This window comes from Agrobacterium sp. DSM 25558, assembly GCF_900100825.1.
Classification (GTDB): Bacteria; Pseudomonadota; Alphaproteobacteria; order Rhizobiales; family Rhizobiaceae; genus Agrobacterium.
Map to the genome: position 1 here is coordinate 1 of NZ_FMUD01000022.1, position 57671 is coordinate 57671.

A 57671-nucleotide genomic window follows, 5' to 3' on the forward strand; every position below is an offset into this window, starting at 1 on the left:
AAACAGTATGATGAGTAAAATTATGTGAGCGTTTTTTATTTGCATTGAATGTTAAGTTGACAAATTGATACGCTTGATCCAAGTTTGCATCAGTTAATGTGAGGAGCATCGACGAGCGGTCGCAAGCTTGAATGGCGCGACGCTGTTTCATCAGGGAGGAAAGTTATGACAAGCACGACATTGCTCATCGGCGCGCTCTTGGCCGCCTCGTCCATTACGCCCAGCTACGCCCAGAGCGCGGGTAAAGATGTGACGATCGTTCTGGACGAGGAAGTCGATCTGGTTGAGCCTTGCATGGCGACGCGCTCGAATATCGGTCGCATCGTTCTGCAGAATATCTCCGAGACGCTGACCGAGCTGGATGTGCGCAACAACAAGGGCCTAATGCCGCGTCTGGCGGAAAAATGGGAAGAGGAAAAGCCAGGTACATGGCGCTTCCACCTCCGCAAGGACGCAAAATTCTCCGATGGTTCGGCCTTCGATGCTGGCGACGTGAAGCACTCTATCGAGCGCGCAATGAGCCCCAAGCTTTCCTGTGAGACGCCGCGCTACTTCGGCGACACCAAGATTTCCACCAATGTCGTCGACGATAACACCATCGACATCACCGCAGACCCGGCCCAGCCGATCCTGCCGCTTCTGATGACGCTCGTCACCATCGTTCCGGCGGAGACGCCTATCGAGTTTACTCGCAATCCTATCGGCACAGGCCCTTACAAGCTGACCGAGTGGAAGGCTGGCCAGAACATCACGCTTGATCGCCGCGACGATTATTGGGGCAAGGCACCCGATGTTGCCAAAGCGACCTATGTGTTCCGTGGCGATCCATCCGTTCGTGCCGCCATGGTCAAGGCAGGCGAGGCTGATCTGGCACCCAATATTTCAGAGCTGGACGCGACAGACGCGAAGATCGATTTCAACTATCTGAATTCCGAAACCTTCTACATGCGCGTCGATACCTCCATTAAGCCGCTGGATGACGTGCGGGTTCGCAAGGCGCTCAACATGGCGCTGGATCGGGATGCCTTCATCGGCACGCTTCTGCCCAAGGGCGCACTCAAGGCCGTTGCTATGGTGCCTCCAAGCACGATTGGCTGGAACCCGGATGTAAAGCCGCTGCCATTTGATCTGGAAGGTGCCAAGAAGCTGCTTGAAGAAGCGAAGGCCGATGGCGTACCTGTCGATACACCGATTACCATCGTTGGACGCACCAACAATTTCCCGAACGTCGTGGAAGTTCTGGAAGCCGCACAGCAGATGTTCGAGGCCGCCGGCTTTAAGATCAAGCTTCAGATGTTTGAAGTCGCGGAATTCGAAAAGCAGTATTCCAAGCCTTACCCGGAAAATCGCGGTCCGCAGCTCGTTGCGGCCCAGCACGACAATTCCCGCGGCGATCCTGTGTTTTCGATGTACTTCAAATATGACAGCAAGGGCCGTCAGTCCGGCATTGCCAACCCTGAAGTCGACAAGATGATTGCGGATGCAACAGCTGCCACCGGCGACAAGCGCACGGCAGACTGGAAGAAGCTCATCGCTTATCTCTACGATGATGAAGTGGCCGATGTCCTGATGTTCCACATGGTCGGCTTTGCCCGCGTCAATCCGCGCATCGCATTCACCCCCACCATCGCGACCAACTCGCAGCTGCAGCTTTCTGAAATCAGCTTCAAGTAATTCGTCGCAATCAGCCAATCGGAAAAGGCGGAAGTCAAATCCGCCTTTTCTCCATCACCGGAGAAAGTTCGATGGGAAAGAAGATTTTCAAGCGGATCGTGGCGAGCCTGTTCTCGCTCATCGCACTCATCGTCATTGTGTTCTTCCTCTCGCGTCTCACAGGCGACCCGGCGGCACTGTTCCTGCCGGTCGATGCCTCCCAGGAGATGCTGGACAAGTTCCGTGAACTCAATGGTCTCAATGACCCGCTTATCGAACAATTCGGACGCTACGTCTGGGACGTGCTGCATCTGGATTTCGGTGATAGCCTGCGCAAGGCTCGCCCCGCCATCGATGTGGTGCTCGAAGCCTTTACCTGGACGCTTCAGCTTGCCCTGATCACCATCACGCTGGTCACCGCCGCTGCAATTGTCATCGGCTCCATCGCCGCCTTCCGCCCTGGTGGCGTGTTCGACCGTTTCGTATCGCTGATCTCGCTCATCGGTGCCTCCGCACCTGATTTCTGGATCGCAATCGTCGGTATCGTCGTGTTCTCGGTCACACTCGGCTGGGTTCCGACGTCAGGCACCGGTACGATTTGGCACTGGATCTTGCCGATTGCGGTTCTGTTCATTCGGCCATTCGGACTTATCCTGCAAATCGTGCGCGGCTCCATGCTGTCTGCCTTTGGGTCGGCCTATGTGAAGACCGCGCGGGCCAAGGGCGTCAACAATCGTTCGATCATCTTCGTGCACACGCTTCGCAATGCCATGTTGCCGGTTATCACCGTCATCGGTGACCAGGCGGCGGCCATGCTGAACGGTGCGGTGGTGGTGGAAACCATTTTCGGCTTCCCCGGGGTCGGCAAGCTGATGATCGATTCCATTCTCCAGCGTGACTTCAACGTCATCCTCGCGGCGATCATGGTTACAGCGATTGCCATCTTTATCATGAACCTGCTGATCGATCTTGCCTATGCGGCACTCGATCCGCGCCTGCGGACTTGAGGTCATGACCATGTCCAGTACACTTCCCCACGTCCAGGCAATCGACGCCAAGCCTCGCGGCCGTGTGTCCGTCATTCTTGGAATGCTGTGGCACGATAAGTTCGCCTGTTGCGCTGCGGTTTTCCTGATCATTGCGGTGTTCTGTGCTCTGTTCGGCCCGATGCTGATGGGCGATACGGCGGTTTCCATGAACCTGCGCGCCCGCAATCTCGCACCCTTTACCGTTGATAAGGGCTGGCTTTTCATACTGGGCGGCGATGCTCTTGGCCGCTCGCTGCTGGCGCGCATCATCGTAGCAGCGCAAAATACCCTGATGATCGCCGCTGGCGCGGTGGTTTGTTCCGCCGTCATCGGCTCTCTTCTGGGCCTGGTCGCCGGTTATGCTTCCGAGCGTGTGTCGAACATCATCATGCGTCTTGCGGATGTCATCATGTCCTTCCCGTCGCTGCTTTTGGCGGTGATCGTGCTTTACATGCTGGCACCGTCGGTCGGTAATATCATCATCGTTTTGGCCATTACCCGTATTCCAGTCTATCTGCGAACCACCCGCGCCGAGGTCATGGAAATTCGACAGCGCATGTTCGTGCAGGCAGCGCAGGTCATGGGTGCGTCATCCATGCGCATCGTTTTCCGCCACATCCTGCCCATGGTCTTTCCAACGCTGGTAACGATTGCGACGCTTGATTTTGCCTTCGTCATGCTGGCTGAATCCTCGCTGTCCTTCCTCGGCATCGGCATTCAGCCACCGGAAATCACCTGGGGTCTTATGGTTGCGCAGGGCAAACAGTATCTAACCAATGCCTGGTGGCTGGCCTTCTGGCCGGGTCTGGCGATCATTCTCACCACGCTCTCCTTGAACCTGTTGTCGAACTGGATGCGTGTCGCGCTTGATCCCGTCCAGCGCTGGAGACTGGAAATCGGAGGCAAAAAGAATGGCTGATCATCTGCTGGAAGTCCGCAATCTCTCTGTCCAGTTTCACACAGCGGGCGGTATCGTGAATGCGGTGAAGAACATCAACTGGTATCTCGATCGCGGTGAGACGCTGGCCATTTTGGGCGAAAGCGGCTCCGGCAAGTCGGTGTCCGCATCCGCCATCATTAACATTCTGGATATGCCGCCGGGTGAAATCACCAACGGAGAAATCCTGTTCTCAGGTCAGGACCTGCTGAAAATGAGCAGCGAAGAGCGCCGTGCCGTCAATGGCAAGCGCATCGCCATGATCTTTCAGGACCCGCTTAGCCATCTCAACCCGGTCTACACTGTCGGCTGGCAGATCATCGAGGTCATGACCATCCATGGCGTGACGGCGGATACGGCCCGCAAACGCGCGCTGGAACTCTTCGCCCGCGTCGGTCTTCCTTCACCGGAAGCGGCGATGGATAAATATCCGCACCAGTTTTCCGGTGGCCAGCGCCAGCGCATCATGATTGCCATGGCGCTGGCCATGAAGCCCGATATCGTCATTGCGGATGAGCCCACGACCGCGCTGGACGTGACGGTTCAGGCCGAAGTTCTGAAACTGCTGGGCGAGCTACAAAAAGAGACCGGCATGGGCCTGCTGCTGATTACCCACGATCTGGGCGTCGTGGCTGAGATCGCGGATCGCGTCGTTGTCATGAATTCCGGTGAGATCGTTGAATCCGGAACGCCGGATGAGGTCTATCACAACCCCAAACACCCTTACACGCTAAAGCTCATTTCGGCAGCGCCCGGCAAGGGCAAGATGCATGAGCCGGACGCCAAGGGCGAGCCTCTTCTTCACGTCGAAAATCTGGAAAAATCCTACGGTGCTTTCAAAGCGTTAAAAAGCGTTTCCTTCAATCTGATGGCCGGTGAAACGCTCGCAATCGTCGGCGAAAGCGGCTCTGGCAAATCAACGCTGGCCCGCGCGCTGCTGCGTCTGGAACCGGCGGACTCCGGCAAGGCTTTGTGGAAAGGACGCGATCTCCTGGCTATGCTGCCCAAGGAGCTTTACGGCCTACGCCGCCAGATGCAGATGGTGTTTCAGGACCCGACGCAATCGCTGAATCCACGCATGTCCGTCTATCAGCTGATTTCGGAAGCATGGGTCATTCACCCGGAAATTCTGCCGAAAGCGAATTGGCGCGCGCGTGTCGATGAACTGCTCGCGCAAGTCGGCCTGTCGCCAGCCCACGCGGCCCGCTATCCGCACCAGTTTTCCGGTGGCCAGCGCCAGCGCATTGCCATTGCTCGCGCCTTGGCGCTGGAGCCGCAACTGATCGTCTGCGATGAGGCGGTGTCAGCGCTCGATGTTTCCATTCAGGCGCAGGTCATCGCGCTGCTGGACAAGCTGCGCAAGGAACTCGGCATAGCGATCATCTTCATCGCCCATGATCTACCCGTGGTGCGGGACTTTGCGGACCACGTCATGGTCATGCAGCATGGGGAAGTGGTGGAAATGGGGACCGTCAGGCAGATATTTGAAACGCCTGGAATGGATTACACCCGCAAGCTGCTGGCGGCGGGTCTTGATCCAGATCCGCGGGTGCAGGCTGCCCGCGCAAGCGCCTTGTAAGGATAAAAGCGCCCCGGTTAGACCGGCGGGTGCTACGTCTGCGGCATACCCGGAATTCGGTTCACTTCGACCATCTGCCGAATGGTTCGATCAGCGACCTTCTCAGCACGAGCCCTGGATACGTCCGCATCCTCTGGAAATGTGTAGGTCATGTAGGACAATGACGTTTCGAGGTCGTTGTTGTTATGGCCTAGAATGGCGGCGAAATAGCTGTTTTTGGTGACGCTGGATGGTGCGAAATTGCGGAAGGCGATTTCGGCGTAGAGATGGCGCAGACCGTAGGGTTTCGGCGGTTCTTCCTTAGGCCAGATATCCTCGAACTTGCTGATCACCTCATCGCGCAAAGGCAGGCGAACCTCTGACGTGAAATCATCGACGCTGAGCGCCAGCCACAGCTTGCCATCGCTGCTGTCCCGAAGGCGACGATAGGCATCGAGCACGATTTTCGACTGTTCCAGCACCGGAATTTCGTAGGTCACGCCGAATTTCGTGCCTTCACCCTGTTTCGTTTTAGCCTGTCCGTTGAACAGCACACTCCACTTGGAAACCCCCTTGCCATAGGCGGCGGGCGTCAGTTCGGCCTGCGTGAAGATTTCATAGGGACGTCGGCCCGTCGTTCCCATCACGCCGATGGCGATGGTCATGGGGTCGGAGGATTGCAGGTAGCGGCGACACCGTCTCATGACCTCGGCATAGTTGTCGAAGGTGATCAAAGAGCCGTGCTTGTTGGCGATCTTCGCCATCTTGATCTTGCGCGCTTCATCATAAAGCTGCGGCGTGCCCGCTGCGATGCGCAGCATGGGGTGCTCGTCACCAAAAGCCTCACGCAGCGCATTGCGGTATTTGGTGATGTAGGAGATGACGGTTGCCTGCGCCTTGTCTCCCATGGACGCCATCTCTGCGTCCCACAATGCCTGCATTTCCGGTTTGGTGGTGAGGCCATTGGTTGCGGCGATGAAATCCGAAACGCGCAGAAGGAAGCGTGGCTTGCGCCCTGCCATGTTGTATTCGGCGCGCTCCAGCTTTTCCTGGATCGAACTCGCAACACCTCTCACAGGATATTCTGCGATCTTGATGTAAGTATCCAGCCTCTCACGCAGTTTTTTCATGTTGCAAATGGCAAGTGGTGTCGTCTTGGGGCCGAACGCGTCTTTGAGCGCATATCTATATTTTACAATATAAAGTTCGAGCGTTTTTTCCGTCCGGCCATTTTCAAAATGAAAACGGACCTCTTCATTCCACAAAGCGCCGATCTTCTTTGTGTCGAATGTACCATCCGGCTTTTTAGTAGACTGTATTTTCTCGATAAAGTCCGCGATCCGCTCTACCAGAATAGGTGTCTTCGTTTTTCTTTTTTCGGCAACGGACATCGTCAGCTCCAGAGATATGATTCGCGGCTAGAAAACTATATTTTAGACCTAATAGAAACGTAGCAATTTATTCGCGTTTTCAGGAAAATGGTTCCGTAGGTGATTTTGCCGGCTGGGTGAACCAGTTTGCGCCTTCGCTGCTCATATAAATGTGGTCCTCTAGGCGAATGCCGAAACGGTCGGGGTAAACAAGCATGGGCTCGTTGGAAAAACACATGCCTTGAGCCAGCGGAAGAGAATTCCCGCGCACGATATAGGGCTCTTCGTGAATTTCCAAACCGAGGCCATGGCCCGCCCGATGCGGCAGACCCGGCAGTGCGTAATCCGGCCCCAGTCCATGCTTTATCAGAACGTTGCGGGCGGCGTCATCGAGACTGCTGCAGGGGGCACCGAGCTCTGCGGCATCAAAAACGGCTTGTTGTGCTTCGCGCTCGATGGCCCAACCCAGCGCAAACTCCGCGGACGGGTTTTCAAGGACATAGGTGCGTGTGATGTCGGAATGGTATCCATCGATGCGCGTTCCGGTATCCACCAGAATAACGTCACCATCCTGCAAGGTCTGGTCACCATCTGCCCCGTGCGGGAGCGATGTGGCTTTGCCGAAGGATACGATGCAGAAATAGGAGCCGCCTTCACCGCCAAGCTCCAGATGCTGCTCGTCAATAAAACGAACCACTTCCGATGCGCGGATGCCAGGTTTCATCAAACGATGGGCTCGTTTATGCACCTCCAGCGTCAAATCCATGGCGTATTGGATAATGGCAATTTCAGACTGCGATTTTTGAATGCGCAATCCGCTGACCAAAGGCCCACCGTCTATCAACCGGTCCTGCCCAAGCTCTCTTACGAGGCTGTGATAGATAAAAAGCGGTAGCCCATCGTCCAATGCGACCCTGCCGTGCCGACCAACCAGCGAACCGACGAGTGTCGCGGGGTGCTGCTCTTCCTGCCAGATATGAATATCGCCATCGATGTGGGGCAGTGTATCCACACGGCTCTTTTCGAAGCCCGGAACGATGTAATGCAAATCTGTCGGTGTGACGACAGCGCCCAACAGCCTTTCGCTCTGGTGCCATACCAAGCCGGTGAAGTAACGCAGGCTTTCGGTAGAGCCGAGCAGCAGAGCGGCAATATCCTGTTGAGCCATTTTAGCGCGGAGGCGTTCGAGCCTCTCGAACCATTCTGCATTACCGATAGGTGCTGGCTTGGTGCCGAGAAACATGACTGGGGCTTTCGTTGACATCATGGCAACGGATACAGAGTTGATGCGGTGTATTCAATATGTCGACAAAGAATTTCGGTTACGGTTGCTGCTGCAACCGCTTTTTGAGGGAGGCGACGATTCTCTTTGTGAGCGCCTCATAATCCTCATCGAAGTGATGTCCGCCATCGATGCCGATGATTTCCGTGCCTTTGTCCTTCAGGTCTGGGCAGGCGGCGTCTTCATCGTCCGTGCCGTACACGCACTGTACAATCTTCGGGTTGATTTTCTCAAGATCCTTAACCGGATCTTGTGTGCCTGAACCAGAAACACCCAGCCACCCGCCGACCGAGATTTCATAGGAAACCTCATGGGATAAAGACAGCAGGCTCATCTGTACGACGCGGCTTTTATCTTTTTCCGGCAGCAGGTTGAAGGTAACAGGTAGAACGTCGGCACCGAATGAATAGCCGATCAGCATGACATTCTTGACCTTCCACTCTTTGCGGTAGGTATCGATGATGCGCGAGAGATCGGCTGCAATTTCGTCCGGTTTTTTCTCGGACCAGAAATACCGCAGAGAATCCACGCCGATGGTGGGCACACCATCCTGCTGGAGGAAGCTTCCGACATCCTTGTCCAGATCGCGCCAGCCACCGTCACCGGAATAGATGATCGCCATCGTATCCATGGTTGGTTTGGCTTCCAGCACGGTCAACGGCAGACCCAAGGGATTATCCGAATTTCCGGCCGCATCGATACGGTCTTGCAGTGTCTGCGCCAGGGCTGCCTGCGCATCGTCTGTCACATCCTTGATGTCGATATCGGCGTGGGATTTCAGGAGATCTTCGACGTGGGCGCGGCCCTTGGCATCCGCTTTAGGCGTGAACACGACGCTGACGGGTGCCGGCAGCGGACCATCGGTCAGGCCATAGATTGTCCGGTCGTTATCCTTCTGCTTTGTGGCTGGTGTGCAGAGTATTTTCTCGAGTGGAATACCGGCAACAGGATCGACAGCAACCGCCTCGCCGATCGTTGCCGCTGGGCTCTGCGCAATCATGGCAAGGGCAAGCGTCGCACCGTCACCGATTCCAGCGATGATAGGCGGGCGATAATTGGAGACGCCGGCCTTGCGCTGTATTTCCTGCGCAAGCTCCTCGATGTCCGAGATCATGTAGATGCACTCGTCATCATCTGACTTGAGTGCTTCGATATATTTCGGAAAATCGATGCCGACGACGGCAGCGCCTTTTTCCACCAGCGCGTCCGCTTCTGTCTGCTCTGCCTCGCCCCAGCCGGTCGGGCCAGATATCAGGAAGATATTGGCGCTGACATCACCGTCCGGCAGCATGATGTGATCGGGAGGGATCATGCCTGTCTGATAGCCATTGGCGTCTTGTGCGGACACATGAAATGGAATGGAGAGTGTCGCTGCTATCAACGCTGCTTTCAGATATTTCAGGCCTGTCATTTACCAATCACTCCTCTGACGCCGCCGCTGATGAGAACGGTCGCGTCCATTAGGGCCAAAGCGGCGCTCGTGCCGTTGGAAACCGCGACATAACGCGGCTCCCATTTCGGGTGGAACTTCGATTTGAACGCTCTCAATCCTTTGAAATTGTAGAAACGCTCACCGTGTTCGAATAATGTCCCGCCAATCCGATCCCACACCGGAGCCGCCTCTCGTTTGGACATGCCAGAAAGCGGAGCCATGCCCAGGTTGAAATAGGAGTAACCCTGTTCGCGCATATATTCAATAATGCTGACAAACAGGAAATCCATCGCGCCGCGAGGTGCATCCGGCGAGAATCGCATGAGATCGACGGTCACTTCTTTTTTCGTTTCCGTCATCAACAGGTTGGCAAAAGCGGTAACCTTGCCATCCTTGTGCAGCACCGCAACGGGTTGCGACAGAATGTAGTCCTTCTCGAAAGAGCCGAGAGAGAAGGTCTTTTCACGGGTATTGTGGTGCTCGAGCCAGGAATCGGAGACACGTTTGAGATCATCATAGATATCTGCGACCTGCGGAGTGTCTATGACGGAAAATGTCAGCCCGTCGCGCGTGCCACGGCTAAGTGATTGGCGCAAATTGGCAAGCTTTCCACCTTTCAGCTCGAAACGGGTGAGGTCGACCATGGCAAGTTCGCCCAGCTTGAAGGCGCGCAGGCCTGCATCGGCGCAGTGGGTGAGAATAGCCGGTGATATCTGGTAAAACACCGCCCTTCCACCAGATGAGCGTGCCGTCTCCACGAATTGCCAGACCAGATCAGCGAAATCGTTTTCGTCCCCAACAGGGTCAGCAAGCGCAATCCAGGAGCGACCGCGAGTACCGTACATGATGAAGGCTTTGCCGCTCTCGGACAGCATGACGTGTTTGTCACCCATGCGCACGAGATTGGCATCGGCCACATCCTGTTTCTCAACAATCGCCGTGGCTTTCTCTATATCATCAGGATGGATCTCTTCGGGGCGATACATGACTGGCCGCAAGAGGCTGAAGATCGCGACCGTCGATGAGGCGAGAACCAGCCCCAACAAGGCGCGCAGACTGCGTGGTGCCTCTTCCGAGAATTCGAACTGCCACCAGAGCGTCTGGCTATAGTCGGTATCGCGGTAAACGAAGAACAGAATTGTCGCCGCACCCGCAACGATGACGGCCATGGCGGCGAGCCATGTCGGTCCTAATGCCTGACGCAGGAGTGAGGCATGGCGGGTGAAGCTGCGAATGTTGAAGAATAGCGCAACGATGAAGATTCCAAGGAAGATCGCCTCGAAAACAGCGATAGCCTTGATCAGCGACAGGAAAAGACCGCCAGCCGCAGCAACCAGCGCCACCCACCACGCGCCATCGAGTCTCTGGCTCAAACCACGAGATGCGACCACGAGGACAAGGCCGAGAATACTGGACAGAAAGTGCGCTGCTTCGATGATCGGCAAGGGTACGAAGCCGGAGAGGAAATCGAGATTGCTATCCGGAGTTGGCGTCACGCTCGAAAAGATCAGCATGGTGCCGAGGATGAGCGCATAGGCCGAAAGCAGAGACGGTGCCAGCCGCCCGGCAAGATGGCCGATATCCGCCATGACGGGCTTGGAAGCAAACTGCTTCATCTCCGTTGCAAGCATCAGGATGATGGCGACCAGAAGCGGGAGCACATGGTAGATCATCCGGTAAAGGACGAGCCCGCCTAGCAATTGATCCAGGCTGATGGCGTTGCCAAGACCTGCGACCATGACCGTTTCGAAAACACCGAGACCGGCGGGAACATGGCTGAGAACGCCCAGGCCCACGGCTGTCGCGTAGATGGCAAAGAAGCTCGGCCAACCCACATTGGTTTCCGGCAAGAGCACGTAGAGAACAGAGGCCGAGGCGGCAATATCGAGGGCTGACACCAGAAACTGACGTGACGACGTGCGGCTGTCGGGCAAACGCAGTTTCAGGCGCTTGATCTGGATGACCCGGCTGTTGCGGCCCAGATACATCAACGTCGCCATGATGCAGATGACGGCCAGCGCGCCGCCTCTCAACCACGTCGGATCGACACCGATGATGGTCGCGATGCGCGGGGCCACGATCAGCGTGGACAATGCGCTGACGGCCAGCAGTCCAAGACCGAAAGACAGCGTCACAAAGGCAATGATGCGGGCAATATCAGAGGGGGTAAGCCCCATGCGTGAATAGGCGCGGAAGCGAATAGCGCCGCCGCTCAAGGGGCCGAAACCAGCCGTATTGCCAACGGCATAGGCAATGAATGCGGTGGCAATGACGGACGGGTTGGGCAGCTTCTTGCCGATATATTCTATGGCGTTCAGATCATAACAGATCAAGGCAGAAAAGCTTAATCCAGTGAACAGGATCGCGAGTGCTGCAGCCTTCCAGCTGGTATCTGCAAGCGCCTCGACAATGTCGTCATAGCGGACTTCGGAGGTCAACTTGTAGATGGTGAAGGTCATCATCACGAAGACGACCGTCACCGCAATAGATGTAAGATGCGGCCTGTACCGCTCAAAAAAGCCTTCGAGACCGGCATCGGCCTCTTCGATCTGCGCTACGTCTGTCTTCTCTGTCATATGCTTTTCCACAGGATCAGATTGCGTCTGGCCAACCACAGCATTGTGACGCTAGTTCGTTGTGTTTTCACAAATACGAAGATTTGATTTTTATTTCATAAATTCTTCGAAAGAACAGCACAGCGAAGCCGCCTGCAGTATTACTGCGACGGTTTTTGGTCCGCTGTCGAACTGAAAGCAACTGACCGCAGGCTGTGAATGGAGAATATTTTAACCTGGTCTAAGCGCCCCAGGTCGTTTCCAGAACTCTGACCCAGTTGCCGTGGCAAATCTTATCGAGGGCTGCCTGGTCGTAACCCGCGTCCCGCAAGGCATCGACAAGCAATTGCAGGTCGGAGGCATCCTTCATCGCCGCGGGAATAGTTGTGCCGTCGAAATCCGATCCCAGTGCGACATGGTCGATCCCCATGCGCTCCACCATGTAATCGACATGGCGAACCAGTTCGGAAAGATTGGTGTCAGGATTTTTGACGCCGTCCTGCCGCACGAACAGCACACCGAAATTGATACCCGCCAGCCCACCGGTATCCCTGATAGCATACAGCTGACGATCGGTCAGGTTGCGACTGTGGTTGCACAGCGCATGCGCGTTGGAATGGGATGCGACAAGTGGGGCGTTGGAAATCTTGGCGATATCCCAAAAGCCTTGTTCGTTCATGTGAGAGAGATCCACCATGATCTTCAGTTCGTTACAGGTCTTTATCAGCCGTGTCCCAGCCTCTGTCAGGCCCGGTCCAATATCCGGTGTGGAGGGGAAGCGGAACGGAACGCCGTGCGCGAACATATTCGGGCGGCTCCACACCGGTCCCAATGTGCGAAGCCCTGCCTGGTGGAGAACATAGAGCGCATCCAAATCGGCATCGAAAGCTTCGACGCCTTCGATATGCAGAACGGAAGCAAATGCGCCGTCTGCCATCGCGTCCCGAATGTCCGAAGCACTGCGGCAGACCTTGAGCTTGCTGTCGGATGCGGATTCAATACGAAACAGGAGGTTGGCCATTCCCAAAGTGGTGGCTAGAGCATCTGGCTGGTTTGGCGGAATAAAATTGCGGTCAGCGTCAAAACCTTGCGGCGAGGGAACGAAAATCGCGCATAGACCGCCCGCGAGACCGCCTTTTTTTGCGCGGGGCAGATCGATATGCCCGACCGTGTCACCTTCAATGAACAATGTTTCCGGTGCGGGATTACCAGACAGTTTCAGACGCAAGAGAACGTCGTTATGGCCATCGAATACGGGCACGGCATTAGGGCTGGTCATATGTTGGTCGCTTTCGGAAGGTCTGACAGAGGGCATTGCTGTAAGCGTCAGATAGGTGCAAACGCAACGTCTGAACAGGGTCCTTTGCGTTGCTGGGACATTTTGAATGGAAAAATACATGCTGGATAATCAAGATTGGACCGCCGCGTCGAACATTGCGGAAGACTTCGTTTCCCAATGGAGTAACAATGAGCCGGGCGGTTCTGTCATTGGCTTTGACCTGTCAGGTCTGCGGTTTGCCTGCTCGGGTGGTGTTGAAAGTCTGGCGACATACGCGCCTTTTTCTCCAAAAAGTGTCGTGCGCTACGCATCCGTAACCAAGCATGTGTTTTGCGCCATGGTGTTGGAAAACACTCATCTGATTGCGCTCGAGGACCCGCTTGGCAAGCACATCGAAGAACTGCAACCGCCGCTCCGCGATGTGAAGGTTGGGCAGGCGCTGGATATGAGCGGCGGATTGCCTGACGTGCGCGAGTGCCTTTCGCTTCTTGGCCTGTCGGTCTATACGGAAACGACAGCCGGGCCGCTTCTGGACTATGTATCGCGGCTGACACGGCTGAATTTTCTCGCAGGCAGTGAAGTTTCCTATTCCAACACCGGCTACCGTCTGGTGGAGGCGGCGCTGGAGCGGAAGGGATTGCGGTTCGACGATTTCGTGCAGGAAAAAATTGCCTTACCCTTCGGCACTGTTCTCACGGCACCGGATGTCTGGAACGACCCGGTAACAGGCCTTGTCCCGGGATATTGGAAGTCTGATCGCGGTTGGCAGCTTTCATCTGCTGGACTTCACATTTCGGCGTCCGGCAGTCTTGCAGGGAGTGCCGAGGCCCTTGTGCGCTGGTTGCAGGCACTGTCGAATGGCGAGCAGGGTTTCGAAGGTGTTTTGACGGCACTCTCGTCAGAACGTCCTTTGGCAGATGGACGGATGAGCGAATACGGGCTTGGCCTGCGCTGGTCGCATCTCGGCGACCGCCGCTTCATTGGCCATGGCGGCTCACATCCCGGCTATAAGACGTATTTTTTGCTCGACCCGGAAAACGGTACGGGCTTTGTCGTTGTATCTAATCGCGAAGACACGAATGGTTTCAAGATCGCGCTGGAAAGCATGGCGGCATTGACGGGTCTGCCGCTGCCAGAACCGGCGAGCAACCTGCCCGATGGTCTCTATGTCACGGAAACAGGTCCATGGTGGCTGGAAATCAAGGGAAGTGCCTGCACGTTCATCGATGCGGACGACACGCTGTATGATGATGGCGATGGTTGGACATCCTCACGCTCGGCCTCATTACCCATGCGTCTTCGCGTAGAGGGCGACGCCTTGGTCGGGGAAGCGGGACATGCGCCGCGGCGCTTTATGCCTGCGGGCAAGCATGACGTTCCATCGACTCTTTCGGGTCTTTGGTCCTCAGAGGAGGGGGCTGAATTCGTGATCGAGGGTGGCATTCTCTCGATGGGCGTTGGCCCGACCCGCCAGTCGATGCCGCTGACAGCGTTGGGGAATGGTCGCTTCCTGTTTACGCTGAATGATGGGCCATGGACGAAACGCGTCTGTATCAACCTGCTGGACAGCGACCGCCTGGAACTGGTCTCTAGCCGCGCGCGTATGATGGAATATCGGCGCTCGACCTGAGGAGATCAAGCGCCGCCAAACGTTAAATCGCCGTGCGGTGGGCGTTTTCAAGGTAGAGCTCGCGCAGCCGCGTAACCAGCGGACCGGGTTTGCCATCGCCCACCGGCTTGCCGTCGATTTTCGTGACGGGCATGACGAAATTGCCCGCGCTCGTCAGCACGGCTTCCTTTGCTTCCAAAGCTTCCTGCAGAGTGAAGGGGCGCTCTTCCAGCGTCAATCCGGCCTCCACGACCAGTTGCAGGGCCGCCTGGCGTGTGCAGCCGGGCAGCGTTTTATTGCTGTTGCCACGTGTGACCAGCTTGTTGTCAGATGTGATGATATAGGCGGTGGAAGACGCGCCTTCCGTGACGAAGCCATCCTCGATCATCCATGCCTCATCGCAGCCTTCCGCCTTGGCAATACGCTTTGCCATGACCTGTGGCAGCAGGCAGACCGATTTGATATCGCGGCGTGCCCAGCGTTGATCCGGAACAGACTTGATTGAGAGGCCTGTTGCCTCCTGCGGACTGCCGACAAGCTTTTTCACTTGCGGAAACATCACGAGTGTCGGAGCGAGATCGTCTGCAAACAGGAAGTTGCGGTCTTCTGCACCACGTGTCAGCTGCAGATAGATCAGGCCTTCCGTCAGATTGTTGTCCTTGATCAGACGACGTTCGGCCTCGACAACCTGCTGGGTGGTAATCGGCAGCGTTATATCGATTTCACCGGCGCTGCGTTCCAGTCGCGCCATGTGCAGATCGCTGTCGATCAGCTTGCCGTCCAGAACAGATGTCACCTCATAGATGCCGTCTCCGAACAGGAAACCACGATCAAAAATGGAAAGTTTGGCTTCGGATTCATGCAGAAATTCACCGTTGAGATAGACGATGCGGTCTGTAGCGCTAGGCATGATGGGTCCTTTTAGTCTCGAGAGAAAAGCAGCGCTTTCAACGCTTCGATGGAAATGGCGGGAATGGTCGATGGTTTGGCCTTGGCGGCATTAAAGCCGCGCGTAAGCGAGGCCATGCAAATCGAGTTCAAAATAGCTTCTTCCGTCGCTTCGATGGCGGCTTCAAAAAGCGCAGAGATGACGTCGTTGGAAAGCTCGGGATAGGCGTAAAGGCCCTTGCGGCGTTCCGGCGTACGGCGAACACTTTCTGCGGTTGAAAATGCGAGCGCATAATCACCGGAGCCGTTGCTGAGCGCTGCTCCCGTGCGCGCCAGTCCGCCGAAAGAGCGCGCAGCCAACCGCTTCAAATTGCGCGAAGACAGGGGCGCATCGGTGGCCAACACGATGACGATGGAGCCATCCTTATCCAGATGCGGCGGGGCGACATAGGGTTTTCCGCAGACGAGAAGATTGCCGCCATAATTGGATTGCACAAGAACGCCCAACGTGTAGTTTTCACCGGCAATAGACAGGACGCGGGAGCTGGTGCCAATGCCGCCCTTCAGGCCGAAAGCGACGGTCCCGGTGCCTGCTCCGACTCCACCCTCATCGACCCCACCTTCGCGGGCATTGTCCAATGCCAAAGCGATTTCGTCTATGGTCGGGCGACCGGCGCGAATATCGTTCAGACGGGAATCATTCGTCTCGCCCACCACCGCGTTCAGCGAAACAACCTTTTCATTGCCGGGTTGGGCAAGCGTGTAACGGATGATGGCCTCAATGGCACGGCCTGTTGCGAGTGTGTTGGTGAGGATGATTGGCGTTTCGACTTCACCCAGTTCCTCGATTTGTATCGCGCCGACGAATTTGCCAAAGCCATTATAGACCGCAAGCGATGCCGGGACCTTGTCTTGAAACAGATTACCGCCATGGGGAATAATGGCGGTCGCCCCGGTGCGGATGGTGTCGCCTTCTATGACGGTCGAATTGCCGACACGCAGGCCTGAAACATCCGTGATGGCATTCAGCCTGCCTGTTTCGTAAATACCCGGGACAAAACCGATATCGCGCAGTCTCACTCGAGTTTCGTCAGGCATCAGCATTACTCGTTTGGGATTCGCCAGAGGTAGGAGAGGTCTCTCAGAGACTCATGTGTCCAGCAGCTTTAACGCGATTTGTGGCAAAACGGCAGCGCAAAAGGCGGGCGTCTGCCACTCAAACTCTAAAATCACCTCATCCACCGCGCGGTGTGTCGCATACATTTCGTATTCTTCGAATGTGCTTTCATCGAGCAGAACCTCGATGCGTTTTTGCTGCGGCCATTAGCGCCGATTTCAGTATGGATCAGAGGGATTGTGCCGCGTTGATGGAGGAAACGAAGCGGCGCGTACGCTCTTGCTGGGGTGAGCGGAAAATGGCGTCGGACGAGCCCGTTTCGACCACTTTTCCAGCTTCGAGAAACACGACGTTGTTGGCAATGCGGGAGGCAAGGCGCAAGTCATGTGTTGCCATGACCATGGTAGTTCCCTCGCGGGCCAGCTTGCCCAGCACCTCCACCACTTCTTCCGACAGTTCCGGGTCGAGCGCTGATGTTGGTTCATCGCACAACAGAACCTGCGGAGATGGCCCGAGAGCCCGGGCAATGGCAACGCGCTGCTGTTGTCCACCCGAGAGATTAGCGGGCCAGGCATCGGCCTTGTGCGCCATGCCAACCTTGGTCAGAAGCTCCATGGCGCGGTCTCTTGCCTTTTCACGCGACCATTTCTGCACGATCAGCAGGCCTTCCATGACATTTTCAATCGCCGTGCGATGCGGGAAAAGTTGGAAGTTCTGAAATACCATGCCGGTCTGCCGACGGATTTTCTGGATCGACTGCCAAGAAACCTTGCGACCTGCGGTAAAGGTAACCGCATCGTTGCCGATCTTTACTATTCCCTCAGTTGGTATCTCCAGAAGGTTGATGCAGCGAAGCAGGGTGCTTTTGCCGCCGCCGGATGGGCCGACCAAGGCGGTCACACTGCCTTCGGGAAAGGTCAGCGAAATGTCCTTGAGGATGACGGCTTCGCCGAAGCGTTTTTCGATATTGGAAAGCTCTATCATTGGCTGTTCTCCATCATGCCGCCATAACGGGCAAACCGCTTTTCCAGCCGCGATTGCAGGTTCGACAACACGGAGCTCAAAGCCAGATAGATGATCGCCGCCTCGATATAGAGAATGAGAGGTTCATAGGTGGTGGCCACGATGCGTTGGGCGGACTGGAAAAGCTCCGGCACCGTAATGGCAGCAGCAAGCGATGTATCTTTCACTAGCGATATAAAGGTGTTGGACAACGGTGGCACGGCCACCCGGCTGGCTTGTGGCAAAATCGTGCGCTGCATGGCCTGACGCCAGTTCATGCCGGTCGAAAATGCCGCTTCCCACTGGCCCTTATGAACAGATGAAATGGCTGCGCGGATGATTTCAGAGGTGTAGGCACCGACATTCAGCGTGAAGCCGATGAGGGCCGCTGGAAACGCATCCAGCAAAATACCAATGCTGGGAAGGCCGTAGAAGATCACGAAAAGCTGCACCAGCAGCGGTGTGCCACGGATGACCCAGACGTAAAACCGCGCCAGCAGCCGAAGCGGTGTCGGGCCGAAAAGACGCGCAACGGCTGTTGCGAGGCCCAGCGTCAGACCGAACAGAAATGACAGCAATGTCAGCGGAATGGTGAATTTCACACCTGCCCAAAGCAGTGTGGGCAGAGAATCCATCATCAGTTGAAGCCAATGCGGCACGGCAAACCCCTCAAAACTGCGAAGTCCGGCGCTGAACGCCGGACTTTATGATCTTATCTCGACAATGGCCTATTTCCGCACAGGAGAATAGACGGGACGTTACCTTTACTTGGAGACGTCCTGGCCGAAATACTTGTCGGAAATCGTCTTGTATGTGCCGTCGGTCTTGATGTCGGCCAGTGCCTTGTTGATGGAGGCGACCAGCTCGCCGTCGCCCTTGCGCACGATGATGCCGGAATAGTCGGCGTCAGGCTTTTCAGCCACGATCTTCACGGGTGCGTTTGCCTGCTTCTTCTTGAAGTCGAGGAAAGACAGGCTGTCGTTGATGGTCGCGTCGGCACGACCGGTCAGAACAAGCTGGATCGACTGGTCGAAACCATCGGTGCCAACAAGCTCAGCACCGGCTTCCGTTGCCAGCTTGCCGAAGTTGCTTGTCAGCGACTGGGCTGACTTCTTACCCTTCAGGTCCGCGAAACCTTTGATTTCTTCATTTTTCGTGCTGACGATCAACACAGCCTTGGAGGCAATGTAGGGTTCGGAGAAGGCGTATTTCTGTTTGCGGGCCTCGGTGATGCCGACCTGGTTGATGACAGCGTCATAACGCTTGGAATCAAGCCCGGCAATCAGGCCATCCCACTTACCTTCGACGAACTCGGCCTTGACGCCGAGCTTCTTTGCCACGGCTTCACCGATTTCGACGTCGAAACCGACGAGCTTGTTGGCAGAATCATGGAAGGTGAATGGCGCGTAGGTGCCTTCGGTGCCGATCTTGATGACGCCTGCGGACTTGATCTGGTCAAGATTTTCGCCAGCAAATGTTGGAGCGAACATGGCAGCGTTCAGGGCTGCGGCGGTTGTGATTGTCTTGAGCCAGCTCATGGTATTCCTTTCAGGATTTTCTAATGATGTCTCATCCCATAAATCATGCGCGTTTAAACGGCAGAAAGCCGCAAAAAGATGCAGTTTAGGAGAATATTTTTCTCTTCTTATGCGTGGCGTCTGGATTACCAAGGCATATGCTGGATTTCCGCCACTCAAACTCAGGTTCAGTGTCGTGGCTCAAGGGAGAATCACTTTAAATTTCAGCGCTATGGCCTCTGCCGATGCTACGCTGTCAAGGTCGATTTGAGGTTAATTTCTATTGCCCGAAAAGGTGCCCGTTAACCATTTGTTAACCACATTTGCGGTACCTCATTTGTCAATGATTTCTTTACCAAGATGACCAAAGTGCTAACAGACACCTCACGCTCAATCCGCATCAAAGGCCGCTCGTTTCTTGCGGTCGTGCTATCTCCTGAACAGCCCCTGGACCAATGGCTTGAGCGACTCGATGATCTGGCAGCGCGATCTGCGGGTTTCTTCCTGTCGCGGCCGGTCGTTCTGGATGTGGCGGAGCTGAAGCTCGACAAGGCAGGGCTTAAGGCGCTTCTGGCCGAACTTTTCTCGCGCAACGTGGCCATCATGGGCGTAGAGGGCGCTCGCCCGTCCATGATCGAGCCGGGCATGCCGCCAGCTTTGAAGGGTGGAAAGGCAGCGTCGGATGTCGATGTGGAACCGGTTTCGCTCGCCACTACCGAAGTGGCAGAGGAAGTTTCGAAGCCACCGGTTACGGAGATTCGCAGTGTGGTTGCGTCCCTGATGATCAGCGAGCCGGTGCGTTCCGGCCAGTCGATCATCTTTCCCGAGGGTGATGTCACGGTCGTGGGATCTGTGGCGTCGGGTGCCGAAGTCATCGCTGGTGGTTCGATCCACATCTACGGTGCGCTGCGCGGTCGCGCCATGGCGGGTTCGCTGGGCAACGCTTCGGCGCGGATATTCTGCAAGAAGCTGGAGGCCGAGTTGCTGGCCATCGATGGCGTCTACAAGGTGGCCGAAGATATCGACCCGAAGTTTCGCGGTCAGGCCGTCCAGCTGTGGCTGGAGAACGATACAATCAAGGCGGACAAACTCAATTAAGCCGCAAGCGGCAAACGAACAGGAGAGCAGGATGGGGAAGGTAGTCGTCGTTACTTCCGGCAAGGGAGGCGTTGGTAAAACCACGTCGACAGCCGCGCTCGGTGCAGCGCTGGCCCAAAACGGGGAAAAGGTCGTCGTCGTCGATTTTGACGTCGGTCTTCGCAATCTCGATCTGGTCATGGGTGCGGAACGCCGCGTCGTTTATGACCTCGTCAACGTCATCCAGGGCGATGCGAAGCTGCCGCAGGCGCTGATCCGCGACAAGCGTCTCGATACCCTGTTTCTGCTGCCTGCATCGCAGACGCGCGATAAGGACAATTTGACGCCTGAGGGTGTCGAGTGGGTCATCGGCGAACTGAAGAAGCATTTTGATTGGGTCATCTGCGATAGCCCGGCCGGTATTGAACGCGGCGCTACGCTCGCCATGCGCCATGCGGATGTTGCCGTCGTCGTTACTAACCCGGAAGTGTCCTCTGTTCGCGATTCCGATCGCATTATCGGCCTGCTGGATTCCAAAACGCTGAAGGCTGAGCGTGGCGAGCGGATGGAAAAGCACCTGTTGCTGACCCGTTACGATTCGGTTCGTGCCGAGCGTGGCGATATGCTGAAGGTCGAAGACGTTCTAGAAATCCTCTCCATTCCGTTGATCGGCATCATTCCTGAAAGCATGGATGTTTTGCGCGCATCGAACGTCGGTGCGCCCGTCACGCTGGCGGACGCCAAGTCTCCCCCAGCCATGGCTTATTTCGATGCGGCACGCCGCCTGCGCGGTGAAGACGTTCCAATGATGATTCCCGGCGAAAAGCGTGGCATCTTCGCCAAGTTCTTCGGGAGGGCCGCATGAGTATCTTCAACCTTTTCCGCAAACAAAAATCGGCGCCTCTTGCCCGTGAGCGGTTGCAGGTTCTGCTTGCGCATGAACGCAACGGTGTTGGCAACGAGCTCGTTGCTCTGTTGCGTGAGGAAATTCTCGCCGTGATCGCCAAGCACGTCCAGATCGATAGCGACAAAGTTCATGTCAAGATGGACAGCGACGAGCATGTCTCGCTGCTGGAGATCGATGTTGAGATTCCACTGGCCGCGAGCTTGCGCGCTGCTTGATCGTGATGAAACAAAAAGCCGCCCGGAATGATGTTCCGGGCGGCTTTTTTATTGGCTTCAGGCAGCTCTGCGGCGGCTGGGCAATTGCGGCAGGAACACCGTAAGCAAGCCGAGCAGCGGCATGTAGGAGCAGATGCGGTAGACGAACTCTATGCCTTCCCGGTCTGCGAAGACGCCGAGTACGGCTGCGCCAATGCCGCCGAAACCGAAGGCAAAGCCGAAGAACATGCCAGCGATCAGGCCGACACGTCCTGGCACCAATTCCTGCGCAAACACGACGATGGCAGAAAACGCCGATGAAAAGACAAAGCCGATCAAAACAACGAGAATGGCAGTCCACATCAGATTGGCGTAGGGCAGAAGCAGTGCAAAGGGGATGACGCCAAGGATCGAGAACCAGATCACGACGCGCGAGCCGAACTTGTCACCGATCGGACCACCGAAGAAAACGCCCGCAGCGGATGCGCCGAGGAAAAGGAATAGCAGCAGCTGCGCATCTTGAACCGAAAGGCCGAACTTCTCAATCGTGTAGAAGGTAAAGTAGCTGGACAGGCTGGCGAGATAGGCGTTCTTTGTCGCCGTCAGGATGAGCAGGACGACCAGCGTCATGAGCACCTTGTTTTTGGCCAAGGGCAAAGTACGGCTTACGGGCGGGCGGCCAGCATTGCTGCGGCGGTGACGGCTGTACCAGACGCTGACCCAAGACAGAACGGCAAAGCCGATCAGGGCAATCACGGAAAACCAGCTCAGGCTCTCTTGCCCCATAGGAAGCACGATGAAGGCGGCGAGAAGTGGGCCGATGGCCGTGCCAGTGTTGCCGCCCACCTGAAAGAAGGACTGTGCAAGCCCGTGGCGACCGCCCGAAGCGACGCGCGCCACGCGCGATGCTTCCGGGTGAAAAATCGCAGAGCCGATGCCAATCATGCAAGCGCCGATGACCAAAACCGCAAAACTATGGGCGTAGGCAAGTGTAAATAGCCCGGCGCAGGTGGAGAGCATCGCAACAGGCAGCGAAAACGGCATCGGCCATTTGTCTGTCGCTATACCAACCGCCGGCTGCAACAGTGAGGCCGTGACCTGAAAAGCGAAGGTCAGCAGGCCGATCTGCATGAAATCCAGCGCATAATTAGCCTTGAGAAGCGGGTAGAGCGATGTCAGCAACGACTGCATGATATCGTTGAGCATATGGCAGAAGCTGGCTGCGGCGATGATGGAAAACGTCGTTCTTTCGGCACTGAAGCTCGTGCTGGTCACACTCGCCATGGGTTTCTCTCCAGATAGTCGTCATGATTTTGCGCACTTCTACCCCCATTGTTTTCGGCCTGCTTTTGTGGTGTGGTCTAGTTTTTACGAGAGTGGGCCAAATGCTTAACGATCAGCCCCAAGGATTAAGCTTTCTGCGCAGTGACGAGCATGACGCCATGCTCAGTTTTATCGATGGCAATAACGAATCCGTGCTGGCACTGCGTCGCCTGTATCCTGAAGGCTTCAAGAGCCCGGTACACTTGCACCGAAAAACACAGTTGTGGTTCGCCCATAGCGGTGTCGTGATCGTCAGCACCGGCGACGGGCGCTGGATGATCCCCCCCGGCCATGGGCTCATCATTCCCGCCGGATTGCATCACTCCAGCGAAATGATCAGCGACGTGGAAATGCATTCCGTCTACGTGCACCGCGATGTCATCAAAACCGACAGGCCACGCGTCGTGGAGGTCACTGTTCTCGCTGGCAACCTGATCGAAGAACTGGTCCGCGATGATCTGAACCGCGTGAATCTTCGAAGGCGGGAACTGGTAATGGAGTTGTTGATGGATGAGATAAGCCGGCTTCCGGAGCAACCGCTGGGACTTCCGTTTCCGTCTCATCCAAACATAGCGGCTCTGTGTCGACATTTTCTGAGTGCGCCGGAAGCCAATGCCAGTATCGATGACTGGGCGCAAAAGCTGGGCATGAGCCGCCGTACCTTTACCCGTGTTTTTCGGGCCGAAACTGGTGTGAGTTTTGTGACATGGCGTCAACAGGCCTGCATCTTCGCCTCTTTGCCGCGTCTGGCGAGCGGGGAGGCTGTAACGAATGTTGCGCTGGATGCGGGTTACGAGAATGTGTCCGCCTTCACCACCATGTTCCGCCGCATGCTGGGCAGTTCACCCAGCGCATATTTGAAGTCATCGGGTATGAAACAGGGTCAAAGCTCTACCAGATTAGACTATCGTTAAGGTGCTTGTTCGAGAAGCCAATCCACCAGTTTCGCTGTGGCACCCTTTCTGACTGATGAGCCCATCAGCCAGTAGCCCCGGTCTTTTGCCTCAAGCTCGGGTCCGACGCTGACAAGCGCGCCGCTTTCCAGCAAATCATCGACCAGACCCGCCCAGCCGAGCGCTAACCCTTGATGCCCAATGGCAGACTGGACCACGAGCGAGTAGGTATTGAAGCTGATATCGCCGCGGCCATATTCGGGGCTTCTGTTGACGCCGAGACTTGCGAGATAGCTGGGCCAATCATGCCATGTCGACGCCCAGGAACTCTCCAGATGGATGAGCTTGAGCTTTGCGAAGTGTTCCGGGGTCGCCATTTCGGCTGCGCTTTCCAGAAAACCCGGTGCGCAAACGGGTCTGACCTTTTCCGGCAACAGCAACGTTGCGTTATTCCCTGCTTCTTCACGAGAGCCGAAGATCACCAGGACGTCATTTTCACCAGCGCTTTGGCGGAGTGGATTCTGTGTTGCGGCAATCTGGATGTTGATATCGGGATAGCGTGCGCGGAATTCCTGCATTCTAGGAAGAAGCCATAGTGAGGAAAAAGCATAGTCGGTGTGCAGCCGAACGGTCGGTCGTTCATTGGTTTTGAACTCTCCCGCCAATAAATCGATTTCGGCGACATGGCGGCTGACCGTGTCGTAGAGGCGTCTGCCTTCGGGCGTTAGTTCAACACCGCGGTGCTGGCGTTTCAGCACACGGATGCCCAGTTCCTCCTCAAGACGTCTGATCTGGTAACTGACGGCAGGCTGCGTCAGGCCGAGTTCTTGTGCTGCCGCGGTCAGGCTGCCGCGCTTGCCGATTTCCAGCAAAATTCGCATCCATCCCAGATTGATCGGTCGCTCAGCCATAAAAAATCCTTTTGCCAGATATCAAAAAATATCCGCTTCACGGCAGAGATCAATCCGTTGTTCACTAAATTACTCGATTAATCCGGAGAACAGCGATGAACAGGAATTCTCGTATAGCGCAGATCACCTCAGGCATTTTTCTGATCGCTGCTGCTTTTGCCAGCAATGCGCACGCAGCGGATGATGCCGCCTGCAAGACGATCCGGTTAAGCGATCCCGGTTGGACGGATATCACCGCCACCAACGGCGTCGCATCCGTTGTGCTGGGTGCGCTGGGCTACAAGCCAGACGTCAAGACGCTTTCGGTGCCCATCGGCTATCAATCCATGAAGAACGGCGAAATCGATGTGTTTCTCGGCAACTGGATGCCAGCTCAGAAATCTTTCGTTGATGATTTGAACGCCGCAAAGGCAATCGAGGTCGTCGGCCAAAATCTGGAAGGCGCCAAATTCACGCTCGCCGTGCCGTCCTACATGGCGGAAAAAGGCATCAAGGATTTTGCCGATCTGTCGAAGCATGCTGATGAGTTCGACAAGAAGATCTATGGCATCGAACCCGGCGCACCGGCCAACCAGAATATTCAGAAAATCATCGCGGATGAAAAATTCGGTCTGAAAGACTGGGAACTGGTCGAATCCGGCGAGCAGGCCATGCTGGCGCAGGTCGACCGTGCCGGTAAATCCAAGAAGGGCGTCGTGTTTCTCGCTTGGGCACCTCATCCGATGAACGAGAAATTTTCCATCGAATATCTCTCCGGCGGTGATGATTACTTCGGTCCGAATTTCGGTGGCGCGCAGGTCTACACACTGGCAAGAACCGGTTGGACGGCGCAGTGCCCGAACGCCGCCAGCTTGTTTAAAAACCTGAAATTCGATGTCGGTATGGAAAACAAGCTGATGGGCGAGATCCTCGGTGGACAGACGTCTACCGATGCGGGAACGGCTTGGCTGAAAGCCAATCCGAAAATCATCGATACATGGCTCTCCGGTGTGACGACGCTGGACGGCAAGCCCGGTGACGCTGCAGTCAAGGCTGCGGTCGGTCTGTGATTTCAGGATAATATTGCATGACGCGTCAGAATATTCTCATCCTCATGGTCGATCAGTTGAACGGAACGTTCTTTCCCGATGGACCAGCGGATTTTCTCCACGCGCCGCATTTGAAGGCCTTGGCGGAGCGCTCCGTGCGCTTCGCCAACAGCTACACGGCAAGTCCTCTCTGTGCTCCGGCGCGGGCATCCTTCATGTCGGGACAACTGCCGAGCCGCACACGCGTCTACGACAATGCTGCCGAATTTGTCTCGGATATCCCGACATATGCGCATCATCTGCGCTCGGTGGGTTACTATACCGGCCTGTCCGGAAAAATGCATTTTGTCGGACCGGACCAGTTGCATGGCTTCGAAGAGCGACTGACGACTGATATCTATCCCGCAGACTTTGGCTGGACACCTGACTATACCAAGCCCGGTGAGCGGATCGACTGGTGGTACCACAATCTCGGCTCCGTCACTGGCGCTGGTGTCGCCGAAATCACCAACCAGATGGAATATGACGATGAGGTCGCCTATCACGCGACCCGCAAGCTTTATGACCTTTCGCGCAAGCTCGATGACCGCCCCTGGTGTCTGACCGTCAGCTTCACGCATCCACACGATCCCTATGTTGCACGGCGCAAATTCTGGGATTTATACGAGGATTGCCCGGCGCTAGACCCTGAGGTCGAAGCGCTGCCTTTCGCTGATCAAGATGCACATTCCCAGCGACTGCTGGAAGCCTGTGATCACCGCTCTTTCGATATTACGCCAGAGCAAGTGCGTCGGGCACGGCAAGGCTATTTCGCCAACATTTCCTATGTCGATGAGAAAATCGGCGAAATCCTGGACGTGCTGAAAAGGACGAGAATGGATGAGGACACGATTGTCGTCTTTCTGTCCGACCACGGCGATATGCTGGGCGAGCGCGGGTTGTGGTTCAAGATGTGCTTCTTCGAGGGGTCGGCCCGCGTGCCATTGATGATCTCCGCCCCTCAATGGAGCGCTCGCCGCGTTGATTTACCGGTGTCCACTCTCGACGTGACGCCAACCCTGTGTGCGCTCGCCGGTCTGGATATCACATCTTTGAAACGTTGGACGGATGGCGAGGAGTTGTCCGGGCTTGCTGAGGGTGTTTCGGAGCATGGCCCAGTTGCAATGGAGTATGCCGCTGAAGGCTCGATCGCGCCTATGGTTGCCATACGCAACGGCAATTACAAACTATGCGTCTGTGAAGCAGACCCTCCCATGCTCTTCAATCTCGAAAACGATCCACAAGAGCGTCGCAACCTAGCAGGCGACCCTAATCACCTGAATATCATGGCATCGCTAATGAAGCAGGTAAGCACCCGTTGGGATCTGGCCACTTTCGACACATCCGTCCGCGAGAGCCAGGCACGCCGACAGGTTGTCTACAAGGCGCTTCGCAACGGTGCCTACTATCCTTGGGACCACCAGCCACTTCAAAAAGCCTCGGAACGCTATATGCGAAATCACATGGACCTAAACGTTCTTGAGGAAAACCAACGTTACCCCAGAGGCGAATAGTCTGGAAATATCAAAAGGCCGTTGCCCAAATTTATCGAATGCGGTATCGAAGCCTTGAGATGTCCACGTAGCTCAGTAGGATAGAGCACAGGATTCCTAGTTGTAAATTGGGGGCTGCGCAGCGAAAGGGTGCAGTCGATTTGCTCAAAGTCGGGGAACGCTTCGCTGAACTCTCAGCATGCCAATCCCGAGCCAAGCTTCGGAGAAATCCGTTGAAGGTGTAGAGACTGGATGGGCAACACCTAAAGGCCTTGGCCCATGGTGAAGGGACAGTCCAGACCACGAACGCCCTCGGGCGGCGGTTAAAGCCGAAGTGGTATGAATCCTGGGGTCGGAGGTTCGAATCCTCTCGTGGACACCATTCCTAGGTTGCTGAAAAGCGCTGCTTCAGTTCGTCAGCCGCCGTAGCAGGCCTCCAAAATTGAAAGTCGTCACTTCGATAAATACTTAGCTATTTCAAGTGCTTGCTGTCGCTTTGCCGAAATTGCCATGCCGGGTAATCCGATGAGGCAGCGTTAAAATACTCGCAGAAAATTTATGCTTTTGTTGTCAATCGAATTATATAAGCGAAAATAATTGTAGGATAATTAAGTCGTTCGACCGCATTGATTTGTGCGTGTCTTTCGTCATTGGCGGGTTCGGTTTTTTGGGCAGATTTTCCGGCACGAATAGTTACAACACGCAGGAGTTGCGTTTTCAGCATCTTCAGTTTATCTGTCGTGTCGCTCTTCCCGTCGGCGTTCTTGTCAGTGGCACATGGTTGCTCGTATTTGCATTAATGCAAAATTGGGCGCTGCTCTGCATCAGCACACTTTTGTTTGTGGCGATATCTGCCGGATGGTTGATTGCAAGGCGCGGGAATATTCCACAAGGTATGCTGTTGGCACAGGTTGCGTGCATTGGCTTTATCATATGTTTTTCGCTGGTTTTTGACGTCCATGATAATGCCGTCCCAAGGGTCTCACATCTTTATCTGCTGATCATTGCTTTGGCAGGTTTCGTCAATCACCAGCTTGCTCCTAATCGGTTTCAACTGGCCATTATCCTCGTCGCCGTCGCCTGTTTCGTCCTTTTCTCTGCCACCCCTATGGCATTCAGCTTTGCGACGCCGTTGACGGATGATGTTCGCACGATCACCGCGTGGACCCACGCGGCCGTCGTGACATCTCTTCTGTGTGGTGGGGTGTTGCTTATCCAGCGTAAGCTCGGTCCTGATAGTATGCTCGCACGAGAGCTTCGCTCGGCCATAGCCAAAGAGCAATTCGAACTCTTCTTCCAGCCGCAAGTCGACGGCACGGGCCGTCTGATTGGTGCGGAAGCCTTGCTGCGGTGGAAGCATCCACGTCTGGGCTATGTAGCACCGGATAATTTCATACCCGTAGCCGAACGTGCAGGCCTGATGCCTGAGCTAGGTGGTTGGGTTTTGAAAACTGCTGTCGAAACGCTTTCAGCCTGGCGTCAGGACGCTGCCACTCAAAATCTGGTTCTTTCCATCAACGTCAGTCCTGATCAGTTCCTGGACGAGAATTTTTTTGAGCACGTGACATCGGCTTTGGAGTCCTCGTCCGTCGACCCACGCTTGCTTCAGTTGGAACTGACGGAGACGATGTTTGTCACTGATGTCGATGTGCTGGTGAATAAGATGAAAGCTCTACAGCGCAGAGGGATAGGCATCGCCCTTGATGATTTCGGAACGGGATACTCGTCTTTGAGCTACCTGCGGCAGCTTCCTCTCCAGCAACTGAAAATCGATCGCAGTTTCGTGCGGGCCATCACGACGGAACGCGGAGCGCTTCTGGTGCGCAGCATAGCCCAGATGGGACATGACCTGGGCCTTGAAATCCTGGCCGAAGGTATCGAAACAGACGAGCAGTTTCAGTTTATGCTCGAATGCGGCTGCACAACGTTTCAAGGCTATCACTTTGGACGACCCCTGACGCTGGAAGCGTTCCGGGATCGGTTTCTGGTGTTGAATTAGTATAGCGCAATACCGGAACTCATATTGAGTGCCATATGGATATTCACAATCATCATGCGCCAACATGGTGATAGGCGCGCTTGTAATACACCAGTGCCTTTGCGGTTTCGTTTTCGCGGATAGCCTTCACTGAGCAGAACAGAACACGATGAGTGCCGACATCCTGCATGTCGGTAATTGCGCATTCGAACGACACCATAGCGTCATCGAGCACGGGGGCACCGGTTGCTCCGTAGTGCCAGTTGGCAGCAGCGAAGCGCTCTTCGACTGATGTCTTGCCGCCAAACAGCGACGACAGTTTTTCATGGTCTGCGGTCAACACATTGACGCAAATCGCTTTGTTTTCCATCACAGCATTAAATACAGACGCCGCACGGTTCAGGCACACGAGAAGCGTTGCAGGGCTGTCGGTCACGCTGCAGACAGCCGTTGCTGCGAAGCCTGCCTTTCCGGCTGGCCCATCCGTTGTGATGATGTTGACGGCAGCGCCCATCTTCGCCATGGCATCACGAAAAGCCTGTTGATCGACATCGGCAACGGCACCGATTGGTGCGACGAGATTTGGCATGGTGTTCATCGGGACATTCCTTTCCGGCCTCTACGGCGTGGTGTTTACGACGTTCATGCCGCTGATCTGATGGGGGATATGTCGGTAAAAGCAGGTAGGGCCAGCGCCCTTTCCAGACGCAAACCAACGCTGCCGGCCAGATCTTCCCGCCACGGACGGGCGACGATCTGGAGAGCGATTGGCAAACCTTCACCGGACACGGAGACCGGAACCGTCACCACCGGCAATCCCAGATAACTGAAGGGACGTGTGAACGACGTCATCGCGCTCACCACCCTGTTCATCTCCGGACTGGTGCCGACATCCACATCAGCAGATAATGGAGGAACGAACGGCATGGTGGGGGCAATCAGCACATCGGCAGATGCAAAGGCTGTGCCCAGAAATTCCTGGAGCATCACGGACCGCAGCTGCAAAGCGCGAAGATAAATTGGTCCCGGAATGGCGAGAGACTGTGACAAGCGCATGCGGATTTGCGGTCCGTAATCCTCCGGCCTTTGGCGCATCCAGTCGAAGTGCACGGCACCCGCCTCCGTCATGGCAACGGCATTGGCGAGGTCTGCCATAGATGAAAGGTCTGGAATGGACGCTTGGGTAATCGTGGCAACGTCAGAAGACAAGGCCGAGACGACCGCCCCTATGCCCTTTGCCACGTCATCTTCCAGACCTTCGGCGAACATGCCACCAGCAATTCCGATGCGCAGCGATGACAAATCCTCAACCAGCGCTGCGGGATTTGCGACATCCACGCAGGTCGTGTCGCGGCCGTCCGGGCCTGAAATCAACTCCAACATCAGATAGGCATCCTCGACCGAGCGCGCCAGCGGTCCGACGCAATCCTGCGAGAATGACAGCGGCATGGCACCATACCGGCTGACACGCCCCTGCGTCGGTTTGATGCCCACCACACCGCAGCAGGCTGCTGGCAACCGGATGGACCCACCGGTGTCGGAACCAAGGGCCGCCAGCACCACGCCGCCGCCGACGGCAGAGCCGGAGCCAGATGATGAGCCGCCGGTGATCCGGGCTGCATCGATAGGGTTCAGCGCCCGACCGTGGTGAAAATTGTGTCCGGTCGGTCCCATCGCGAATTCGCTCATATTCAATCGCCCGATGGAGAGCGAACCGGCGGTCTGCAAGCGCTGCATCACAGTTGCGGTGGTAGTGGCGATATGGCCAGCCCGGATTTTCGAGCCGCAGCCGGTCACAAGGCCTGTGCGATCATACATATCCTTGTGGGCCAGCGGCACGCCGTGCAGTGGACCGACAGTGTGTCCGGATGCCAAAACGGCGTCTGCGGCTTTTGCAGCTTCAAGGGCGGGGCCTTCCTCGATGTCAATGAAAGCATTCAGGCGTACGTGACTTGATCTGGCACGGGCAATGGCCACTTCCGTCATCTCGACAGCACTTATCTTTCCGGTGCGGATCGCCTCTGCCGCCTGTTTCAACGAGGTGGGATGATCTGCGCTCATCGCTTGGCCTCCGTTAGCATCAACGCGTCGTAATGCGCCGGCTCGACGTCGAAAAGCGTCGCGTCTTGGCCATGCCGTGGAGGGGCGATTGTTGCGCTGTCTCGTGCGAGTTCTCCCGTCATCGCCACAAGCTCCGGTTCGACGGCCGGGCGGCCCCAATAGGCTTGCGCCAGTGCCGCCATGATCTGCTTTTCGTCCATCAGCTGAAATCCTGTGGTTGGCGGTTGCGCACGAGTTGGCTCAGCGACACGGCGATGACCAGTGCTCCCCCGTAAAACAGATTTTGCACATAGGCATCCGCGCCCAGCATGGTGAGGCCTGTGATGCCGGTGACCAGGAAATAGACTGCGATGACGGCACCGAAGGCATTGAACCGGCCCGGTGAGATCGTTGTTGCACCGAGAAAGGCTGCGGCGAAGGCGGGAAGGAGCAGATTGAGACCTGAAAGCGGGTCGGCCGAGCCAGTCATTCCGGCGTAGAGCATGCCGGCAAAGGCCGAGATCAGACCGGAGAGAATGAAGGATGTGGCGCGCACACGGTCCACATTGATACCGTTCAGTCGGGAGACTTCACGCCCGCGACCGACGAAAAGCAGCTTGCGTCCTGCAATGGTGAATTCAAGCGCATACCACAGAATGGCAGCCAGGATCATGGCGTAGAAAAAGGCCAGTGGAATGCCGAACAGCCGGTTGATGATCACCCATTCCACCAGACCCATGGACACGCCGGATATGGTTTGGGAACTGCTGACCCACAGGATCAGCCCGTTGACGAAGGTGCCGACGCCCAGCGTTACGATCAGCGAATGGATGCGGAAATAAAGCACGAAGAAGGCGTTGACTGCGCCGATGACGATGCCGCTCACAAGAGCGATGAGGATCACAGGGACGATTGGCCAGCCCAGTTTCACATTGAGAACGGCGATCAACATGCAGCTCATCGTCAGTGTAGAAGCACCCGAAAGGTCGAAATCACCGGAGGTGAGCGGAATGATGATGGCCAGCGTCAGCACAACGAGAATGGCCTGCGAACCGAACAGGGTGGAGAAACTGCGCCAGCTCAAAAAGGAATCCGGCATCAGTGCGCCGAAGATGACGATCAGCAGCAGCCACGCGCCAACCAGGGCAAAGCGCTCGCCCTCGGTCTTGAGCGTAAAACGGCTTTTGGGCGCGGCAAGAGCTTTGGTCGTCGGCATATCAAGCGTCGTCATTCTGCGGCCTCCGCGTCGTGGCTATGGAAACAGGCTTCGGTTATCGCCTTGCGGCTGATATCCGATCCTTTGAGTTCGATCACCGGGCGACCGCGTGAAAAGACGATGATCCGGTCGCAGATCTGTTCAAGCTGCTCATTGTCGGTCGAGGCACAGAGAATGGCCGTGCCATCGGCCGCCGCCCGGTCCAGCGCCTTGAAAATCTGCTGGCGTGCACCGAAATCGACACCCTGTGTCGGCTCGTCCAGCATCAACAGTTTCGGTTTGATCTGCAGCCATTTTGCCAGAAGAACCTTCTGCTGGTTGCCGCCGGAAAGCGTGCCGAGCGGCAGGTGCGGATTGTCCGGCCGGACGTCATGGATCTGTGCGAGACGGGCCGCCTCGCGGGTCATGCCCGGCCGGTCGAGCCCATAGGGTTTCAGCAAGGTGTCCAGCACGGGAAACGTTATGTTGTCGGTGACCGAAAGCGAACCCACACCGGCTGCGCCCAGCCGGTCGCCGGGCAGGAAGGCGATGCCCATCTGCTGAGCGGCAAATGGTGTCATCGCATCGATCCTGACGGTTTTTCCTCCCAGCGAAATTTCACCGGTGCCGCGTTTTGCGCCGTAAAGCAAATAGGGAAGGGCGGCGAAACCCGAGCCGATGAGGCCGGTTACCCCCAGCGTTTCACCCTCGCGGATGTCGAAATCGAAGGGTGCAGCGCCGCCATGCGACAGACCGCGGACGCTGACTGCCGCAGGCACTCCGCTGCTTGCCATCCGCGTTTTCTCGAAGGCATCGATCCTTGACCCAACGATCGTATCGAGGATGGACTGGCGCGCGGAGCTGCGCGTGTCGAGAATATCCACAAGCTCGCCATCCCGCAGCACGGCCACGCGGTCGGTAATGTCACGCACCTCGTCTATGTCATGGGTCACGATGACGACGGATGCGCCGGTCTTCACGATGGAGCGGATGAGAGCAAACAGGCGCTGGACATCGGCTGCGGGCAGAAACGGCGTCGGTTCATCCAGAACCAGTATGCCTTCACCGCCGTAACCCGCATCCGATGCCCGAAGGTCTTCAAAGGCACGGATGATGGCGACGAAGGCCCGTTCCACCGGTGGGAGGTCGGCGACACTGCGGAAAGGGTCTATCGACAGGTCAAATTCGGCAAACAGCTTCGAAATTGCTGCCGCTTCCCGTCGCCAGTTGACGAACCAGGGCGTTTTCTGCCCAAGGGCCGTTACCCGCATATTCTCTAGGACGGTCAGAGACGGCACGAGGCCGAGATGCTGGTGAACGAAGGCGACGCCGCGCTTCTTGATCTCCATCGGATCGAGCGGCAAGGTCATTTTCTGACCCCAGAGCACAATTTCGCTGCCGGGTTCCGGCTGGTGGAAGCCAGCCAGAACCTTGATCATCGTGGATTTGCCGGACCCGTTCTGGCCGAGAAGCCCGAAGACTTCACCGCGCCTGATCGACAGTGATACGCCCTTGAGAGCATCATAGCTGCCGAACCGCATGCGGATGTTCTTCATGGTGAGCACGGCATTATCGGTCATGATGCGGCTCCTGCTTTCTCAGCCCTGGCTTACTTGAGCATCCACAACTTACGGAAACCATCGAGATGGGCATCGCCATAGCCGTCATTGAAGTTGGCAGGCGTGCCGGCGGTTGCGATATTGCTTTCATCGAAGACCAGCAGCGGCACGTTCAGCTTCGCCACTTCCGGCTTGCCACACAGCATGCGCATGATGTTGTCGATGGCCGCATAACCGGCCCAGCCAAGGCTCTCACCAATATCCATCTGCACCTGGCCTGTCCGCACCATGTCCAGAACAAAGGGTGTGCCGTTGAAGGAAGCAACTTTGACGCTGCCTTCCGATCCGGTTATGCGCATGGCCGGAATGACGAACTGCGACATGGAGTCGTAGATCGGCAGGATGTAGTTGATCGATGGGTCTGCAAGCAGCGCGGACTGCGTACCGGACTGGATTTTCGTGGCCCATTCCGACACCGGAACGTCGAGGTGCTTCACCTTGCAGTCTGCGCACAGGGCGGCCAGTTCGTCCTGAATGGATTTGACGAAGGGGATTGAGGGCAAAACGTCGGACGAGCCGATGACTAGAACGTTGGGCTTTCCTTCTGTCTGGACATAGGCCCAGGCCGCGAGCAGTTTTCCAGCGCCGGTAAAGTCTACCTTGCCGGAGTAATCGACGCTATCGACGGTTTTCTGCGTCACGTCGTAGAAATGGGATGTCGAAACTTTCAGTCCGGCAGCGCGTGCTTCGCCCAGTTGGGGACCGAGAACCTCCGGGTTCAAGCCGCCGGCAAGATCGAGAGCAGAATACTTCTGGGTGATCGCCTGGGAAATGCCCTGCACCCACTGGTCGATCTTCAGTTGGTTGTCCCAGGTCGTGTAGGTGAAGCCAACCTCCTTGGCCGCCTCCGACATCGCCTTTTGCAATTCGACATTGAAGGGGATGGTCATGGAGATGGGAATCGACAGGACCTTCTTGTCCGCCATGCAGGCCTTGGCGTCGAAGGGTTCGCCCGGGGGTGTGAAGACCGGCATGGCGCGGTGTTGTTCAATGATCGCCTTGGCGTCTGCCATGGGATCTGCGGCGGCCGTGTTGGAAGCGGCCAGCACAGCGCAGGTGGCCAAAAATGAACTGACGAAAAGCAGGCGCATGATCAACATTCCCCTCTGTGATCCCGTGTCTCCGGGTCTCTTTTGAAGTGGCTCTAAGGAGCCGCCTTGAGGTAATGTACGTACATATTCAAGCTATCGTCAATCGACTTTTGCCTATTTTTTTGCGCTGCACATTTATGCGGCGATTGCTAAAAACCCTGCCACAGCAGAGCTTGAATTATGGTCAGTGGCCGATTGTCGCCGCCCCTGCCATAGGCACGCAAGCGCTTGCGTCCCCGTGCGGCGGCGGGACGCCAAGCCCTTATGTCGGTACATATGAGGCTATATGTGACGGCTGATGACGTGGGCTCGCCAAGCGATGATCATGCCAGCGAAGCCGAACAAAGAGAAGATCAGGAAGCTGGCACCATAATGTCCGGTCAGTGCGTAGAGACCGGCAAAGGAGGATGGCCCAACGATCACGCCGATGAAGGTGTAGACCAGCACGCCCCCAGTGGTCGCGCCCACCCGTCCCTCGGGAGAATTGTGAGCGACTTCGGCGAGCAGTACCCCGTTCCAGCCAATGGTGACGGCACCCATGGCGACGAACAGCGCGACCTGCGCCGCTGTCGGCAAATACGGCAGCCAATATAGCAGGATATAGCCCAGGCCGCCGAGCAGTCCGAGAAGCGACAGGGTGATATAGCCGCCGCCGATCCGGTCGGCGATGACGCCCCAGAAGATACGGCCCAGCGCGCCTGCAAGCTGCATGGCGGCGGCAACGGAGCCGGCAGCGAGAAGCGACCAGCCGGCATCATGCACGAGCGTGACCACGGCAAAGGCGGAGACGGACAATTGCATGGCCGAATAGGCAAAGCCAAGACAGCTCAAAGCCCGAAGGCGCGGATTTCGCCAGATCGTGGATTGCTCATTGATCAATCCCCGCAGAATGGATGGCACCTGAGCTGTGATTTTCGGTTCCGCTGCATGGGTCATTGCCAAAAGCCCCATTGTCAAAAGTGGGGCCAGCGCGCCGATGAGCAATGCAATATGCCAATCGACAAAGCGCGACAGAAATGGAAAGGCGAAACTGGCCAGGATTCCACCGAGGGGGACGCCGGACTGTTTCAGTGAAAAGACGATGTTGCGCCTGTTCTGGGGCGTCACGCGGCTCAACATCTCCGACGATGCCGGATTGTTCAGCCCGTAACCGATGCCGATGAGAAGCGATGCCAGAATGATCAGTGCGATATTGGCAGTCGCGATACCGGCGAAGCCTATCACAAAACATAGAAGAGCAGCTTGTTCGATGCGGATGGGCCCGAAGCGTTGCACGAGCGTTCCAGCAACAGCGGAGGAAAACATGCCAGACGCATAGATCAGGCTGATCTGGTAGCCTATCCAGTATGCGCCGATGTCGAGATCTGCTGCAACGGTCGGTGCAATAGCTGTGAGTGCTAGCACGCTTGCGGTTGCCACGATCTGGATGAGGGTGGCTGCCACCAGCGTCTGAACAAGCGAAGAGGCATGGCGTGCTGGTGGGGCCTCTTCGGCGACTAAGTCCGACATGCGTCTCGGTATCCTGGAATCTATCAACTGGTATATGTACGTACTAATTGATTTAAAATCGTATCGCAAGCGGCATGGGCCTGCTTTGCAGCTCTCCCGGATTTTGTTTGCCTTTCCGTTTGAAAGAGAGTTGAAACGTGCTCCATAAGAAGGTGGCAATGCACGCCGAAACAGGTGGGGATGGGCTTGGACCAAAAAGGCACTGATTGGAAGCCGGAGCTCGAAACGGCACCGCTTTATCTGCAGGTTGCTCATCATCTGGAAAGCCGCATCAACAAGGGCGATTATCCGGTCGGAACTTTGCTGCCGACGGAGAACGAGATTGCCATCGCTTTGGGCGTCAGCCGCCAGACCGTGCGGCAGGCCATTGGCACGCTGCGCAGCAAGGGTCGGCTTTCCGCGCGCAAAGGCGTTGGCACACGCGTCGAGGCTGGCTTCGATCCCGAGCGAAAGCGCTTCATAGCGCACTCCCGCTCCGAGCTGTTTGAGATCGCTGCGGAGACGGAATTCGTCATCGACACCAAGGAGGAAATCTCGGCGCAGGGCAAGCTTGCTGTCGAGTTGGGGTGTCGTCCGGGCCGTAGGTTCATTCACATGGCTGGCATCCGCTACTCCGGTGATCGCAGCCGCGCCTTTTCCTGGAACGAGGTGTATGTCGATTCCAAACTTGCCGCAGCGGTTAAGGATATCACCGTCGCCCGCAGTGCGATCTTTCACTATATTGAGCAGTTCACCGGCGAAAAAATCCAGGAAATTCAGCAGGATATTAAGCCGATGATGCTTGATGACGTGACGGCTGCGAAGCTGGGCGTCAAGGCGGGTGATCTGGCGCTTGTCGTCACGCGCCGCTATTACGGTTCCGGGCGGCGTCTGTTGGAGTATGCGTTCCAGGTCCTGCCAGCCGAGCGCTTCACATTCACCACCACGCTTCGCGCCGAGAGCTGAAGCCCCGATCTTTCATCGCCCCATTATCAGGCCTTTGCCTCATGATTTGTCTTTTGACGAAATCGGCGGCACGATTTCCTGCGCCCGAAATCATCAAAAGATTAAAAAATAATCACGCCTAAATCTTCGTCATTTTTGACTGGACAGCCCGGATTAATTTTGCATTAGTTCGTACATACTGCCCGTTATGTCCACCAGATAAAAAGGGGAATCACATGGATATCGGTGTTTTCATTCCCATTGGAAACAATGGCTGGCTGATCTCGACAACGTCGCCGCAATACATGCCCAGTTTCGAACTCAACAAGCAGGTCGTCCAGAAAGCTGAGAAATACGGCCTTGAATTTGCGCTTTCGATGATCAAGCTGCGCGGCTTCGGCGGCAAGGCGGAGTTCTGGGACTACAATCTGGAAAGCTTCACGTTGATGGCAAGTCTGGCTGCCGTCACGGAGCGCATCAAGCTGTTCGCCTCAACGGCGGTTTTGACGCTGCCACCTGCCATCGTTGCGCGTATGGCGACGACAATCGACAGCGTTGCTCCGGGTCGTTTCGGCGTCAACATCGTGTCCGGCTGGCAGATGGCTGAATATGACCAGATGGGCATGTGGCCGGGGGATGACTATTTCGGTTACCGCTATGATTATTCGACCGAATATGTCCACATCATGAAAGAACTCTGGGCAAAGGGCGAATGCAGCTTCGACGGCAAACACTTCACCATGAAGGATTGCATGATGAAGCCCACGCCGCAAAACAAGATCGAGATCGTCGCCGCTGGCCAAAGCCCCCGCGGCATGGAATTCGCCGCCGAATATGCCGACTACAACTTTGTCATGGGCTCCGGCATCAACACGCCGACAGCCTATGCGCCTAACAACGCCAAGCTGCTTGAGGCCGCTGCCAAGACCGGTCGTGATGTTGGGGCCTATGTTCTGTTCATGGTGATTGCAGATGAGACGGACGAACTGGCGAAGGCCAAGTGGGAAAGCTATCGCGCCGGTGCCGATGTGGATGCCTTGGCGTGGATGGCCGATCAGGGTGGCAAGGACGCAACCGCCGACAGCAACTCCACGGCCAAGCACATCAACCTGCCCGAGGGCGCGGTCAACTTCAACATGGGAACCTTGGTCGGATCCTACGCCAATGTCGCGCGTATGCTGGACGAGGCCGGCAATGTTCCCGGCACGAAGGGCATCATGCTGACCTTTGACGACTTTCTGGTCGGCCTCGATACATTCGGCGAGCGCATTCAGCCTTTGATGGCGTCCCGCAACCAGACACAAATCGCAGCTGAGTAGAATGAACCGGGTTCTGCCAGCCAAGACCGTTGTCAAACCGCGCGTTGGGGCCGATGACATGTTCGATCCGCTGACCCTGGTCGATCCGGGGTTGGTGGATCGCATGTATGGCGGTGCTGCTGTGCGATGTTTGGAGCTGAAACTGGCTCCCGTGGAGCCGGATTTCGGCGATCTGCCGTGGCGGCAGGCCGGTGTCGATGACCTCCTTTCTGCATATGCGGACAGGCGTGTCTCACCCTCGGATATCCTGACCGAATTGACCGGCGTCATTCAATCAAGCGGGGCAGGGACTGAAGCTGTGCTTCGCTTGGTTGCTGGTGCGCAAAGTGCGGCTCGCGATAGTGACGAACGCTGGCGCAGTGGCACGGCAAGGCCTTTGGAAGGCATACCCTTCGGTGTGAAGGATATTATCGACGTCGAGGGTACGGTGGTCACCTCCGGCTCTCATTTCACCGGCGAGCGGGTGGCACCAGTTGATGCTGATGTCGTGGCGCGTCTTCGCGCTGCCGGTGCCATCCCCTTTGCCATGACGGCGACCACAGAGTTTGCGACGGGTTCGCCACACAATCCACGCTTCGGCACAGTGACCAATCCGTGGGATAAACATCGCTGGACCGGCGGTTCTTCCACGGGTTCAGGTGCTGGCCTTGCAGCCCGGCTGATGCCGCTCGCACTTGGAACGGACACGGGTGGCTCCATCCGCGTTCCCTCCTGCTGGTGCGGCACGACAGGGCTGAAGCCCAGCCGCGAGCGTGTTTCGCGCTCCGGCGTCGCACCGCTATCATGGACGCTCGATCATGTCGGCCCCATGGCGCTCTCTGCCAGAGACATCGCCCGCGTTCTTCCATTCATGACGGCACAAACCGACGCTGCAGTGACTGTGCACGGTGAAACGGCTCCAGCCATTGAGGGCTTGCGAATCGGCGTGCCGGTAAATTGGTTCACCGAACTGGTGGATGACGCGGTGCTGGCCAACTGGGAACTTGCCCTCAAAACATTTGATGCACTCGGCTGTACGCTCGTTCCTTTGCCCGCCATCGATATTGCGCCATGGCACGAGGCTGGCTGGGTCATCCTGCAAAGTGAGCTTGCGGCCCTTCATTCAGCGCGGCTCGACCGTGCCGAACTCTTCGATGCAGGGCTGCTGCACCGGTTGAAGAACGGGCTTGCGTTCACGGCAGTCGATTATGCGCAGGCGCTTCAAATCCGTGCGCAAGCCCATACCGGTTTTGTGAGTGCCATGGCGGATGTCGATCTTGTCGTGACGCCCGGTGTGGGCGGAGAGGCGGGTTTGCTCGAAAGCCTGACCATAGATGTGAATGGCCAGGCACACTCTTTCCAGTCACTGATTTCTCGCAACACCATGATCTTCGATCTCACCGGCTTGCCTGCGCTCATGTTGCCATCAGGCCTTGGCCGGAACGGCCTGCCAACCGGTATCCAGATCGTTGGACGCCCACAGGCGGATGCACTTTGTCTGCAACTGGGTATTGCGTTTCAGCAGGCGACCAACTTCCACCGTCTAATGCCGGGGTTAGTCCAGCGGCACGCCTAACGAAACAAATCCGCTCGTCAGGGCATGAAGCCGCCGCCATTGATCCACAGGACCTGCCCTGTCATGTAGCGGCTTGCGTCGGATAGAAGGAAGGCAATAGGCCCAACGACATCGTTGGGAACCGCAAGGCGTTTCATGGGCAAGGCATTGCGATAGGCCTCCATATTGATGATCGCGTCCTTGTCCTCCTCCGAGCGGCCGGTACCGCCGCGCAGGAACGCAGTATCGACCAGGCCCGGAGCCACGGCATTGACGCGAATGCGGGGTGCGTTTTCCACGGCGAGGGTTTTGGTCAGGGCAATCAGTCCCGCCTTCGCCATGGAATAGGCACCGTATCCTGCGCGAACATGGGTTGCCAAACCGGATGACACCATGACTATGGCACTATCTTGCGCCATCAGCGGCAGGCATCGTCTTGCGCAGATGAAAGCGCCGCGAAGGTTGCCTTCGAGGATTTCGTCGAAATAGTCAGTGGTCGTTTCCGAGATGGGGCGCAAGTCGCTATTATAACCCACCAGATTGACCAGGCCGTCCATCGTATCCCAATGGTTTTCGACCGCCTTGAACGCCGTTTCAATGGAGGCTTCGGACAGAATGTCGATTTCGAACGACGTGACGGGCAGCGTGTGTCGCGCAAGCGATGCGGCCAGATCGAGCACGATTACCTCGTGGCCTTCGCCCAGCAGATGATCGACAAGTGCACGGCCGATACCACCCGCGCCGCCGAGAACCGCAATTCGGCCCGGTTTTGAAAATATGGCCATGATCTTATCTCCTGATTGTTTCGAAGAACTGGACGATTTCGTCTTCTGAAACGACATCGGCATATTTGGCGTTCATATCGAAGAGGTTTGCGTCGTGCGGGGCCTGATGGCGGTCGCCGCAGGCATCTGAAACGACGGTGGTGATGAATCCGTGCGACATGGAATCGACACAGGAGGCCCGCACGCAGCCGCTTGTCGTTAGGCCCGTCAACACGACATTGTCGATACCCATGGCCGTGAGCGTTGATGCAAGGCTGGTGCCGAAAAAGGCGCTCGGATATTGCTTGGAAACAACGATCTCGTCTTCCAGAGGCACAAGTCCCTTTGCGAATTCGGCCGTGCTTCTGCCTTTGATAAATGCGCCAAGCGGCTTTGCCTTCTCCATGAAGCGTCCACCATTGATGCCGCTCCTGTGATAGGTCACTTCGGTCAGTACCACTGGAATGCCGATTTCGTGGGCCAGTTTGCGGATGCGCAAGGCGCTGGCGAGTGCGTCGTCTACCCCGGCATAAAGAGGGCATTCCGGATCGAAATAGGCCTGCGCGAAATCAATCAGAACCAGCGCCGGGCGTTTGCCGAACCCCGCCTTCTTTCCATAAGCGGCCTTGTAATTTTCATCGAGATCCTGGGACATTGTCTTTCCTGTGGTTACGTTGTTTGCCGGTCTCACGAGATCTCGGCATATTTCCTGTCAAAGGCCCATATGTCCTCGAAGCCCAGCAGCTTGTTGAATTCGCTAAAGGAATAGAGGTCGATGTCGGGCGAGGTGATGCCGTTTGCGGCAAGGTCGCCATAGCTTTTCTGAAGGGCCGCACCCATCGATAGAAAACCGATGGCCGGATGGATGGCGATGGAAAAGCCCAGTTCCTTCAACCGATCTGCCGAGAGAATGGGCGTGCGTCCGCCATTGACCATGTTGGCGAAAAGCGGGGCGTCGATGCGGTCGGAAATCTGGCGCATCTCCTCTTCGCTTTCGGGGGATTCGATGAAGACAATATCCGCACCAGCCTCGCGATAGGCCTCGCCACGGCGCAGTGCCTCATCCAAACCGAGCGAGGTTCTGGCATCCGTGCGTGCGACGATCAGAAAATCGGCGCTGGAGCGACTGTCCGAGGCGACCCTGATTTTCTGCACCATATCAGCAAGGGAAATGACGCGCCGGTCGGGTGTGTGGCCGCATTTTTTCGGGAATTCCTGATCCTCGATCTGGATGGCCGTGACACCGGCGTCCTCATAACCGCGCACTGTGTGCCTGACATTGAGCAGCCCGCCATAGCCGGTGTCGGCATCTGCAATCACCGGCTTGGTGGTCATTTTGACGATCTGCGAAATGCGCTCCAGCATATCCCGGTATGTGGCCAGCCCCGCATCGGGCAGGCCGAGATAGGATGCGACGGTGCCGTAGCCGGTGACATAGAGCGCCTTGAAATCATGCCTGTCGGCTATGAGCGCTGAAATCAGATCGAACACGCCAGGCGCCAGAATGAACTCTTTTGCCTCCAACGCCTGTCTTAGTCTCGCATCGGCCATGTCTCTCTCCCCTGTTTTATCAGTGTTCTGCCAGCAGCCTGCCGTAATCCTCGAAGCGGTCTTCGATGCCAGCGATACGCAGCATGGCCCAGAATGTGGCTTGATTGGATGTGATTACCGGCACGCCAAACTCGCGCTCAAGCTCCGAAATCAGCGGCAACGACGGAAAATCGGTGCAGGTAATGAGGATTGCTTCGCTGCCGGGCACGAAGGCTGCACGCACATGGCTCGCCACCGTGTCGACGGGCGTTTCGGCAATGCGGATATAGTCCGACGGACCGTTCTTGCCGATACCGAGGCCAATCAGGCGCTCGACGGAAAAACCATTGTTTTGCAGGAAGTGCGTTTCATGCTCGTTGAGCGTGTCGGCATAGGGCGTCGCGACCGACAGACGCGTAACGCCAAGCGTCTTCAAGGCTTTGATGATCGCCGCCGATGTCGTCACGGCTGGCACGTCCATGGTCTGCGTCAGCATTTCCGGCAGCGCCTCAACCGGATTGATCATCGACCCTGCTGTGCAGGCATAGGCAATGGCGTCGACCCGGGCATTTTTGAGCATCGCAAAGACCTGTTCCAGATCGTGCATCAAGGCTGCCTTGCCGCTCTCGCTTTTGGTATCGGCGTGAAGTGGCATGCGATGGGTATGGAAAGTTACGCCTTCCGGCATCATTCTGGCCCATTCCGCCTCGTTGACGGTATTCGTCGGTGGCGTGATGAGGCCGAGCTTTGCGCGGTAGCTGTAGACCGACTTATGTCTCTCGAGCATCTGGGCACCTCAACTCAGTTTGTTATGACCATTAATGTTCACCATAATTAAATGTCCATACCTATGCGCGTGTGATCGCTGTATAAGTCATGTCATGCACTTCCATGCTGTGGATTTTGCGCTAGAACGGGCTTGGGAAGAGCGATGCTCGCGGGAGAGAACATCGGATGGATTTTGATGATGAATAATGAAATTGGTCTGCCGGGTGGCGAAGCTGGTGACGGCATTCCGCGCTACGCCCGCATCCAGAAAATACTCGAAGAGCGGCTGATCGAGGGCTTCTATCCGGTCGGAAGCCTTATTCCGCCTGAAATCGAGCTGGCGGCGGAGTTCAACAGCAGCCGCACGACGATTCGTGAATCGCTGCGTTATCTTCGTGAGCGCGGTTATGTGGAGCGCAAGCAGGGCGTCGGCACGCGGGTGATTTCGAACACGTCGCGCTCGTCTTTCTTCCAGTCCTACGACTCGCTCCAGGAACTGTTTCAGGTCGCGGTCGAGACCTACTTCGTCGTGCTGGATATCAGCACCGTTGTTCTGAAGCCCGAGACTGCCGAGCTTGTCGGTGGTCTTGCGGGTGAAGAATGGATGCTGGTCAGCGGCGTTCGCTGGACGGAGCCGGGCGGCAAGCCGATCTGTTATGTGCAAAGCTACGTGCCCAAGCGTTTCGAAGATGTCGTCGCGCAGTTTCCCGGCTTTCAGGGGCCTTTCTTTGCGCTTCTGGAACGGCATGCAGATGGTTCTATTGAAGAGGTCGTGCAGGAGGTTCGTGCAGTTCCGATGCGAGAGGATATGATCCGCCAGCTCGGGCTGAAGCCGGGGTCGTGGTCGTTGCAGCTTCTGCGCCGCTACGTGACCGAAACCGGCGTGCTGATCGCCTCGTTCAACTGGCATCCGGCGGACCAGATGGCCTATGTCATGCGCATTCATCGCAGCAAGGAAACCGCCACGGAGTAAGCCAGTGGTGGCGATCATGTCACGAACTCCGGGACAAAATTGCTGCCGACACGTTTGATCCGCATGCCGCTGAAATGCCGCAGATGAGCGGGGATGAGGATTGTACCGTTATCCGCGGACTCGTTCAGCAGTTCCATGCGGGTTGCAATGGCCATTTCTTGGTCGCTGCAAAAGCGGCTGACCCAATCCGGGTGATAGACCTGAACCACGGAATGAATGGCATCCGCACAGAAGATTGCCTTTTGCTGGCCGTGGCAAAGGCAGAGGCCGATCTGGCCCGGCGAATGGCCAGAAAGCGGTTTGAGTGAAATACCATCGGCAATCTCGGCATCGGCATCGACAAGGTCCAGTTGCTCGGCCTCAAGGATCGGCATCACGCTATCGATGAAGGAGCCGTGATTGTGCTGGCCGGGTGCTTTGTTCTCTGCATCCCGCCAATGGGTAAACTCCTGTTTGCCGACGAGATAGCGAGCATTCGGAAAGGTCGGCACCCAACGTCCATCGACCAGCTTAGTGTTCCAGCCGACGTGGTCCGCATGCAGATGGGTGCATAATACCATGTCGATATCGTCGGGGCGCAGACCATGCGCCGCCAACCGCTCGAGATAACCGGAGCCCCTGCGCTGATGCCAGTCATCGGCTCTTCTCGGGCGTGGCTTGTGTTCACCGATGCAGGTGTCGATCAGGATATTGCGTCCGCCAATGCGCAGCAGATGGCTGTGAACACCTAGAAGAATACGCGCAGTACCGAAATCCACATGATGCGGTGAAAGCACCGTTTCGTACTCCCGCAAGTCCGCAACCGTCCGGCCTGGGAACAGCAGATCGATCGGCAGCGCGAAGGGGTCGAGGTCAGTGATCGTGTCGATGGTGGCGTCGCCAAATGTCCGCATTCCGCGCCTCACATGATCATCGGTTTGGCAACCGGTGCCGAACGGGCGGCCTCGGCAGCTTCGGCGGGGGCCAGATTGTCGTCCCACAATCTTGCGATATAGCGCCCGCCTGTCTGGCCGTTGGATTGGTCAGCGCAAAGCCAGAGGATGGCGCGGCGCATGATCGATGCAGGTAGGAGATTGCCGTCAGCACCTTTCTTGTCGGGGCTATCAGGTAGAAGGCCGGTATCGGCTGCTCCGCCGGGAAGATAGACATTCACGTCCACACCGGTGCCTGCGAGGTCCTGCGCCCAGATGCGGGACGTGGCTTCCAGTGCCGCCTTTGTGGGGCCATAGGGTGCATAGCCTTTGCGAACGATGGTCTGATCACTGGTAGAGATATTGATCACCTTGCCGAAACCGGCAGTCACCATATGCGGTACTGCGGCGCGCGCCATGTTGAAGGTGCCGTTGATATTGGTGGCGACGATGGCCGCCCATGCCTGCGGATCGGCTTCCCAAAACTTCGTCGGCTGTGTGTTGAAGGTCTCGCTGATCAACCGCATGCCGACACCCGCATTGTTGATGAGGACATCGATCTTTCCAAATGCGGCGATGACCGAACGGACAGTGGCTTCGCACTGACTATAATCGCTGACATCAGCAGCCAGACCCAACACATTCTGCGACCCGGCAATCCGCGTTGCTTCAGCAATGGTGTCTTCCAGTGCCTGGCTGTCGCGAGACCCTGTTATAGCCACGCATGCGCCAGCTTCCAACAGTGCGAACGCCATTTCCTTGCCGAGGCCTCGGGAGCCGCCGGTAACGAGAACGGAACGGCCTTTCAGGGAGGGATAATCGATCACGGTCTTCTCCTCCTCAGCCGGACATGCCGAGACGCGGTATCTTGCGCGGTTCGCGGGCGATGATCGTCGTCTTCATTTCGGTAAACATCGCCTGCGAGCCTTTGGCCCCCTCGCGCCCTAGGCCGGATTGTTTGTATCCACCGAAGCCGGTTCTGAGATCCCGGACAATCGGGGTGTTGACCAGAACGGTACCGGTGCGAAGAGCCGAGGCGGCTCGCATCGATCGCTCCAGATCACGTGTCCAGACATAACCAACGAGGCCGAAGTCGTTGTCATTGGCCCTGCTGATCACTTCCTCCTCATCATCGAAGACCTGAAGTGCTGCAAAAGGTCCGAAGATTTCTTCCTGGCAAATGGCGAGGCTGTTGTCGGGCGCCAGCATGGCGGTTGGCTCGAAATAATAGCCGGTGTTGAAACCGGCATGGCGGTGGCCACCGGCCAGCAGTTGCGCCTTCTGCGATATGCCGCTTTCGGCGTAACGGGACATGCGCTCGCGCTGGGCTTGATTGATCATCGGGCCAATCTCTGTGCCAGATGTCAGCGGGTCTCCAACCTTCAGTGCTTTGACACGGCTCGTGAAGGTTTCGATGAAGCGTTCGGAGATGGAGCGCTGTACGAATATGCGCGTTCCGGCAAGGCACATCTGGCCGTTGTTCATGAAGGAACTCAGCATCGCCGCATCGAGTGCCTGATCGAAATCGGCATCATCGAAAATGATGTTGGCAGACTTGCCGCCCAGTTCCATCGCCGAGCCCTTGATGCCTTTCGCCAGCGAGGTGAGGATTGCCGCACCCGTCTCTGTGCCGCCAGTAAAGGACACCATGTCGATGGCGGGATGCGATACCAGCGCCGTGCCGGAGATATGACCACGACCGTTGACGAGGTTCATAACGCCTTGCGGCAATATGCCTTCGATGATCTCGAAAAGGCGGGTGACCGTGAGTGGGGTCAGTTCGGAAGGTTTGACGACGCAGCAGTTTCCAAAAGCCAGCGCCCCGGCGATCTTCATGGCGGTCAGGCCCAGAGGCATGTTCCACGGGCCGATCAGCGCGCAAACACCAATCGGCTCATAGGTGACGATGCTCATCAGGCCCGGCTCCTGAGTGAAGACATCGCCGCCCGACTGGTTGATATATTCGGCAAAGAACCGGAAGTTATAGGCTGCGCGCGGAACATGGATGTTGCGCGTCTGATTAAGCGGAATGCCGGTATCGATCGTTTCAAGAACCGCCAGTTCGTCAGCGTGCGCGAGGATCGCGTCATGGATCGCCATCAACGCAGTCTGGCGTTCGGCGACAGTCGTGCGTCCCCATGGCCCTTTATCGAAGGCGTGCCGTGCTGAGGAAACCGCACGGTCGACATCATCTGTGGAGGATTCGAACAGGACACCCACCGTCTGCTCCGTGGCCGGATCGATGACGGGGATTTCCTCACCGCCCGCTTTCACAAATGCCCCGTCCATATAACCTTTCAGACGGCGCGGGGTCTTTGTCAGAGTGTCTCGATCATCGGTCATGGCTGTCTCCTTTCGCGGCGCGCGTTGCCTATCGACGTTTCGGTTCGCGGGGCTGCGGTCTGGTGGACAAAATGTGCCCGCTCATGGCTGCGGCCGCCCAATCGCTGTTGCGTTCCTTGAGCGCGGCAAGGATATCGCGGTGCTGGTCATTGGATCGCCTGATATTGACTGCCCGGTCAGCCACGAACTGTTTGAAGATGGCCAGTGGCAGCGAGATTTGCGGTGCCATCAATTGCTGCAGATGCGCAGAATGCGTGGCTGCGGCAATCGCGGAGTGGAAATCGGCATTCAGCAGCACGAATTTTTCAAGCGATCCATCGCTCCCATCATTGGCAATATCGTCGATCTCATCGATCAGCCGCTGAAGCTTGACCAGTTCAGCCTCGGTGATCTTCCGCGCCGCTACCTCTGCCGCATAACTCTCCAACCGGGCGCGCAGCTCGAACACGATGATCACTTCCTCGTAAGAAAATTTCGAGACGAAGCGATGCCGGTTGATGACGGTGGCAAGACCCTCCGCTGCCAGCCGCCGCAGGGCTTCGCGTACCGGTGTGCGGCTGGTGCCCGTCATGGTCGCCAGCATCTCTTCCGGCAGATGATCGCCCGGCTTCAGCGTGCCGATCAGGATCGCCCGCCTTATGCCCTCATAGGCCCGGTCGACGGGACGTTGCTCCAGTTCCAGCGTCTCGTCATCGGCTTCATCCGGCAATTCTATATTGATCATGGCTGCAAACTCCTCCTCTGCGGCCATTGTTATTTCACAACCGGATCGATGTGGCTCTCATGGTTTTCGAGATACCATGCCGCAATCTCTTCGCGGGTTGCGAACCAGACATCATCGAATTGCTTGGCATAGCGAATGAAATCTCGAAGCGCGCGCACGCGGTAAGGCTGGCCGATGACATGCGGGTGCAAGCCGATATTCATGAACTTGCCGGTCTTCTCGCTTTCCGCATAAAGCCAATCGAACTGCTCCTTGAACATCTGCAACCCGCCTTCCGCACCGAGCCCTTGGCGCAGAAAGCTGAAGTCGTTGACCTCGGATGTGTAGGAGACGGATACCAGCGGCTTACCGCTGCGGGTGTTGATCAGATAGGGCTGGTCGTCATTGAGCAGGTCGGTGAAGAAGAGCAGGCCTTCTTCAGCCAGAATATCGGCGGTGTTGAATGTCGAGCGCAGCGAACTGGACAGCCACCCCTTTGCCTTGAAGCCGCAGAAGTCCTCATAGACCTTGAGCGTGGAGCGGATGACTTCACGCTCCTTCTCCTCGTCGAACATATTGTCCGTCAGAAGATCGGACTGCACATAATTATGTGCGACGATTTCCCATTTGCGGTCGAGTGCGGCCTGAATGACCTGTGGGCGTTCAAGCGCCATCTTGGCATTCATGGTGCAACTGGATGGCACGCCTTCTTCGTCGAAGATATCGAACAGACGCCATACACCGACGCGCTGGCCATATTCGCGCCAGGTGTAGTTGGCATTGTCATAGACATTGCCGGGCAGGTCGCCGCCAACAATGCTGGGTCCGCCGGGATAATAGGGCTTTGCGCTGTCGCGTACCGCATCCCAATATTCGAAATTGATGGTGGTGATGATGGCCAGCCGCTTACCGTTTGGCCAGCGCAGAGGTTTGCGTTCATTGATGGGAATGAAATCATACTGCATGGAAATCTCCTGACATACTTATGATCAATGATGGGAGAGGAGCGAGCCCCAGCCCTGCACCTTGTCCTCGATGCCGTTTTCGCGCAGCGCATACCAATAGGTCGCGGTGTTGATGGCGATCACCGGCTTGTCGAGCCAGAATTCGGCCAGACCGGCAACGCGGGCCATGGCGAGATTGGTGCCGACCTGAACGATGGCTTCCACGGAGCTGTCATTGACCTCCATGATGCAATCGCGCAGCACCTGTTCGCTGGTATGGGCGATCAACATCGGGCTTTCGCATTTCAAGCCCTTGAGATGCACGACCTCGTAACCGCAGTCGCTGAAGAATTTTGTGACCTGCTTGTCACCCACCGGCATGTAAGGCGTCACCACACCGATGCGCTTGATATCACCATATTTCTTGAGTGCTGCCTGGCAGGCATCCGAACCCATGGTGACCTTGACGCCAGCCCGTTCCTCGACCCGCTTTTGAAGTTGGGCGGAGCCATCGAGACCATCCCAGAAGGTTTCAGCTGACATGCCCATGACCAGATGGTCAGGGCTGCACGTCATGACGGAATCGATCGATTCCATAATGGCAGCGCGGATGTTGTCGATGAGCGCCAGAAAATCCTCATCGCTTTTGACGGGGTCATCCGGGATCGTGATGCGGGAGAAATGGTTGGTGATGCCGACCGGACGCATGGAATCGAATTCTGGCTGCACGGACGTGTTTGTGGAGGGGGCGATGACGCCGAATTTCTTGCGATAACCGAGGCTGTCGACCATGTGAGATATCCTTCTGAAAAGAGATGGGATTGAGTGCCGGGGTGTCAGGCCACGTTTTCGAGATCGCGCAGAGACTGGATCATCGATGAACCCATGAGAAACGCCTTGTGGGTTACGGGATTTTCCACTGTTCGGCGCAACTCGTCGTGATAGGCAGCTCTGGCCGCCGGATCGTTTTCCGCCATCATTTTACGGTTGCGCAGCGATTGCTGCTGCACGGTCTCGATCGCCACCTTGCGACGCTGGCGGTTGTAGCGCTCGGTGATCTCCAACGGTGCCTTTCCATGCCAGACATCGGCCAACTTGTCGCAAAGATTGACCGCATCGTGAATCCCGCCATTCATGCCCATGCCGCCAAGTGGATTGTTGAGATGGGCAGCATCGCCAGCGAGGAAAACGCGTCCGGCCACATAGGTTTCGGCGACGCGCTGGTGCACCCGGTAAGCCGTTGAATGGATGATCTCGTAAGCGTCGTCCTTTGGGAATAGTCCCTGAAGGCGGCGTTCCATCGTCGCGGGGTCTTTGATCTCTTCGTCGATCTGGTTCGGATCTGTTGGCAGAAGCACGCGCCACAGTGAAGGGGTACGCAACAGAACCGCCCATTCTGAGGGGTCGGTGAGATAAGCAATAGGCGCGAGATCGGCGATGGCTTCATCGAACCGGAACGTCGTGGACATGGAGAGGAATATTTCCGGGATTGTCAGGCCATCGAAAGCGATACCCAGCGTCTTGCGAATGGTGCTGCGCGCGCCATCCGCGCCGATCAGATAGCGTCCTTCCAGCTTTTCGACGCTGCCATCCGGCCGCTCAATGGACAGCACGACGCCGTCTTCGTCCTGATGGACATCGACAGCTTTGGCACCATAGATGAGATCGATCTTGTCGTCATTGTCGATAATTTCCCGCAACTCTTCGGACAGCTTCCATTGCTCGCATTGCAGGCGATAGGGATGGGCAGTTTCTCCGGCAAGAATGCTTAGATCATAAGTGGCGATCACGCCTTCCTTGCGGTCACGAAACTGCCACTGCGGGCAGACAAGGCCACGGGCAACGAGCTTGTGGCTGATGTCGAAGCGATCCAGCATATCCAGCGTCGGCGGATGAAAGGTCGAAGCGCGCAGATCGCCGGGTAATTCCCGACTTGTCTCTACAATCGTCACCGGGATGCCGGACTGTGACAGGCAGCAGGCAGCCACCAGCCCGACCGGACCTGCACCAACAACGATAATCCGCTCTTTTTTCCCGCTCATTGCCTGCATTTCTCCGTGAATGTTCCCCTTGACAACAATCAAGGTCTAACTCAATGTGTACATAATGTCACGACATATAATTCTATTTTTCCTATAAATGTCGAGACGCACTATCCGACCAATGGTCATTTTTCTAGACTGGTCGGACGAATATCGATCGCGGAGGCCCATAAGGTGCCCTGACGAGCAAAAGCGCGCCAACGAGCGCCAAGAGTGGAACGAGAATGGGAAATTCTGCGATGAAAAGCCATCATGGTCATGGCGATAGCTGGCATGGAGTCAGAGATCGTACCGTCAAGCGCATCCTCACTCATGCGATGCAAAGCCGGCATATCGGATCAAATTCCCCCGAGTAATGCACGTTTTTGTATACAAATATCGCAGGAGATATTTCGATGCTGCTTCTTCAACAAATCATCAACGGCGTCATGCTCGGGAGCGTCTATCTGACAGTCGCTGTCGCATTCACTCTGACGATTGGCGTTCTGAACTTTTTGAATTTCACCATTCCGACGCTGTTCATGATGGCCGGTATGCTGGCCTGGGCCTTCACCAAGTGGGGATTGTTCGGCATCGGGCCGCCCGTGCCTTGGGTTATTGCACCGGTGCTGGCCATTGTCATGACAATTCTCATGTCGCTGATCATCGAACGTTTCACGTTTCGGTTCTTGAAAACCAAGTATGGTGACTCGACAGAGCATGCGATCCCACTGGTCAGTTCGCTCGGCTTTTTGCTGATCATCGAAAATCTCATTCGCATCGGTTACGGCACGGAGGCGCAGCGTGTTGCGGGTGCCGGTGGTGCGGATCTGACGATCAACATCGGCGGGCTGTTTCTGCGGGTGCCACAGGTCATCAGCCTGATCGTGGTGCTAGTGATCGTCTACGGCCTCAACTGGATTTTGAAGCACAGCCGCATCGGTCGCGGGCTTCGTGCCATCGCAGAAAACCCCGATGCCGCCAATATTCTGGGCGTTCAGGCCAACAAGCTCGTGCCTGTCATTTTCATGCTTACGGGTCTTCTCTGCGGCCTTGCCGGTATTCTGTTTGCCGTCAATTACGGTGAGGTCTCGCCGCATATGGGTGAAGACATCGGCTCCAAGGCGATTGCTGGCATGGTCGTGGGCGGTCTCGGCTCCATCTGGGGTGCTGTGCTGGGTGGCCTGATCATCGGCCTCACCGAAATGCTGACCATCCACTTCTTCGGTGCCGACACCGTGCAGGTTGCGGTCTGGGGGCTGCTGCTGCTGACTCTCTTCGTTCGGCCACAGGGTCTGTTCGGCCATCATTCCATCGGTAAGGGGAAGCTCTGATGAGTGGTTACTGGATGGGGATTCTGACGATCCTCTCGCTCAATATCATCATGGCCTATGCGATCTTCCTGCCAGTCGCTACCGGTCAGCTCAATCTGGGCGGTGCAGGGTTCCAGGCACTCGGCGCCTATACGGCAGCCTATATCTCCGCGACCTACGGCCTCACTGCCTGGGTCACCATTCCGGCGGCCATGGCTGTGACGGGTCTCGTCAGTTATCTGATCGCCTTCCCGTTGCTGCGCACAAAGGGCGTCTATCTGGTGTTGGCGACCTTTGCCTTTGCCGAAGTCGTTGCTGGTGCCATTCTTAATTCCGAAACACTTGGCGGTGCCATGGGCATGTCGGTGCCGGAATTCGTGGATTATCAGGTCCCGGTCATAGCCGCCGTTCTCGTCAGTCTCTTCGTTTTCTATCTCATGGCGACGCGCCTCGGGTTGGCAATGCGCGCAGCCCATGATGACGATATCGTCACCGATCTCATGGGCGTGAATGTTCGCGGCGTGCGCGTCTGCGCCTTTGCCATCGGCGGCGCGCTGGCGGGCCTCGCGGGCGGGCTTTACTCACACTCCTTCAGCTTCGTGGAAATTCAGGGCTTCAACTCGGCCTTGTCGATCTATGTGCTCCTCTACGTGCTGCTGGGTGGCACGCAGACGGCCTGGGGGCCGTTGGTCGGCGCGACGTTCTTCACCATGCTGCCAGAGGCACTGCGCATCCTTCTGCCTGATCTGAAGCAGTGGGCCAATACGATGTTCGATCTGGGCGCATCGGTTTCGCCACCTGACGAGAGCTGGCGTTTCGTCATTCTCGGTGTTCTCACGGTAACGATGATGATCTTCCGCTCCGAAGGTCTGATCACCCGCACGATGCTGGAGCGGCTACGTTTTCGCAAAACCGCTGACGATGCTCAAGGTAGGGAGATCGCGGCATGAGCGGCAATATTCTTTCCCTTCAAAACGTATCGAAGCGCTTCGGTGGCCTCAGCGTCATAACAGATGTCAGCTTCGATGTTCCCGCTGGATCGCGCATGGCGCTGATTGGCCCGAATGGCGCTGGAAAGACGACGATCTTCAATCTCATTTCCGGTTTCTACCTGCCGGATGAGGGTGACATTCTTCTGGAAAACCAGGCTATCCAGTCAATTCCGTCGCGCAAGCGTATCGGTCTGGGCATTGCCCGCAGCTTCCAGAACATTCGCCTGATGCCGCATCTGTCCGTCACGGAAAACATCATGCTCGGGCAGCAGTCTCGTGCTGGCAGCGTGGTGGATATGTTGAAACCCCTCTCAATCTTCGGTCGCTCGCATTGGCGGCAGGAAGCTGAGGCGCTGCTGGACGAGATGGGGTTGAAAACCTATCCCGGTGAAGTGGTCGCGACGCTGCCCTACGGTATCCGCAAGAAAATCGAGGTGGTGCGGGCGCTTGTTGCCCGGCCAAAGCTGCTGCTTCTCGATGAGCCTGCCGCCGGTCTCAACGCCGCCGAAACCGAAAGCCTGACCGAATTCCTGCAACGCATATCTGCAACCGGCGTGACGTTGCTTGTGGTGGAACACGACATGGGCCTCGTTCGCCGCCTGTGTGACCACGCGGTTGTGCTGAACTTCGGTCGCAAGATTTATGACGGCCCCACCGCCACCGTGCAGGAAGACCCGCTGGTGCTCGAAGCTTATCTCGGGCCGCGCGATGCCAGAGCCATGGTTAAGGCGAAAGAGGAGGACAGCCATGTTGCTTGAAGTTTCAGGGCTGCATGTGCGCTATGGCCGCAACCATGCCGTCAAGGCGCTGGACCTGACCATTCAGGAAGGCGAGATCGTCACCGTTCTTGGCTCGAACGGGGCGGGTAAGACATCCCTGCTTCGGGCGTTGCAGGGCGCGGTCAAACCCGCTGGCGGTTCGGTAAAATTCGCAGGCGAGGATATCACCAATTTCTCGCCCGCCGACCGGGTGACGCGCGGCATGATGCTGGTGCCGGAGGGACGCCAGATCTTCGTCAGCATGACGGTGCACGAAAATCTGCTGATGGGGGCTTACCTTCGCCATGACGGCGACTGGCACCGCGACCTTCAGGCCGTCTATCAGCGCTTTCCCAATCTGTCGGAACGCAAGGACATGAAGGCCAGCGTGCTTTCCGGCGGCGAGCAGCAGATGCTGGCTATCGGGCGGGCGCTGGTGGCCCGGCCCCGGTTGATCATGCTGGATGAGCCATCGCTCGGTCTGTCGCCGCTTTTCGTCAACAACCTCTTCGAACTGATCAAGGAGCTGAACCGCGACGGTATCAGCATTCTCCTGGTCGAACAAAATACAGGCATGGCGCTGGAGACCGCCAGCCGTGGCTATGTGCTCGAACTGGGCAAGGTCGTGCTTGCCGACAGTGCCGCGGCACTGGCCGGAAATACTGCCCTGACCGAAGCCTATCTCGGTGGCAGCCATGCTTCCTCGACATCACCTAGACAAACCCAAACCGTGTGACCCGCGACGGACGGATGGTCCGTTCAGCTTCAGGAGAATGTCATGAAATTGAGTGCTAGATTTTTGACCGCAGTCGCGCTGGCAGGATTGCTCGCAGGCCCGACGCTGGCGGCAGATACGATCAAGATCGGCAACATCGTCGCCACTTCCGGCCCGCTGAAGGGACCGGGCGAACCGACCGTCGTTGCCGCAGACATAGCGTTGCAGGAAATCAATGCTGCTGGTGGCATCAATGGCAAGCAGGTGGAACTCGTGCGCTTCGAGACCGGCTCCGACCCCAAACAGGCGTCTGTCGGCGCGCGCAAGTTGATCCAGGATGACGGCGTGCTGGCCATCGTCGGACCATTGTCCTCCGGTGAAGCGGCTGTGGCGTTCAATGATGCCGACCGTCTCAAGGTGTTGATGATGCCGAACGCGGCCTCGACGCCGGGCCTGACGAACAACCGCAAATATGGCTGGAGGCTGACGGAGGACGAATCCAAGCAGTTCACCCGCATGCTCACATCGCTGAAAAACAAGGGCGTGAAGCTGGACACGGCCCAGATCATCTACATCTCCGAAGAGGTCGTTTCCAACGCCTCCGGCACCAAGCTCTATCCGGCCATCTTCGATAAGATGGGCATCAAGTACGGTCCGCCACTTGCCGTTCAGTACAAGAGCTTCGACATGTCGGCCCAGGCGGCCCAGATCATGCAGGTCAACCCGGATGTCGTTGCCATCGCCGCATTGCCGGATTCCGCCTCCAAGGTCATCAAGGAATTGCGCCGTCAGGGTTACAAGGGCCGCATCATCGGCTCGCAGATATTTGCAGATCCGAACGTGGTCGAACTGTTCGGTCCTGAAGGCAACGGAACCGTCATGGCCGCCGGCTTCTGGAAAGGCTTTAGCGAGCGCTCTTCAGCCTTCAACGACAAATTTGTGAGCGAGGCCGAAAAGCGCGGCATCCACAAGCTCGGCGCTCACCATTCCGATGCGCAGACCTATGACACGCTTTTCCTGATGAAACAGATCATGGAAAAGGCCGGGGTGACCGGTGATCCGGCAAAGGTGGATGAAGAACGCGAAGCCGTTGCCAAGGGCATGGAGGGCGTTACTTTCTCGGGCATTCTCGGCAACAATATCTGCTTCGTCGGCCACGATGCGGAACTGCCCGGCTATGTCATCGAAATCAAGGACGGCCAGTGGACAAAGCTGGACGAAGCTCCCGCCGACAAGTGCAACTGATTGCCTGTTCAACGTAAAAAAGCCGCAGGACGGTGTCGTCCTGCGGCTTTGTTTTTTTGTCGAATGTTCGTGCCTTAGACGGCTTTGTCCATCTTGAAGTCCGTATTCGCAGCTTCTTCGGGCTTGTGTTGAATCAGCGGGCGGTTGCCTGAAAGCTTGCGCACCAGCACGTAGAACACCGGTGTCATGAAGATGCCGAAGATCGTCACGCCGATCATGCCGGAGAACACCGCGACACCCATGGCAGAGCGCATTTCAGCACCCGCACCTGTGGAGATCACCAGCGGCACCACGCCCATGATGAAGGCGAGTGATGTCATCAAGATCGGCCGCAGGCGTAGACGGCTTGCCTCGATGGCGGCGGCAACGGGGGAACGACCTTCGAACTCCAGTTCCCGGGCGAATTCCACGATCAGGATCGCGTTCTTTGCCGACAGGCCAACAAGGACGATGAGGCCGATCTGGGTGAAGATGTTGTTGTCACCTCCTGTCAGCCAGACGCCGGTCATAGCAGCCAGCACACCCATCGGCACGATCATGATGATGGCAAGCGGCAGCGTCAGGCTTTCATATTGTGCAGCCAGCACCAGATAGACCAGCAGCAGGGCCAGCGGGAAGACAAGCAGGCCCGAGCTTCCTGCAAGGATTTGCTGATAGGTCAAATCCGTCCATTCATAAGCAATACCGGATGGCAGGGTTTCGGCAGCGATACGTTCGATGGCGGCCTGCGCCTCTCCCGACGAGAAACCGGGAGCCGGACCACCGTTGATATCTGCTGCAAGGAAGCCGTTGTAACGCGTGGTGCGTTCTGCTCCCGTCGTGGCATCCACCTTCAGCAAGGCTGAGAGCGGTATCATCTGGCCATTGGACGAGCGCACCTTCAACTGACCGATATCTTCTGCATGGGCGCGGAATTTCGCATCTGCCTGCACTCGCACACTATAGGTACGGCCAAAGGCATTGAAGTCGTTCACGTAAAGCGAGCCGAGATAGATCTGCAACGTTTCGAAAACATCGGTTACCGAAACTCCGAGCTGTTCAGCCTTTGCGCGGTCAAGGTCGGCATAGAGCTGCGGCACGTTGATCTGGAAGCTGGAGAACAGGCCAGCCAGTTCCGGTGCCTGATAGGCCTTGGCGAGAAATGCCTTGGTCACTTCATCAAGCGATTGATAGCCGAAACCTGCGCGGTCTTCGATCTGCATCTTGAAGCCACCCGTCGTGCCAAGACCGTTGACCGGTGGTGGCGGGAACATGGCAATAAAGGCATCCTGAACCGCACCGAATTTCTGGTTGAGCGCCATGGCAATGGCACCGCCGGAGAGTTCCGGTGTCGTGCGCTCCTCGAAGGGGCTGAGGCCAACGAAAACGACACCCGCGTTGGAGCTGTTGG

Annotated in this window: 52 protein-coding genes (1 of these 52 running past the window's edge); 21 read left to right on the top strand and 31 right to left on the bottom strand. The window is 56.7% G+C overall.

All coding sequences use genetic code 11. The annotated features are described in order from the left end of the window. Positions 1-165 precede the first annotated feature (165 nt). The 4 genes from DSM25558_RS17840 to DSM25558_RS17855 all read left to right on the top strand — a co-directional run bounded on the left by DSM25558_RS17840 (position 166) and on the right by DSM25558_RS17855 (position 5197). Positions 166-1674: an ABC transporter substrate-binding protein gene (locus DSM25558_RS17840; protein WP_077106039.1), complete on the top strand. Its 1509-nt coding sequence runs from the start codon at positions 166-168 to the stop codon at positions 1672-1674. A gap of 71 nt (positions 1675-1745) precedes the next feature. Next, the gene (locus DSM25558_RS17845) at positions 1746-2660 is read left to right on the top strand and encodes an ABC transporter permease (RefSeq protein ID WP_077106040.1); all 915 of its coding nucleotides are present in this window, start codon (positions 1746-1748) and stop codon (positions 2658-2660) included. Between the two features lie 4 nt (positions 2661-2664). Then, entirely contained in the window at positions 2665-3600 is a 936-nt protein-coding gene (locus tag DSM25558_RS17850; RefSeq protein ID WP_077106041.1) for an ABC transporter permease, read from the top strand. Next, on the top strand, positions 3593-5197 hold the full coding sequence (locus tag DSM25558_RS17855) for an ABC transporter ATP-binding protein (RefSeq protein ID WP_077106042.1): 1605 nt from the start codon (positions 3593-3595) through the stop codon (positions 5195-5197). The genes DSM25558_RS17850 and DSM25558_RS17855 overlap by 8 nt, the downstream gene beginning before the upstream one ends. 32 nt (positions 5198-5229) lie before the next feature. Here DSM25558_RS17855 and DSM25558_RS17860 read toward each other — a convergent pair whose 3' ends face one another. From DSM25558_RS17860 to DSM25558_RS17880, 5 genes are all read right to left on the bottom strand, one after another. After that, a complete protein-coding gene (locus tag DSM25558_RS17860; RefSeq protein ID WP_077106043.1) occupies positions 5230-6567 on the bottom strand; it encodes a telomere resolvase TelA in 1338 nt (445 codons plus the stop codon). 79 nt (positions 6568-6646) lie between these two features. Beyond that, positions 6647-7789, bottom strand: coding sequence for a M24 family metallopeptidase (locus tag DSM25558_RS17865; protein ID WP_077106044.1), 1143 nt, complete (start codon positions 7787-7789; stop codon positions 6647-6649). 79 nt (positions 7790-7868) lie between these two features. After that, a complete protein-coding gene (locus DSM25558_RS17870) occupies positions 7869-9239 on the bottom strand; it encodes an AcvB/VirJ family lysyl-phosphatidylglycerol hydrolase (protein WP_077106045.1) in 1371 nt (456 codons plus the stop codon). Then, positions 9236-11836 (bottom strand): bifunctional lysylphosphatidylglycerol flippase/synthetase MprF, encoded by a 2601-nt coding sequence (mprF, locus tag DSM25558_RS17875; RefSeq protein ID WP_077106046.1) that lies wholly within the window; start codon positions 11834-11836, stop codon positions 9236-9238. Before mprF ends, DSM25558_RS17870 begins: the two co-directional genes overlap by 4 nt. 220 nt (positions 11837-12056) lie before the next feature. Beyond that, entirely contained in the window at positions 12057-13094 is a 1038-nt protein-coding gene (locus tag DSM25558_RS17880) for a dipeptidase (RefSeq protein ID WP_077106113.1), read from the bottom strand. Positions 13095-13212: 118 nt separating this feature from the next. On the opposite strand from DSM25558_RS17880, the gene DSM25558_RS17885 reads away from it, so the two are divergent. Next, the gene (locus tag DSM25558_RS17885; RefSeq protein WP_077106047.1) at positions 13213-14724 is read left to right on the top strand and encodes a serine hydrolase domain-containing protein; all 1512 of its coding nucleotides are present in this window, start codon (positions 13213-13215) and stop codon (positions 14722-14724) included. A gap of 22 nt (positions 14725-14746) precedes the next feature. Here the strand turns inward: DSM25558_RS17885 and DSM25558_RS17890 are convergent, their stop codons facing one another. The 5 genes from DSM25558_RS17890 to DSM25558_RS17910 form a co-directional block, all read right to left on the bottom strand. Beyond that, positions 14747-15613: a D-amino-acid transaminase gene (locus DSM25558_RS17890; RefSeq protein ID WP_077106048.1), complete on the bottom strand. Its 867-nt coding sequence runs from the start codon at positions 15611-15613 to the stop codon at positions 14747-14749. A gap of 11 nt (positions 15614-15624) precedes the next feature. Further along, positions 15625-16689 carry a P1 family peptidase gene (locus DSM25558_RS17895; protein ID WP_077106114.1) on the bottom strand — a complete coding sequence of 355 codons (1065 nt, stop codon included), beginning with the start codon at positions 16687-16689 and terminating at the stop codon, positions 15625-15627. Between the two features lie 247 nt (positions 16690-16936). Further along, a complete protein-coding gene (locus DSM25558_RS17900) occupies positions 16937-17692 on the bottom strand; it encodes an amino acid ABC transporter ATP-binding protein (protein ID WP_077106049.1) in 756 nt (251 codons plus the stop codon). Beyond that, positions 17689-18369 (bottom strand): amino acid ABC transporter permease, encoded by a 681-nt coding sequence (locus DSM25558_RS17905; RefSeq protein ID WP_077106050.1) that lies wholly within the window; start codon positions 18367-18369, stop codon positions 17689-17691. The genes DSM25558_RS17900 and DSM25558_RS17905 overlap by 4 nt, the downstream gene beginning before the upstream one ends. 105 nt (positions 18370-18474) lie before the next feature. Beyond that, positions 18475-19248, bottom strand: coding sequence for an amino acid ABC transporter substrate-binding protein (locus DSM25558_RS17910; RefSeq protein WP_077106051.1), 774 nt, complete (start codon positions 19246-19248; stop codon positions 18475-18477). A gap of 339 nt (positions 19249-19587) precedes the next feature. On the opposite strand from DSM25558_RS17910, the gene minC reads away from it, so the two are divergent. The 3 genes from minC to minE are packed head-to-tail and all read left to right on the top strand — an operon-like array spanning position 19588 to position 21426. After that, the gene (minC, locus tag DSM25558_RS17915; RefSeq protein ID WP_077106052.1) at positions 19588-20325 is read left to right on the top strand and encodes a septum site-determining protein MinC; all 738 of its coding nucleotides are present in this window, start codon (positions 19588-19590) and stop codon (positions 20323-20325) included. A 31-nt stretch (positions 20326-20356) separates the two neighbouring features. Further along, a complete protein-coding gene (gene minD / locus DSM25558_RS17920) occupies positions 20357-21169 on the top strand; it encodes a septum site-determining protein MinD (protein ID WP_067646708.1) in 813 nt (270 codons plus the stop codon). Next, the gene (gene minE, locus DSM25558_RS17925) at positions 21166-21426 is read left to right on the top strand and encodes a cell division topological specificity factor MinE (RefSeq protein ID WP_045229302.1); all 261 of its coding nucleotides are present in this window, start codon (positions 21166-21168) and stop codon (positions 21424-21426) included. Before minD ends, minE begins: the two co-directional genes overlap by 4 nt. 57 nt (positions 21427-21483) lie before the next feature. Here minE and DSM25558_RS17930 read toward each other — a convergent pair whose 3' ends face one another. Next, positions 21484-22689 (bottom strand): MFS transporter, encoded by a 1206-nt coding sequence (locus DSM25558_RS17930; RefSeq protein WP_077106053.1) that lies wholly within the window; start codon positions 22687-22689, stop codon positions 21484-21486. A 101-nt stretch (positions 22690-22790) separates the two neighbouring features. On the opposite strand from DSM25558_RS17930, the gene DSM25558_RS17935 reads away from it, so the two are divergent. After that, positions 22791-23642: an AraC family transcriptional regulator gene (locus tag DSM25558_RS17935; RefSeq protein WP_077106054.1), complete on the top strand. Its 852-nt coding sequence runs from the start codon at positions 22791-22793 to the stop codon at positions 23640-23642. On the opposite strand, the gene DSM25558_RS17940 is transcribed toward DSM25558_RS17935, so the two are convergent. After that, positions 23639-24532, bottom strand: a complete 894-nt coding sequence (locus tag DSM25558_RS17940) for a choline sulfate utilization transcriptional regulator (protein WP_077106055.1) — start codon at positions 24530-24532, stop codon at positions 23639-23641. The two genes, DSM25558_RS17935 and DSM25558_RS17940, sit on opposite strands and share 4 nt — an antisense overlap. A gap of 95 nt (positions 24533-24627) precedes the next feature. On the opposite strand from DSM25558_RS17940, the gene DSM25558_RS17945 reads away from it, so the two are divergent. From DSM25558_RS17945 to DSM25558_RS17955, 3 genes are all read left to right on the top strand, one after another. Next, positions 24628-25581 carry a choline ABC transporter substrate-binding protein gene (locus DSM25558_RS17945; RefSeq protein ID WP_077106056.1) on the top strand — a complete coding sequence of 318 codons (954 nt, stop codon included), beginning with the start codon at positions 24628-24630 and terminating at the stop codon, positions 25579-25581. A gap of 17 nt (positions 25582-25598) precedes the next feature. Further along, the gene (gene betC / locus DSM25558_RS17950) at positions 25599-27113 is read left to right on the top strand and encodes a choline-sulfatase (protein ID WP_077106057.1); all 1515 of its coding nucleotides are present in this window, start codon (positions 25599-25601) and stop codon (positions 27111-27113) included. Positions 27114-27759: 646 nt separating this feature from the next. Further along, entirely contained in the window at positions 27760-29091 is a 1332-nt protein-coding gene (locus DSM25558_RS17955) for a putative bifunctional diguanylate cyclase/phosphodiesterase (protein ID WP_077106115.1), read from the top strand. Between the two features lie 52 nt (positions 29092-29143). Here the strand turns inward: DSM25558_RS17955 and DSM25558_RS17960 are convergent, their stop codons facing one another. The 7 genes from DSM25558_RS17960 to DSM25558_RS27850 all read right to left on the bottom strand — a co-directional run bounded on the left by DSM25558_RS17960 (position 29144) and on the right by DSM25558_RS27850 (position 36524). Beyond that, entirely contained in the window at positions 29144-29668 is a 525-nt protein-coding gene (locus DSM25558_RS17960; RefSeq protein WP_083716552.1) for a flavin reductase, read from the bottom strand. Between the two features lie 44 nt (positions 29669-29712). Then, positions 29713-31131: an amidase gene (locus DSM25558_RS17965; RefSeq protein WP_077106058.1), complete on the bottom strand. Its 1419-nt coding sequence runs from the start codon at positions 31129-31131 to the stop codon at positions 29713-29715. Further along, entirely contained in the window at positions 31128-31331 is a 204-nt protein-coding gene (locus DSM25558_RS17970; protein WP_077106059.1) for a hypothetical protein, read from the bottom strand. The genes DSM25558_RS17965 and DSM25558_RS17970 overlap by 4 nt, the downstream gene beginning before the upstream one ends. Beyond that, positions 31331-32341, bottom strand: coding sequence for an ABC transporter permease (locus tag DSM25558_RS17975; RefSeq protein ID WP_077106060.1), 1011 nt, complete (start codon positions 32339-32341; stop codon positions 31331-31333). The genes DSM25558_RS17970 and DSM25558_RS17975 overlap by 1 nt, the downstream gene beginning before the upstream one ends. Beyond that, the gene (locus tag DSM25558_RS17980) at positions 32338-33885 is read right to left on the bottom strand and encodes a sugar ABC transporter ATP-binding protein (protein ID WP_083716554.1); all 1548 of its coding nucleotides are present in this window, start codon (positions 33883-33885) and stop codon (positions 32338-32340) included. The genes DSM25558_RS17975 and DSM25558_RS17980 overlap by 4 nt, the downstream gene beginning before the upstream one ends. A 29-nt stretch (positions 33886-33914) precedes the next feature. Further along, entirely contained in the window at positions 33915-35015 is a 1101-nt protein-coding gene (locus DSM25558_RS17985; RefSeq protein ID WP_077106117.1) for a sugar ABC transporter substrate-binding protein, read from the bottom strand. Between the two features lie 282 nt (positions 35016-35297). Beyond that, complete coding sequence (locus DSM25558_RS27850; RefSeq protein WP_077106062.1) at positions 35298-36524, bottom strand: MFS transporter; 1227 nt, start codon at positions 36522-36524, stop codon at positions 35298-35300. 186 nt (positions 36525-36710) lie between these two features. On the opposite strand from DSM25558_RS27850, the gene DSM25558_RS17995 reads away from it, so the two are divergent. From DSM25558_RS17995 to DSM25558_RS18005, 3 genes are all read left to right on the top strand, one after another. Further along, entirely contained in the window at positions 36711-37469 is a 759-nt protein-coding gene (locus DSM25558_RS17995) for a GntR family transcriptional regulator (RefSeq protein WP_159442509.1), read from the top strand. Positions 37470-37684: 215 nt separating this feature from the next. Continuing rightward, positions 37685-38767 carry a pyrimidine utilization protein A gene (rutA, locus tag DSM25558_RS18000; protein ID WP_077106064.1) on the top strand — a complete coding sequence of 361 codons (1083 nt, stop codon included), beginning with the start codon at positions 37685-37687 and terminating at the stop codon, positions 38765-38767. Position 38768: 1 nt separating this feature from the next. Continuing rightward, entirely contained in the window at positions 38769-40322 is a 1554-nt protein-coding gene (locus tag DSM25558_RS18005; RefSeq protein ID WP_077106065.1) for an amidase, read from the top strand. 17 nt (positions 40323-40339) lie between these two features. On the opposite strand, the gene DSM25558_RS18010 is transcribed toward DSM25558_RS18005, so the two are convergent. From DSM25558_RS18010 to DSM25558_RS18025, 4 genes are read right to left on the bottom strand one after another with little or no spacing between them, the layout of a single operon-like run. Continuing rightward, positions 40340-41086: an SDR family NAD(P)-dependent oxidoreductase gene (locus DSM25558_RS18010; protein ID WP_077106066.1), complete on the bottom strand. Its 747-nt coding sequence runs from the start codon at positions 41084-41086 to the stop codon at positions 40340-40342. Positions 41087-41090: 4 nt separating this feature from the next. Further along, positions 41091-41720, bottom strand: coding sequence for an isochorismatase family protein (locus DSM25558_RS18015; protein WP_077106067.1), 630 nt, complete (start codon positions 41718-41720; stop codon positions 41091-41093). Between the two features lie 32 nt (positions 41721-41752). Next, a complete protein-coding gene (locus DSM25558_RS18020; RefSeq protein ID WP_077106068.1) occupies positions 41753-42616 on the bottom strand; it encodes an isocitrate lyase/PEP mutase family protein in 864 nt (287 codons plus the stop codon). A gap of 19 nt (positions 42617-42635) precedes the next feature. Next, positions 42636-43382 (bottom strand): maleate cis-trans isomerase family protein, encoded by a 747-nt coding sequence (locus DSM25558_RS18025; protein WP_077106069.1) that lies wholly within the window; start codon positions 43380-43382, stop codon positions 42636-42638. A 177-nt stretch (positions 43383-43559) separates the two neighbouring features. On the opposite strand from DSM25558_RS18025, the gene DSM25558_RS18030 reads away from it, so the two are divergent. Further along, complete coding sequence (locus DSM25558_RS18030) at positions 43560-44336, top strand: GntR family transcriptional regulator (protein WP_244554248.1); 777 nt, start codon at positions 43560-43562, stop codon at positions 44334-44336. 14 nt (positions 44337-44350) lie between these two features. On the opposite strand, the gene DSM25558_RS18035 is transcribed toward DSM25558_RS18030, so the two are convergent. From DSM25558_RS18035 to DSM25558_RS18065, 7 genes are read right to left on the bottom strand one after another with little or no spacing between them, the layout of a single operon-like run. Further along, entirely contained in the window at positions 44351-45229 is an 879-nt protein-coding gene (locus DSM25558_RS18035; RefSeq protein WP_153366812.1) for an MBL fold metallo-hydrolase, read from the bottom strand. Positions 45230-45237: 8 nt separating this feature from the next. Continuing rightward, a complete protein-coding gene (locus tag DSM25558_RS18040; protein WP_083716559.1) occupies positions 45238-46074 on the bottom strand; it encodes an SDR family NAD(P)-dependent oxidoreductase in 837 nt (278 codons plus the stop codon). A 13-nt stretch (positions 46075-46087) separates the two neighbouring features. Beyond that, positions 46088-47590 carry an aldehyde dehydrogenase gene (locus DSM25558_RS18045; protein WP_077106071.1) on the bottom strand — a complete coding sequence of 501 codons (1503 nt, stop codon included), beginning with the start codon at positions 47588-47590 and terminating at the stop codon, positions 46088-46090. A 28-nt stretch (positions 47591-47618) separates the two neighbouring features. Then, a complete protein-coding gene (locus DSM25558_RS18050) occupies positions 47619-48314 on the bottom strand; it encodes a GntR family transcriptional regulator (protein ID WP_077106120.1) in 696 nt (231 codons plus the stop codon). A 29-nt stretch (positions 48315-48343) separates the two neighbouring features. Next, a complete protein-coding gene (locus DSM25558_RS18055; protein ID WP_077106072.1) occupies positions 48344-49258 on the bottom strand; it encodes a polysaccharide deacetylase family protein in 915 nt (304 codons plus the stop codon). 24 nt (positions 49259-49282) lie between these two features. Continuing rightward, entirely contained in the window at positions 49283-50029 is a 747-nt protein-coding gene (locus tag DSM25558_RS18060; protein ID WP_077106073.1) for a maleate cis-trans isomerase family protein, read from the bottom strand. A gap of 44 nt (positions 50030-50073) precedes the next feature. Next, positions 50074-51279, bottom strand: a complete 1206-nt coding sequence (locus DSM25558_RS18065) for an FAD-dependent oxidoreductase (RefSeq protein ID WP_077106074.1) — start codon at positions 51277-51279, stop codon at positions 50074-50076. Between the two features lie 395 nt (positions 51280-51674). On the opposite strand from DSM25558_RS18065, the gene DSM25558_RS18075 reads away from it, so the two are divergent. Genes DSM25558_RS18075 through DSM25558_RS18095 form a run of 5 tightly spaced genes read left to right on the top strand, consistent with a single transcriptional unit; the run spans position 51675 to position 56281 of the window. Further along, complete coding sequence (locus DSM25558_RS18075; RefSeq protein WP_077106076.1) at positions 51675-52592, top strand: branched-chain amino acid ABC transporter permease; 918 nt, start codon at positions 51675-51677, stop codon at positions 52590-52592. Beyond that, positions 52592-53521, top strand: a complete 930-nt coding sequence (locus DSM25558_RS18080; RefSeq protein WP_077106077.1) for a branched-chain amino acid ABC transporter permease — start codon at positions 52592-52594, stop codon at positions 53519-53521. Before DSM25558_RS18075 ends, DSM25558_RS18080 begins: the two co-directional genes overlap by 1 nt. Next, the gene (locus DSM25558_RS18085; RefSeq protein WP_077106078.1) at positions 53518-54321 is read left to right on the top strand and encodes an ABC transporter ATP-binding protein; all 804 of its coding nucleotides are present in this window, start codon (positions 53518-53520) and stop codon (positions 54319-54321) included. The genes DSM25558_RS18080 and DSM25558_RS18085 overlap by 4 nt, the downstream gene beginning before the upstream one ends. Further along, positions 54311-55057 carry an ABC transporter ATP-binding protein gene (locus DSM25558_RS18090; RefSeq protein WP_181013804.1) on the top strand — a complete coding sequence of 249 codons (747 nt, stop codon included), beginning with the start codon at positions 54311-54313 and terminating at the stop codon, positions 55055-55057. Before DSM25558_RS18085 ends, DSM25558_RS18090 begins: the two co-directional genes overlap by 11 nt. Before the next feature lie 42 nt (positions 55058-55099). Further along, positions 55100-56281 carry an ABC transporter substrate-binding protein gene (locus DSM25558_RS18095; protein WP_077106079.1) on the top strand — a complete coding sequence of 394 codons (1182 nt, stop codon included), beginning with the start codon at positions 55100-55102 and terminating at the stop codon, positions 56279-56281. A 74-nt stretch (positions 56282-56355) separates the two neighbouring features. Here DSM25558_RS18095 and DSM25558_RS18100 read toward each other — a convergent pair whose 3' ends face one another. Continuing rightward, positions 56356-57671: the final stretch of an efflux RND transporter permease subunit gene (locus DSM25558_RS18100; RefSeq protein WP_077106080.1), read on the bottom strand. The gene runs 1879 nt beyond the window's last position; only the last 1316 of its 3195 coding nucleotides appear in the window; its start codon lies beyond the right edge, outside the window; it ends in the stop codon at positions 56356-56358.

Coding starts and splice junctions, on each gene's coding strand:
- DSM25558_RS18055 (WP_077106072.1), bottom strand. CDS start 49,258: ATGCAGTATGATTTCATTCCCATCAATGAACGCAAACCTCTGCGCTGG.
- DSM25558_RS17885 (WP_077106047.1), top strand. CDS start 13,213: ATGCTGGATAATCAAGATTGGACCGCCGCGTCGAACATTGCGGAAGAC.
- DSM25558_RS18085 (WP_077106078.1), top strand. CDS start 53,518: ATGAGCGGCAATATTCTTTCCCTTCAAAACGTATCGAAGCGCTTCGGT.
- minE (WP_045229302.1), top strand. CDS start 21,166: ATGAGTATCTTCAACCTTTTCCGCAAACAAAAATCGGCGCCTCTTGCC.
- DSM25558_RS17840 (WP_077106039.1), top strand. CDS start 166: ATGACAAGCACGACATTGCTCATCGGCGCGCTCTTGGCCGCCTCGTCC.
- DSM25558_RS17940 (WP_077106055.1), bottom strand. CDS start 24,532: ATGGCTGAGCGACCGATCAATCTGGGATGGATGCGAATTTTGCTGGAA.
- DSM25558_RS17960 (WP_083716552.1), bottom strand. CDS start 29,668: ATGAACACCATGCCAAATCTCGTCGCACCAATCGGTGCCGTTGCCGAT.
- DSM25558_RS17900 (WP_077106049.1), bottom strand. CDS start 17,692: ATGATAGAGCTTTCCAATATCGAAAAACGCTTCGGCGAAGCCGTCATC.
- DSM25558_RS17970 (WP_077106059.1), bottom strand. CDS start 31,331: ATGGACGAAAAGCAGATCATGGCGGCACTGGCGCAAGCCTATTGGGGC.
- DSM25558_RS17945 (WP_077106056.1), top strand. CDS start 24,628: ATGAACAGGAATTCTCGTATAGCGCAGATCACCTCAGGCATTTTTCTG.
- DSM25558_RS18060 (WP_077106073.1), bottom strand. CDS start 50,029: ATGGTCGACAGCCTCGGTTATCGCAAGAAATTCGGCGTCATCGCCCCC.
- DSM25558_RS17860 (WP_077106043.1), bottom strand. CDS start 6,567: ATGTCCGTTGCCGAAAAAAGAAAAACGAAGACACCTATTCTGGTAGAG.
- DSM25558_RS17850 (WP_077106041.1), top strand. CDS start 2,665: ATGACCATGTCCAGTACACTTCCCCACGTCCAGGCAATCGACGCCAAG.
- DSM25558_RS17975 (WP_077106060.1), bottom strand. CDS start 32,341: ATGACGACGCTTGATATGCCGACGACCAAAGCTCTTGCCGCGCCCAAA.
- DSM25558_RS17890 (WP_077106048.1), bottom strand. CDS start 15,613: ATGCCTAGCGCTACAGACCGCATCGTCTATCTCAACGGTGAATTTCTG.
- DSM25558_RS17930 (WP_077106053.1), bottom strand. CDS start 22,689: ATGGCGAGTGTGACCAGCACGAGCTTCAGTGCCGAAAGAACGACGTTT.
- DSM25558_RS27850 (WP_077106062.1), bottom strand. CDS start 36,524: ATGTCGGACTTAGTCGCCGAAGAGGCCCCACCAGCACGCCATGCCTCT.
- minC (WP_077106052.1), top strand. CDS start 19,588: ATGACCAAAGTGCTAACAGACACCTCACGCTCAATCCGCATCAAAGGC.
- DSM25558_RS18090 (WP_181013804.1), top strand. CDS start 54,311: ATGTTGCTTGAAGTTTCAGGGCTGCATGTGCGCTATGGCCGCAACCAT.
- DSM25558_RS18050 (WP_077106120.1), bottom strand. CDS start 48,314: ATGATCAATATAGAATTGCCGGATGAAGCCGATGACGAGACGCTGGAA.
- DSM25558_RS17865 (WP_077106044.1), bottom strand. CDS start 7,789: ATGTTTCTCGGCACCAAGCCAGCACCTATCGGTAATGCAGAATGGTTC.
- DSM25558_RS17895 (WP_077106114.1), bottom strand. CDS start 16,689: ATGCCTGACGAAACTCGAGTGAGACTGCGCGATATCGGTTTTGTCCCG.
- DSM25558_RS17965 (WP_077106058.1), bottom strand. CDS start 31,131: ATGAGCGCAGATCATCCCACCTCGTTGAAACAGGCGGCAGAGGCGATC.
- mprF (WP_077106046.1), bottom strand. CDS start 11,836: ATGACAGAGAAGACAGACGTAGCGCAGATCGAAGAGGCCGATGCCGGT.
- DSM25558_RS18020 (WP_077106068.1), bottom strand. CDS start 42,616: ATGGCCGATGCGAGACTAAGACAGGCGTTGGAGGCAAAAGAGTTCATT.
- DSM25558_RS18075 (WP_077106076.1), top strand. CDS start 51,675: ATGCTGCTTCTTCAACAAATCATCAACGGCGTCATGCTCGGGAGCGTC.
- DSM25558_RS17985 (WP_077106117.1), bottom strand. CDS start 35,015: ATGCGCCTGCTTTTCGTCAGTTCATTTTTGGCCACCTGCGCTGTGCTG.
- DSM25558_RS17910 (WP_077106051.1), bottom strand. CDS start 19,248: ATGAGCTGGCTCAAGACAATCACAACCGCCGCAGCCCTGAACGCTGCC.
- DSM25558_RS17880 (WP_077106113.1), bottom strand. CDS start 13,094: ATGACCAGCCCTAATGCCGTGCCCGTATTCGATGGCCATAACGACGTT.
- DSM25558_RS17855 (WP_077106042.1), top strand. CDS start 3,593: ATGGCTGATCATCTGCTGGAAGTCCGCAATCTCTCTGTCCAGTTTCAC.
- minD (WP_067646708.1), top strand. CDS start 20,357: ATGGGGAAGGTAGTCGTCGTTACTTCCGGCAAGGGAGGCGTTGGTAAA.
- DSM25558_RS18030 (WP_244554248.1), top strand. CDS start 43,560: ATGATGAATAATGAAATTGGTCTGCCGGGTGGCGAAGCTGGTGACGGC.
- DSM25558_RS17845 (WP_077106040.1), top strand. CDS start 1,746: ATGGGAAAGAAGATTTTCAAGCGGATCGTGGCGAGCCTGTTCTCGCTC.
- DSM25558_RS18025 (WP_077106069.1), bottom strand. CDS start 43,382: ATGCTCGAGAGACATAAGTCGGTCTACAGCTACCGCGCAAAGCTCGGC.
- DSM25558_RS17935 (WP_077106054.1), top strand. CDS start 22,791: ATGCTTAACGATCAGCCCCAAGGATTAAGCTTTCTGCGCAGTGACGAG.
- DSM25558_RS18045 (WP_077106071.1), bottom strand. CDS start 47,590: ATGACCGATGATCGAGACACTCTGACAAAGACCCCGCGCCGTCTGAAA.
- DSM25558_RS18035 (WP_153366812.1), bottom strand. CDS start 45,229: ATGCGGACATTTGGCGACGCCACCATCGACACGATCACTGACCTCGAC.
- betC (WP_077106057.1), top strand. CDS start 25,599: ATGACGCGTCAGAATATTCTCATCCTCATGGTCGATCAGTTGAACGGA.
- DSM25558_RS18080 (WP_077106077.1), top strand. CDS start 52,592: ATGAGTGGTTACTGGATGGGGATTCTGACGATCCTCTCGCTCAATATC.
- DSM25558_RS17980 (WP_083716554.1), bottom strand. CDS start 33,885: ATGACCGATAATGCCGTGCTCACCATGAAGAACATCCGCATGCGGTTC.
- DSM25558_RS18095 (WP_077106079.1), top strand. CDS start 55,100: ATGAAATTGAGTGCTAGATTTTTGACCGCAGTCGCGCTGGCAGGATTG.
- rutA (WP_077106064.1), top strand. CDS start 37,685: ATGGATATCGGTGTTTTCATTCCCATTGGAAACAATGGCTGGCTGATC.
- DSM25558_RS18015 (WP_077106067.1), bottom strand. CDS start 41,720: ATGTCCCAGGATCTCGATGAAAATTACAAGGCCGCTTATGGAAAGAAG.
- DSM25558_RS18010 (WP_077106066.1), bottom strand. CDS start 41,086: ATGGCCATATTTTCAAAACCGGGCCGAATTGCGGTTCTCGGCGGCGCG.
- DSM25558_RS18005 (WP_077106065.1), top strand. CDS start 38,769: ATGAACCGGGTTCTGCCAGCCAAGACCGTTGTCAAACCGCGCGTTGGG.
- DSM25558_RS17870 (WP_077106045.1), bottom strand. CDS start 9,239: ATGACAGGCCTGAAATATCTGAAAGCAGCGTTGATAGCAGCGACACTC.
- DSM25558_RS18065 (WP_077106074.1), bottom strand. CDS start 51,279: ATGAGCGGGAAAAAAGAGCGGATTATCGTTGTTGGTGCAGGTCCGGTC.